Here is a 57,671-nt window from a genome sequence, read left to right on the forward strand (position 1 = left end):
GCCCAGAAAGGCGAAATCATGCCGAACATCCCACAGATGTCCGCATTCTGGTATGCCGTTCGTACCGCAGTGATCAACGCAGCCAGCGGCCGTCAGACCGTCGATGCCGCACTGAAAGACGCGCAGGGTCGTATCACCAAGTAATGCAGTTGTGAACGTGCCGGATGGCGGCATAAATGCCTTATCCGGCCTACATACCCTGTAGGCCTGATAAGCGCAGCGTCATCAGGCACGCTGACCAACAGGTTTTCATTGTTGTTGAGGATTGAACCCCATGGATGTCATTAAAAAGAAACACTGGTGGCAAAGCGACACGCTGAAATGGTCAGTGATGGGTCTGCTTGGGCTGCTGGTCGGTTACCTTGTTGTTTTGATGTACGCTCAGGGGGAGTACCTGTTTGCCATCATGACGCTGATTTTAAGCTCTGCTGGCCTGTATATTTTCGCTAACCGTAAAGCCTATGCCTGGCGCTATGTTTACCCGGGCGTTGCCGGTATGGGGCTGTTTGTCCTGTTTCCGCTGGTTTGTACAATCGCCATTGCTTTTACCAACTACAGCAGTACCAACCAGCTGACATTTGAGCGTGCTCAGGAAGTCCTGATGGATCGTTCGTACCAGGCTGGGAAAACCTACAACTTTGGCCTGTATCCGGCGGGTGATGAGTGGCAACTGGCCCTCACCGACGGTGAAACCGGCAAGAATTACCTTTCTGACGCCTTTAAATTTGGCGGCGAGCAGAAACTGCAACTGAAAGAAGCCGAGGCGCTGCCGGCAGGCGAACGTGCAACGCTGCGTATCATCACGCAGAATCGCCAGGCGCTTACCCAATTGACCGCCATCCTGCCGGATGAAAGCAAAGTTACCATGAGTTCGCTGCGCCAGTTTTCCGGCACGCAGCCACTCTATACGCTCGCTGAAGACGGTACGCTCACCAACAGCCAGAGCGGCGTAAAATACCGCGCCAACAACGATATTGGTTATTATCAGGCGATTAACGCTGACGGTAGCTGGGGTAGCGAAAAACTCAGCCCGGGCTACACCGTTGCCATCGGCTGGGATAACTTCACCCGCGTATTTACCGACGAGGGCATCCAGAAACCGTTCTTCGCCATCTTCGTCTGGACGGTGGTCTTCTCGGTACTGACCGTTATTTTGACCGTTGCCGTGGGCATGGTGCTGGCCTGTCTCGTACAGTGGGAGTCTCTCAAAGGCAAAGCGATTTACCGCGTCCTGCTGATTCTTCCGTATGCCGTACCGTCGTTTATCTCGATTCTGATTTTCAAGGGCTTATTCAACCAGAGCTTTGGTGAAATCAACATGATGCTGAGCGCGCTGTTTGGCATCAAACCGGCCTGGTTCAGCGACCCAACCACCGCGCGTTCGATGATTATTATCGTCAACACCTGGCTCGGTTATCCATACATGATGATCCTGTGCATGGGTCTGCTGAAAGCGATTCCTGACGACCTGTATGAAGCCTCGGCGATGGATGGCGCAGGTCCGTTCCAGAACTTCTTTAAGATAACGCTACCGCTGTTGATTAAGCCGCTGACGCCGCTGATGATCGCCAGCTTCGCCTTTAACTTTAACAACTTCGTGCTGATTCAGTTGTTGACCAACGGTGGTCCGGACCGTCTTGGTACCACCACACCAGCCGGTTATACCGACCTGCTCGTAAGCTACACCTACCGTATCGCCTTTGAAGGCGGCGGTGGTCAGGACTTCGGTCTGGCGGCGGCGATTGCCACGCTGATCTTCCTGCTGGTTGGTGCGCTGGCGATTGTGAACCTGAAAGCCACACGTATGAAGTTTGATTAAGGGAGATAACGACAATGGCTATGGTCCAACCGAAATCACAAAAGTTACGTTTATTCGCAACGCACTTAGGGCTGCTGGTTTTTATCGCGGCGATCATGTTCCCGCTGCTGATGGTTATCGCTATCTCGCTGCGCGAAGGTAACTTTGCCACCGGCAGCCTGATCCCGGAAAACATCTCCTGGGAACACTGGAAACTGGCGCTGGGCTTTAGCGTTGAACACGCGGATGGCCGTGTGACGCCACCGCCGTTCCCGGTACTGTTATGGCTGTGGAACTCGGTGAAAGTGGCCAGCATCACCGCGATCGGTATCGTGACGCTTTCCACCACCTGTGCTTACGCCTTTGCCCGTATGCGTTTCCCGGGCAAAGCAACCCTGCTGAAAGGGATGCTGATTTTCCAGATGTTCCCGGCGGTGCTGTCTCTGGTCGCGTTGTATGCTTTGTTTGATCGCCTGGGCCAGTACATTCCGTTTATCGGCCTGAACACGCACGGCGGCGTGATCTTCGCCTACCTCGGCGGTATTGCGCTGCATGTATGGACGATTAAGGGCTATTTCGAAACTATCGACGGCTCACTGGAAGAAGCGGCCGCGCTGGATGGCGCTACGCCGTGGCAGGCATTCCGCCTGGTGCTGTTGCCGCTTTCCGTTCCGATTCTGGCGGTCGTGTTTATTCTGTCTTTCATTGCCGCTATTACCGAAGTACCGGTCGCGTCACTGCTGCTGCGTGATGTGAACAGCTATACCCTTGCGGTAGGTATGCAGCAGTACCTCAACCCACAGAACTATTTGTGGGGCGACTTTGCCGCCGCGGCTGTACTTTCAGCCATTCCGATCACTCTGGTGTTCTTGCTGGCACAGCGCTGGCTAGTCAACGGTCTGACCGCGGGTGGTGTGAAAGGTTAAGTTTTACCGAAGTACCTGCCCGGCAACGGGCAATGCCACTGCAACCCTCAACTTATGTTATCCCAACCTGTGACTGTTATTCGGCGCTCTACGGAGCGCCCTTTTTTTATGTTATTTTGCATCACTGTTACGATTATTTCCTTTCGTGCTCTCCATCACTGCAATTCTATTTCCTGTCTGAATATAGATAAATCAAACAGAATTAAGATCACAGAAAAGACAAAACGTAATTGCAATGTAAAAAATGATAATTGTCTTCCCTGCCTGTTAAATTCACCATCACGACACTGATCAAAAGAGCTGTATCCTCTAAGGCAGGTCTGAATGAACTCTCAATATAATTCCAGTTATATTTTTTCGATTACATTAGTGGCAACGTTAGGAGGGCTATTATTCGGCTACGACACTGCGGTCATATCCGGTACGGTAGAATCCCTGAATACCGTGTTTGTCGCGCCACAACATTTAAGTGAATCCGCCGCCAACTCGCTGTTGGGCTTTTGCGTCGCCAGTGCGTTGATAGGCTGCATCATCGGCGGTGCACTGGGCGGCTATTGCAGTAACCGGTTTGGCCGCCGGGACTCGCTGAAAATCGCGGCTCTGCTGTTCTTTATTTCCGGTATTGGTTCCGCCTGGCCAGAATTAGGTTTTACAACTATTAATCCAGATAACGCCGTACCTGTTTATTTGGCCGGATACGTTCCCGAATTTGTTATTTATCGTATCATTGGTGGTATTGGCGTAGGTTTAGCCTCAATGCTCTCACCAATGTATATTGCTGAACTGGCACCCGCACATATTCGTGGAAAATTGGTGTCATTTAACCAATTCGCCATTATTTTTGGTCAACTGTTGGTGTATTGCGTTAACTATTTTATCGCCCGTTCTGGCGACGCTAACTGGTTGAATACCGATGGCTGGCGCTATATGTTTGCGTCCGAAAGTATTCCCGCCCTGCTGTTTTTACTGCTGCTGTACACCGTGCCAGAAAGCCCGCGCTGGCTAATGGCGCGTGGCAGACACGAGCAGGCGGAAGGTATTCTGCGCAAAATTATGGGCAGCACCCTCGCCACCCAGGCCATGCAGGAGATCAATCAGTCTCTGGACCATGGTCGTAAAACCGGTGGTCGCCTGCTGATGTTTGGCGCAGGCGTTATCGTCATCGGCGTAATGCTGTCTATCTTCCAGCAATTCGTCGGTATTAACGTCGTGCTCTACTACGCCCCAGAGGTGTTTAAAACGCTGGGAGCCAGCACCGATGTGGCGCTGTTACAGACCATCATTGTTGGCGTGATCAACCTGAGCTTTACCGTGCTGGCGATTATGACGGTGGATAAATTTGGTCGCAAACCGCTGCAGATTATTGGCGCTCTGGGCATGGCCATCGGTATGTTCAGCCTCGGTACCGCGTTTTATACCCAGGCTTCCGGGCTGGTTGCACTGCTGTCGATGCTGTTTTACGTCGCCGCATTCGCCATGTCCTGGGGACCGGTTTGCTGGGTGCTGCTGGCAGAAATCTTCCCCAATGCGATTCGCGGCAAAGCGCTCGCCATTGCGGTGGCCGCACAATGGCTGGCGAACTATTTCGTCTCCTGGACCTTCCCGATGATGGACAAAAATTCGTGGCTGGTTTCCCATTTTCACAACGGTTTCTCCTACTGGATTTACGGTTGTATGGGTATTCTGGCGGCGCTGTTTATGTGGAAGTTTGTACCGGAAACCAAAGGCAAAACGCTGGAAGAACTTGAAGAACTGTGGGAACCCGCCGCAGAGAAAACCCAGCCTGCCTCTGCGCAGTAATCCTGACCTGCAACACGCCGCAGCCCGATTGCGGCGTGTTGTCTTTTACTCTCGCTTCAGCCGTTTTGAATTACACAGCCACAAGGTGATCACCAGCAGCAGGATCGCCGCGGAATAGATCAGCACATCCATCGGTGCTTTATGATCGACAATGATCAACCGCACAATCGCGGTGATCCCGATATAGACAAAATAGCGCAACGGAAAGTGAAACCCCGACTGAAAGTACTTCACAATCAGCGCGATAAATTCAAAATAGAGGAAGTAAACCACCAGCCCTTCCACCAGCTCATACTTGCTGGTTTGTTCCGGCGCGAACAGCACATCCGCCAGATGCAGCGTTTCTTTCCCGAGGAATACAACCAGGATCAGGCCCAGACTCAGCAGTCCCAGATTCAACACGGTCTGTAAGATGGTGGAGATAAACTCCACGCGCGGACGAGATAGCGACGTCATAACAGCACCTCTTACTCAGTGGCGAGGTTCCTGTATAACGCAAAAATGTGACAGAGATCTACATTTTTTGTTTATGTTTTGTGCAAGAAAGGTCAGCGGGGAATGATGAATGTCACGACACATTTCACAGGATGAAGTATGCAGCTAAGACAATCCGCTGTCCGCAACGTTACCTGCGGTGAGAACGTGGTGATTTATGAACCCGCAAATCTCTACAACTGCACATTGGGTGACAACGTTTTTGTCGGGCCATTTGTTGAAATCCAGGGTAATACGCAAATTGGCGCAGACAGCAAAATTCAGTCGCACACCTTCATCTGCGAATATGTCACCCTGGGTGCCCGCTGTTTTATCGGTCATGGCGTGATGTTCGCCAACGATATGTTTCGCGAAGGAAAACCCAACGCCGACCGCAACAGTTGGGGAAGAATTTCGATTGGCAACGATGTCTCAATCGGCAGTGGAGCGACCATTCTGGCGGTCACCATCTGCGATGGCGCGGTCATCGGTGCGGGGAGCGTGGTGACCAAATCGATCACCGAGAAAGGCGTGTATGCAGGAAACCCGGCAAAATTATTGCGTCGCCTGTAACTTGCCTGCTGACGGCGTAAATGCCTTATCCGGCCTGCAGTACAGGCAGTTTGTAGGCCGGATAAGCGTAGCGCCATCCGGCTGGCAAACGGCTCGATTACCGGAAGTTCTCACTTCTGTCGCTGGTCATGTCGTACAGACCAAACTTACGTCCAAGCTGCTGGCCGCCATCACGCGTTAACGGCGTCCAGCCAATCGCCGCACGGCTGCGGGTCGGGCCTGACGAGAACAGATCCAGCGGCACGGATACGTACACCCCTTTGGTAAAATCACCCTCTCCGTACTCATCCGGCGAGGCGTCGGTGATGGTCGCATAGCCGCCTACCACAACGCCACTGTCAAAGCGCTTCGCCACTTCCAGCGTTCCGCCCTTATCTCCCGCCAGATACTGACCCACGCTGGCTTTCACCAGTACATCCTGAGCGAATGACGGATTCCAGTACGCCGTCAAATGCCCGGTCTTCACGCTGTAGTCGGTGAATTTCATCATGTCCTGCGCGCTACGCCAGTCACGCTGTTTCACGTAGTTGGCATCAACACCAAACGCCCAGTTGCTGTCCAGCGGACGATACAGCACTTCTGCCCCCGCTCCGCCGTACATGGTTTCCAGATAGCCACCGTAAACCTGTCCGTAGAACCCGTTTCCGAGTGACTGGAAGTAGTTGGCCTGTAGGTTATTCACGTAGACATCGTTTTGCACATACTCGCGCACATGGGTACGCACTCGTGGCAAATGCGAATCCTGCGGCGGGTTGGTGTAGTTAAATTTGTCATAGTTATTGGCGAGGTTGGCGAACAAACTCCCGGTGGTCAGCAGGTGATCGGTAACCCACCAATCCGCCGTTCCCATCACGCCCAACTGATACATATAGAAGTTTTCCGGGCCGCCCACCGACTGGTTAAGCACCGGATCGATGTGGAAATCGAAGCGTGACTTATCGATATACCAGCCCTGCTCGGTCGTTTTCGGCACCACGGGCTCAACGCGTTTTTGCGCCAGTTGGGTTTCATGGCCCAACGGTTCGCCTTCCAGATGACGCTTGAGGCTGGAAACCTCCGTTTCGGTCGTCACCTGCGGCAAGTTAAGACGATTTTCCGTAATACGGATCGTGCGGATCCCATCGGGAAGATCGTTCATCACGATCCGGTTGGCACGTTCGATCCCTTCGCGCGAATCACGGTATTTCACCTGTTCACCGGTCACATACAGCGTATCGCCCTGCACCTGAATTTTAGGATCGGCCAGTCCGGCGTTATATTTCAGCAGCGTTAGCTGATTCGCCACCACCGAGTGTTGCAGGATGGCATCCTGCGGCTGTGGCTGATATTTCGGGCGGGCGTTGTCGTTATAGTTTGGCCGCAGATCGTTGAAGTTAGTCCGCAGCGTGACCCCAAACATAAAGGTGTTCCCGCGCTCATAGCTGAGGTTAACGTCGGCCCAATCGGTGACGCGATAAATAGCGCCGACGTTAAACTTGCTCTTCTGATCCAGCTTGCCCGCAAAATCCTGCTTGTAATTGTTTCCCTCATACTCCAGTTTCAGACGCAACGGCTGCCAGGGCGTCTGATACTCGACGCCGCCAAACAGCGATGCCGGGCCGTGGAACATCTGGCTGCCGTCAATAGAACCGGCCTGCTTATAACTGTTATCGCGATAGCAGAATTTATCGCTGTATGAGCAAAACGGATTGCTGACGTTGCCACTGGTCCCGAGATAACCCCAACCCAGGCCAAGCGAAAAATCAAACGGCCCCCAGGCTTTATTCGCCACAATATACTCCGCATCGAACAGGCCAGTTCCGCCAATATCTCGCGCGCCAACCGCCACCTGCGGCATCCAGTAGCTCTCTTCCCACAGCCGTAGTTTGAGATCAAAAGCTTTATCCTTGTAAGTCTGATCGCCAGAAAACGACTCCACGCTACTGTATTTTTTGGTACGCACATCGGTGTAGCGCAGCGTGGTTTCCAGCCACGGGAAGAGCTGCACCGACGCAGAGTAGTAGCGGTACTGATCGTTATCACGGTAATTGAGGCTCATTTCGCCCTCGCGCGCCATGCGTGCAGTTGGGGTTTGCAGCAGCCCCACGCCGCCAAAATCGGACTGCGAAGGTCCAATGGGCGCGGGCCAGGTTTCACCGTGGCAGGCAACGCTTACGCCCAGCGCCAGTAAGCTGAGCAGGTAAGTTTTTCTCATTATTCGGGTATCCGCTGGGTCAGGGTGCGAAGAATGTCGGCATTAATTTCATCCGGGGTGCTGCTCCAGACAGCATCAGAGAGTCCGACATAAATGATGCTGCCGGGCATCGGCTCAACGTGACGTTTGTTCCAGTAAGCGACCGGTACTTTTTGCGTGCGCCCGTCAGGATAGATAACCCAGGCGAAGCTACGATCCGCGCCGCTGAGCCGACTTTGCCCATCGAGATAACTGGCAACATCACGCCCGGGCATAAACGGTTGTTTACCCGGATGGCTTAGCAAGCCAAACAGCGTGATATGCGTTGGCTGTGCTCCGACCCACAGCGTGTAATTGCCCTGCAACGGCGGGTTACCTCGCTCGCTGACGCGCACAACATCCGGGTCAAGATTAATCATCTGCCTGCCGGTCACCTTCAGCGCCTGAATCCGCTGGCGTAATGTGTTGATAGCGGCAGCATCGTCACCGCTTTCTTCAGCGCCCAGCGTCGCCAGGCGAGCCAGTAATGCCTGCTGCTGACGTTCCGCCTCCGTCGTTGCCCGCTCTTCGCTGATAACCGCGCCTGGCCACCAGCTATTGCTCAACCGCGGCTGTCCAACCAGGTCGAGCAGATGTTCGGCCCCGGTCAGCGTTTTTGGCTCTTCGCTGGCGGAGGTAAAGACCTTAACGCTGCCCGCAGCAAAAACAGACGCTGCGCTCAGGCCCATCAGCAGCGCCATAACGGTTCGTTTGATCATGATTTTGCCGCCTTAATCAGCGTGGTTTTCACCGGGAAGTAATGCGCGCCAAGATACTGTTCCGACTGGCGAATCTGCCCTTCACTGTCGATCCAGTAGCGGTTATGCCAGCGCGTTTGATCGGTAGTTATCTCTTCATCGAGGATCCGTACCGGGGTGTCATCGCTGCCGACCTTGATGGTGTCTGCGCCATCCCATTTGAAAACCGATCGCGCGGTGGCATAGCGTACCTGCTGATGTTCAGTCCAGCCCATTGTGCGGGTCCACGTTGCGCCATCGACTATCTGATTGGGTTTGATGAGTGGGTCTGCCGCCAGATTATTCACCTCAATTAGGTTGTCCCCGCCGAGATGCGTTTTCACAATGCGCCCATGCTGCGTGACGAGAATAGCCCGATCCTGAGTCACCCATTTCTGCTGTCCGTTTTCCGCAAACGCGAGTACCACAAACAGTTGGGGACCGCCGTTTAGCTGCATATACTGGCTGGCGTAGGGCATATTTTGGATTTCATCGTCCGTCATCTGTACGCCGGGAGTACCAAACACGCTATCCCACAGCGAATGCCCCAACCCTTCGGTGGTGGCTGAGCACGCCTGCAGTAACAGGCAAACCATTATGAGCGCTGGTCGCTTCACGACGTTTCTCCGCATTATTGCCGGGTGGCGCGACGCTTATCCGGCCTACAAATCCCACATACTTTTGGCAATTCAAAATAACCACACCGAAGTGTGGTTAGAATTAAACGTACCTTTATTACTGGGTACTGGTGGTTGTGGTGGTTGTGGTTCCGGTATTAGAACCATCGCCGCCACCGGTCGCCGCCAGGGCGACCCCCACTGCAGAACTTACGGTGCTCACGCTGGTTGCGGAGGAACTTCCTGCCGAAACCGACGCGGCAGCCGACCCTGCTGCCTCACCCACCTGAACGGGGGCGGCATAGACAGAAGTCGCCGCAAGCGCAGATATAGCCCACAGGCCATACAGAACTTTTTTCATCACAAATTCCCTTCATTGTATGAATGGAGATTTACCCAAAAGAATTTCGGGCGAGATCGAGTATACACAAGCCAAAGTGTGCAAATTACGCCACGCGGGAATTTAGGATAATTAGATAACGAAAGGAAAAATGATTAAAAAATACAACAAAAACAATTAAATCAATAAATTAAAATATAAAAATTAAAATGCAATATCCGGTAAATCCGAAAACATCAGAAATTGAATAACATTAATAAAATTATTTTAGGATTAAGCTCAATTAAGGTATGAAGTTAGAACGTAGATATCCTGGAGCATTCTTATAAAAAAGCCGATATTAATATCGGCTTTTTATTTCATTAATGCCGGATGCGGCTAAACGCCTTATCCGGCCTACAAGTGTGTGCTATCAGGCACGCCAGGACTTATAACGGTTAATCAAACCGTTGGTAGAACTGTCGTGGCTGCTCACTTCGGAACCATCTTTCAGCTCTGGCAGAATGCGGTTCGCCAGCTGTTTGCCCAGCTCAACGCCCCACTGGTCAAAGGTGAAGATGTTCAGGATAGCGCCCTGAGTGAAGATTTTGTGTTCGTACAGTGCAATCAGCGCACCCAGGCTGAACGGCGTGATTTCGCGCAGCAGGATGGAGTTCGTTGGGCGGTTACCTTCGAACACTTTGAACGGCACAACGTGGTCTAGCGTTGCCGGATCTTTACCCTGGTCGCGGTATTCCTGCTCAACCACTTCACGAGATTTACCGAATGCCAGCGCTTCGGTTTGCGCGAAGAAGTTAGACAGCAGTTTCGGATGGTGATCCGACAGCGGGTTGTGGGTGATGGCCGGCGCGATGAAATCGCATGGAACCATTTTGGTGCCCTGGTGGATCAGCTGGTAGAACGCATGCTGGCCGTTAGTACCCGGCTCACCCCAGATGATTGGGCCAGTCTGGTAATCCACCGCATTGCCGTTACGGTCAACGTATTTACCGTTGGATTCCATGTTGCCCTGCTGGAAGTAGGCCGCGAAACGGTGCATATACTGGTCATACGGCAGAATTGCTTCGGTTTCGGCACCGAAGAAGTTGTTGTACCAGATACCGATCAGCGCCAGCAGCACCGGCAGGTTTTTCTCAGCCGGAGTGGTGGAGAAGTGTTTGTCCATCGCATGCGCGCCGGAGAGCAGCTCAACAAAGTTGTCGAAGCCTACGGACAGGATGATGGACAGACCGATTGCAGACCACAGGGAGTAACGACCGCCAACCCAGTCCCAGAACTCGAACATATTGGCAGTATCAATACCAAACTCGCCAACCGCTTTACCGTTAGTGGAGAGCGCTGCGAAGTGTTTGGCAACGTGCTTGTTGTCGCCTGCGGTCGCCAGGAACCAGTCGCGCGCGCTGTGGGCGTTGGTCATGGTTTCCTGGGTGGTGAAGGTTTTGGAAGCGACCAGGAACAGCGTGGTTTCCGGGTTCACTTTCTTCAGCACTTCGGCAATGTGCGTACCATCGACGTTAGACACAAAGTGCATGTTCAGGTGATTTTTGTAAGGACGCAGCGCTTCAGTCACCATGAACGGGCCGAGGTCAGAACCGCCGATACCGATGTTTACTACATCAGTGATGGCTTTATCGGTATAGCCTTTCCAGCTTCCGGAGATGATCGCTTCAGAGAAGGATTTCATCTTCTCCAGCACAGCATTCACTTCCGGCATGACATCTTTGCCGTCAACGATGATAGGCGTATTGCTACGGTTGCGTAGCGCCACGTGGAGCACGGCACGGTCTTCAGTGCGGTTGATTTTCTCACCGGAGAACATGGACTTGATGGCACCCGCCAAATCGGTTTCTTTCGCCAGATCCTGCAGTTTAGCCAGCGTCTCTTCAGTGATGCGGTTTTTGGAGAAATCCACTAGCATCAAATCGTCAAACGTCGCGGAAAACTTAGTGAAACGATCGCTATCTTTCGCGAAAAGATCCGCGATAGTAACGTCTTTCATTTCTTCAAAGTGTTTTTGTAGTGCCTGCCAGGCTGAGGTCTGCGTTGGATTGATGTTTTTCATTAGCAATACTCTTCTGATTTTGAGAATTGTGACTGAGATCGATTGTAACGCCAGTCACAGAAAAGTGTGATTGTTTTAATGCCATTGCCAGGGCATCCGCCAAACGTGACTAAAAAGTATAGCGGTTATCAGCGTTGTTATTAGTACCGTTACTCAACGCAGTTGCAGCATGAAAAATCCGCATAATCCCAGCGTTGACAGTGCAAGCTACACATTTTATTTATAAATACGGTATTTGCATTTGCGCCTGCACCGGTTTCTGTTCTGCCTTATGTGCCATGGTCGCTCTATTCATTCCCTGACACGAGGTAGTTATGACTGATGTAGTTGTCTCCAAATTTGGCGGTACCAGCGTGGCGGATTTTGATGCCATGAATCGCAGCGCTGATGTAGTACTTTCTGATGCTAACGTCCGTGTAGTGGTACTTTCCGCTTCTGCGGGAATCACCAACCTGCTGGTTGCACTGGCTGAAGGGCTGGAGCCAACCGCGCGCTTCGAAAAACTCGATGCCATTCGTCAAATTCAGTTCAATATTCTGGAACGCCTGCGTTATCCAAACGTGATCCGTGAAGAGATCGACCGTCTGCTGGAAAACATCACCACGCTGGCTGAAGCGGCGTCACTGGCGACCTCAACTGCGCTGACCGACGAACTGGTCAGCCACGGCGAACTGATGTCTACCTTGCTGTTCGTCGAGATCCTGCGTGAGCGCAACGTGCAGGCGCAGTGGTTTGACGTACGTAAAGTGATGCGCACCAACGATCGTTTTGGCCGCGCAGAACCTGACGTCGCGGCGCTGGCCGAACTGGCAACGCTCCAGTTGGCCCCGCGTCTGAGCGAAGGTCTGGTGATTACTCAGGGCTTTATCGGCAGTGAAGGTAAAGGCCGCACCACCACGTTGGGGCGCGGCGGGAGCGATTATACGGCTGCCCTGCTGGCCGAAGCGCTGCACGCCACGCGCGTCGATATCTGGACCGATGTTCCTGGCATTTACACGACAGACCCGCGCGTTGTTCCGGCGGCGCAGCGTATTGATGAAATCGCCTTTGAAGAGGCCGCAGAAATGGCGACCTTTGGCGCGAAAGTGCTACACCCGGCAACGTTGTTACCTGCCGTACGTAGCGATATCCCGGTGTTTGTTGGCTCGAGTAAGGATCCAAAAGCAGGCGGTACGCTGGTATGCAATAAAACCGCGAATCCACCGCTGTTCCGGGCGCTGGCACTGCGCCGTAAGCAAACGCTGCTAACGCTGCATAGCCTGAATATGCTGCACTCTCGCGGCTTTTTGGCGGAAGTGTTCGGCATCCTCGCACGCCATAACATTTCGGTCGATTTAATTACCACATCCGAAGTCAGCGTGGCGCTGACGCTGGATACCACCGGTTCGACCTCCACCGGCGATACACTGTTAACACAGTCTCTGCTGATGGAACTGTCTGCCCTGTGTCGGGTTGAAGTGGAAGAAGGCCTGGCGCTGGTGGCACTGATTGGCAACGACCTGTCCAAAGCCTGTGGCGTGGGTAAAGAGGTGTTCGGCGTACTGGAGCCATTCAACATCCGCATGATTTGCTACGGCGCGTCCAGTCATAACCTGTGCTTCCTGGTGCCCGGTACTGAAGCCGAACAGGTGGTACAGAAGCTGCACCATAATTTGTTTGAATGAGTAGATGCCAACGCCCGATGGCTCTTGTCCCATCGGGCATTTTCACTGCATCACCGTTTCATATAACAATCTGTCCAACTCCCTGACATCGCCTTCCCAACTATCCGGTAACGTCGGCGGAATCTCTCCTCCTTCCAGCTCGGCGCGGATAAATGCATGCAACAGTGGACGGCGCGGGCCGTATTCCGCTTCACCCGCACACTGCTTGCGCTCCAGCAGCTCATCAATTTCCTGACGCAATGGCGCATCCAGTTCACTTCCCGCCAGCAGCTCGGCAAAACGCATCGGTGGCACGCCTTTCCCCGCCTCCACCCAACGCACCGCCAGCAGCGGGCGAATGACGTAAAAGTACTTTTTCAATCGCACGTCGTCACCTTGCAGATAGCCACGGAAGTTTTTCCGCGCCATCGAGTAGTAGTGCCAGCGGGCACGTAGCGGGGAAAACCATTTGGGCACCAACGCTTTCAGCGCCGACACGGTCACTTCATCCTGTTGATAGACCACTGGCGAATCCAGCCACTCAATAAGCGTAGGGTTTGCGCCTTTCAGTAATCCTAGCGCCTTGCGCCATTCCCAGCCGCAGACGTCCAGCTCATCATCTATCGGCAACTCGATAACATCTCGTGGCGCTTCGATCCGCAGATACCACTCGGGCGGATGAACATAGAGAAATCGCACGTCGTAGTCGCTGTCCGGCGAGGCAAATCCCCAGCCACGGCTGCCGGATTCACAGGCATACAGCACCCTGACGCCATAGCGCTGCTCTACCTCTTTTAGCTGGCGCAATACCCTTTCGCGCATCGCGCCGTCCACTGTGTTGTAGCTCATTATTCTTATCCTTTTATGTTCACAAGGCCGTGCAGCACCTGGTCCAGGCCTCCGAACACCGAGATTTTATCGATACGTTCAGCGACTCTTTCAAGGGTTTCCAGCTCTTTTAAGCGCAGCGCCACCGGGTTGTTTTCCATCACTTTCGCGGTATTCAACAGCGATCGCGTCGCGGCAGTCTCTTCACGACGGCGGATCACGTTGGCCTGGGCGGATTTCTCAGCTTCAACCAGTTGGGACAGGATGGCCTTCATATCCCCCGGCAGGACAATATCTTTCACGCCGAGCGAAGCGACCTCTATACCAAACGGCGTCATTCGGGCTTTCACCTGTGCGCTCACCACCTCATCGATCACCTGCTTATCTTCCAGCAGCTCGTCCAGCGTGCGCGTTCCCACCGCTTCCCGCAGGGCAAACTGCAATTCGCGGTAAAGGTGATCCAGCGGTTTGGTTAGTTGGCCAAAAGCCAGCAACACATCTCCATAACGCCAGTTTGCGGCCAGATTTAAACGCAGGTTGACCTTATCCTTGGTCAGGATCTCTTGTCCACCGACCTCCAGTACCTGTAAACGAGTATCAACAACTTCGGCTTCAATCAGATGGTTTACCTTCCAGTATGCGGTCAACCCCGGCGGCAACAGCGTCTGGGTTTCGCCATCAATTTTCAGCACACCAACATGCCACGCAGGAACCTGTACCGTTAAGATAGCTTCACGACCTTTCACCGTACCGTTACGTCGTGGCTGTAACACCGCATTCATCACCTCAACCGGTACCGAAACCTGACGCGTATCCATACGCACCAGCTTCAGTGCTTCCTCTGCGCGCCAATACAGACGGCGCGTTCCCGGTGGCAAAATTTCCTGCAAGACGCCGTTCACATACAGCGCACCCGCTTCGGTATCGCTTAAATCGGCCACCACACAGTACTGCTCCACCCATGCAGGCTGGAAGCGACGTAAATACTCCGCCAGAGCTTCCGGAATTTCGCTGCCATCGTTATTGATCACCAGAACATCCGGTGTGTTAAACCATGGCAAACGGTGTTCACCTGCATCCAGTACCTGATAGTAATCACCCTGTCGGGATAACAGGCCAAGCTGACCTTTACGAATAGTGATTTTTTTCTTCATTTTTTATTCCTTATTGTGAGTCAGGCGCGGGTGCAGGGGCGAAGCGGCAGGGGAATTCCCTTTTGCCTGTCGCACGGCATCTTTACCGGCAGCCTGTTCTGGAGCGTGCTAACTGCGCATCGCTCCGTTTTATTTCTATGATTAACAACCAGTTTTCATTCGGAGGATGAAATTGGGAATCGAACCCACTGTGTGTCAGCGGCTGACGGAACACTCCCGGAAAACAGCCTGTGCCGTTCCTGACGTGCCGGCGGGGTTTAACCCCCTGCGTTTTCAGCGTGATTGACGTAAGAGTTATTGCCAGAAGCGTGCCAGAAATGAAAATCGTCAGAATTTATTTTTAATTAGTTGATTTATATAAATTCAATTGTTGTCGCCAATATTAGCAGTTGTCTCACTCGGTTAATTTTTTTATCTTTTAATCTCTTAATTTATCTTCTTGGATAAACCATGAAAAAGCGGCGGGTTGTAATTGGCGTACTGGGTACGGTGCTGGACAAACGCGGTAAACGCGCCAATCGGTTTAAAAAGTGGCGCCCCACGGTTGGATTGTGCCAACAGCCTGATTTCCCTGTCGACAGACTGGAACTGCTCCACCAGCCACGCGATGAAGGCATGGCGCAAAGGTTGATTGAAGACGTCGCGCTGCTCTCACCTGACACCGAAGTACGCCCGCATGCCGTGACTATTAACGACCCCTGGGATTTTGAAGAGGTCTACGCCGCCTTTCTCGACTTCGCCACCCGCTACAGCTTTGATACGGAAAACGAAGAGTATCTGGTGCACATCACCACCGGGACGCACGTCGCGCAGATCTGCTGGTTTCTGCTAACGGAAGCCCGCTACCTGCCCGCCAGCCTGCTGCAAACCAGTCCGGCACCTGCCGGTTCATCGGATGAGGCCGTTTCCGCCGGCGTTTGCTCGGTAATCGATCTCGATTTAAGCCGCTACGCCACGCTCACCAGTCGTTTTCAGCGCGAACAGCAGCAGTCAGTCTCTTTTCTGAAGGCCGGGATTGATACGCGCAACGCCACCTTCAATAAACTGATCGATCGCATTGAGCGTGTGGCTCTACGTTCGACCGACCCGATCCTGCTCACCGGCCCCACCGGCGCGGGTAAATCCTTTCTGGCGAAACGTATTTTTCAGCTACGCCAGTCGCGGCATCTGGTGGCGGGAAAACTGGTCGCCGTCAACTGCGCAACCCTGCGTGGCGACAACGCGATGTCTACGTTGTTCGGTCACGTGAAAGGGGCGTTTACTGGCGCACTCACGGCGCGCAGCGGACTGCTGCGAGAAGCGGATGGCGGCGTGCTGTTTCTCGATGAGATAGCTGAACTGGGGTTAGACGAACAGGCCATGCTGCTAAAAGCGATTGAAGAAAAAACCTTTTTCCCGTTTGGCTCGGACAAAGAAGTACAGAGCGATTTTCAGCTGATTGCCGGAACCCATCGTGATATGCAGCAATGGGTCGCCGAGGGCCGTTTTCGCGAAGATCTCTATGCGCGAATCAATATGTGGAACTTCGCCCTGCCCGGTCTGGCGCAGCGGCGGGAAGATATCGCTCCGAACGTCGAGTATGAGCTACACCGTTTTTCCAGCAGTAAACAGATGCAGATCCGTTTCGACAAAGAGGCACGTGCTTGTTATCTGGCATTTGCCAGCTCCCCACAGGCGCAGTGGCGCGGCAATTTTCGCGAGCTAAGTTCATCCATCGCGCGAATGGCGACGCTTGCCGAACAGGGACGCATCACCTTATCCCTTGTCGAAGAAGAAATTGCGCTGTTAAAAGAGAGTTGGCAGATTACCGCTTCGCAACCGGAACTGAACATGGACATTGACCTTTTCGATCGCCGCCAGTTAGAAACGGTGCTGGAAGTGTGTCGCCGCAGCGCGTCGCTGTCGGAAGCCGGACGCGAACTGTTTGCCGTCTCACGGCAGAAAAAAGCCAATCCTAACGATGCAGACCGATTGCGAAAATATCTCGCCCGCTTCGGGCTGAGCTGGGAAAGCGTTCGCAGCGATCAGATACAATAAGCAATATCTAATATTACCCAATCTGAACTGTTACTGGTTTTCCTAACTTCACCAGCATCATGACCAGCGCATCAAGGGTAAATTTGTTGGTTTTCTGATTAACAACATCTGAAACACGGGGCCGGGAAATATTCAGTTTCACAGCAGCTTCCGCTTGTTTCAGATGGTTTTGATCAATCCATCCGGAAATTTCTTGCATCAACTGCTGCTTCAGGCGAATGAGTTGTTCGACCTCGCATTCAGCATCATGCTTTAAGCTCTTCGCTTCCGCTTCTGCAAACCCCAGTTCGGCAAAAATATTGACATCCGGAGAGGTTACATGGCGAACCTTATTATCAACGGTATTGTTCATTTCTGATTCCTGTCTTCTTGCAAAGCGGTTCGATATCTAACTTTAGCAATGTGTTTATCGTGCTCAGAAGTACGTTTCGTCTTTTTATTGAAGCAATGCAGTACATAGACCGCGTTAGCATAGCGAGCAATGTAGATGATTCGGTACGCGCCAGATTCATACCTGAGCCTTACCTCCTCAACACCTCGACCTATCTCTGGCATCGGCTTCCAGTCAGCAGCTTCTAATCCAGCCTGTAGACGATGTAGCTGAAAACCAGCGGTTTTACGTATATCTTCAGGAAAGCTTCGTAAATCATCAAATGAACTGCCAATCCAGACAATGGGCTTTAAGGCCCGCTTTATTGAAAGCATAACACATCCTTGTATAAAATTTTATACAAACAATAAAATGCGTAACCCACACGTTTTCCTGTCATTACGCTAAATCAGAATAGAAATTCCGTCACTTCAACAAGCTATATTTTGCGAGGCTCTTTCAGGATTAGTTTTATTCTGCACGAATTACCGTACACTGAGGATATCGGCTAACAGAGGGCACCCTTATGGCACTCCCCCGCATTACCCAAAAAGAGATGACCGAGCGCGAACAGCGTGAACTGAAAACGCTGCTCGACCGCGCGCGCATTGCACATGGTCGTCTGCTGACCAACGCAGAGACCAACAGCATCAAGAAAGAGTACATCGATAAACTGATGGCCTTGCGCGAAGCAGAAGCAAAAAAAGCCCGCCAGTTGAAGAAAAAGCAGGCCTATAAACCGGATGCGGAAGCATCGTTTTCCTGGTCAGCAAATACGCCGACGCGCGGCAGACGTTAACGTCCCTTCTTCTTACGTCCCGGCGAAGTAAAACGCTTACCGTTTGCCGCCGGGCGCGATTTCTCTTTCTCCGCTGATTTTTCGATTTTCACCACCGGACGCTTAATGCCTGCGGTTTTTGGCTTCGCTTTCGCCTTCGGTTTGGCTTCTGAGGACGAGTTCTCAATCAGCTTGAACAGATCGATCAGTTCGTCATCTGTCAGGTCGCGCCATTCACCAAGCGGCAGACCAGACAAACCAACGTTCATGATACGCGTACGCTCAAGCTTGGTAACTTCATAGCCAAAGTGTTCGCACATACGACGGATCTGACGGTTAAGCCCCTGAATCAGCGTAATACGAAACACAAACGGCGCTTCTTTCTTCACCTTACATTTTTTGGTGACGGTACCGAGAATGGGCACACCGGCCCCCATCCCACGGATAAAGTCATCAGTGACCGGCTTATCGACCGTCACCAGATACTCTTTTTCGTGATCGTTACCGGCACGCAGGATTTTATTCACCAGGTCGCCGTGGTTGGTCAGAAAGATAAGTCCCTGAGAATCTTTGTCCAGACGACCAATTGGAAACACGCGCTTGCTGTGATTCACGAAATCAACAATGTTGTCGCGTTCGCTGTCTTCGGTGGTGCTGACAATCCCTACCGGCTTATTCAGCGCGATAAAAACCAGATCTTCCGCTTCACGCGGCTCAATCAACCGACCATTTACTTTTACGACGTCGCCAGGCATCACCTGATCGCCGATGGTGGCGCGTTTACCATTCAGGAAGACATTCCCTTGTTCGATAAAGCGATCCGCCTCGCGGCGCGAGCAGATTCCGCTTTCACTGATGTATTTATTTAATCGGATAGATGAGTCGGGCAGCATAGTTTCTCCTGTATACACTTCATCCTTCAAGCTGTCTCTGCGTTGGCTGCCCTCACTCACCCAGGTCACATAGCAATCTATGCTCCCGGGGATTCGCTCCCTTGCCGCCTTGATACAACTTGAATGACTTTGTGTATTAAAAGCGAAATATACCCTACCTTGCGGACGATAAAAAATAATCGTGTTCGACTGTCCACGCGCTATTTGTGATCCGTCACACCTTTTGACACAAAAGTGTCAGCGATCCATCCCTGCAATTTTGTTGAGTGAAAACAAGCAGAATCAATACATTAGAGCAGTATGCACATCTGTGCCGACAACGCGCCATCACCACATCAAATGTGCAACACAATCGGTTATTTCAGGGCGCTGAAATAAGTGAAAATAGCTTTGAGATGGAGAACAGATGGGGTTATATCAGATCAAGAAGGCAATTTCGTGATTTGCACAAATGTGCAGGAGTCCAAAAATGGCGACGGAAAACAGCGATGATATCCGCCTGATCGTAAAAATAGCGCAGCTGTATTACGAACAGGATATGACACAAGCGCAAATCGCCCGCGAGCTGGGTATTTATCGCACCACGATCAGCCGGTTACTAAAACGTGGACGCGAGCAGGGTATCGTCACCATCGCCATTAATTACGACTACAACGAAAATCTGTGGCTGGAACAGCAGCTAAAACAGAAATTTGGCCTGAAAGAGGCGGTCGTAGTCTCCTGCGATAGCGAGCAGGAAGATGAACAACTTAATATGATGGGCGTACATGGCGCACAGTTGCTGGAACGCTTACTGGAACCTGGGGACATTATCGGGTTCTCATGGGGCCGCGCGGTACGGGGACTGGTGGAAGGATTATCTCCTGCCAGCCAGTCGCGCCAGCTGATCTGTGTGCCGATTATCGGCGGACCATCCGGCAAGCTTGAAAGCCGCTACCACGTCAATACGCTGACCTACGGCGCTGCGGCAAAGCTCAAAGGGGAATCACACCTGGCAGATTTCCCGGCACTGCTGGAAAACCCGCTGATCCGTAACGGGATCATGCAGTCACGACATTTTAAATCGATTTCCGCGTACTGGGATAATCTGGACATCGCGCTGGTCGGGATTGGATCTCCGGCGATACGTGATGGCGCCAACTGGCACGCTTTTTACGGCAGTGAAGAGAGTGATGACCTGCATGCTCGCCAGGTTGCCGGAGACATTTGCTCGCGCTTTTACGATATCAACGGTGTAACCGTAGAGACCAATATGAGTGAAAAGACGCTCTCCATCGAAACCAATAAATTAAAACAGGCGCGTTACTCCATTGGCATTGCAATGGGTGAAGAAAAATACAGTGGGATATTAGGCGCATTACGTGGGAATTATATTAACTGTTTAGTTACCAACAGCTATACCGCTGAATTATTGTTGAAGTAAATAAATTCTAATTGGTCCTGCCATAATTAATTTTATGTGGGATCCCCTTATCTGAATCGGGAGTTTATTATGCAAACGTGGTTAAACTTGCAGGGCAAAGTCATTATTGTTACCGGTGGTGCATCCGGAATTGGTCTGGCGATTGTCGAAGAGTTATTAGCGCAAGGCGCTAATGTACAAATGGCAGATATTCATGGTGGAGAAGGTAAATACGATAGCCATGACGGGTATCATTTCTGGCCAACGGATATTTCCAGTGCCAAAGAGGTTAATCATACTGTCGCTGAAATTATCCAACGCTACGGACGTATTGATGGGCTGGTAAATAATGCTGGCGTTAATTTTCCGCGTCTGCTGGTCGATGAAAAAGCACCCGCCGGGCAATACGAACTCAACGAAGCTGCTTTCGAAAAAATGGTTAATATCAACCAGAAAGGTGTGTTCTTGATGTCGCAGGCAGCGGCACGCCAAATGGTAAAACAGCGTAACGGCGTGATTGTGAATGTCTCTTCCGAAAGCGGACTGGAAGGTTCTGAAGGTCAAAGCTGTTACGCCGCGACCAAAGCCGCATTGAATAGCTTTACCCGCTCCTGGTCGAAAGAGTTGGGCAAACACGGCATCCGCGTGGTTGGTATTGCACCTGGCATTCTGGAAAAAACCGGACTGCGGACCCCCGAGTATGAAGAAGCGCTGGCCTGGACCCGCAACATCACCGTCGAACAGCTGCGCGAGGGCTACACCAAGAACGCGATCCCGATTGGTCGATCAGGGCGCTTAAGCGAAGTCGCTGATTTTGTTTGTTATCTTTTATCTGAGCGCGCCAGTTATATTACCGGAGTAACCACTAACATTGCGGGCGGAAAAACGCGCGGCTAAGGAGGTTTTATGGTCAATGCAATCTTCTGTGCTCACGGCAAACTGGCCTGCGCCATGCTGGAATCGGTACAGATGGTCTACGGTGATGCCAACGTTGAAGCCGTGGCATTTGTCCCCGGAGAGAACGCCAGCGACATTGTGGAAAAGCTAAAAAAGTTAGTAAGTATTCACACTGGCGATGAATGGCTGATTGCCGTCGATTTGCAATGTGGCAGTCCCTGGAATGCCGCTGCGACGCTGGCGATGCACAATCCGGCGATACGGGTCATTAGCGGGTTATCACTGCCGTTGGCGCTGGAACTGGTAGACAACCAAAGCAGTATGAATGTGGATGAACTGTGCGAACACCTGACGACCATTGCTCAACAAACCTGTGTCGTCTGGAAGCATCTGGAAACGGCCGAAGAGGATTTCTGATGAACATTACCCTTGCTCGTATTGATGACCGCCTGATCCACGGTCAGGTCACCACCGTCTGGTCGAAGGTGGCGAATGCCCAACGGATTATTATCTGTAATGACGACGTTTATAACGATGAAGTACGTCGCACATTATTACGTCAGGCTGCCCCACCGGGAATGAAAGTGAACGTCGTTAATATCGAAAAGGCGGTCGCTGTTTACCATAATCCGCAATACCAGAACGAAACCGTTTTTTATCTATTTACCCGCCCACAGGATGCCTTAGCAATGGTCAAGCAAGGCGTGAAAATCGCTACGTTAAATATTGGTGGCATGGCCTGGCGGCCTGGTAAAAAACAATTAACCAAAGCCGTTTCTTTAGGGAAGGTGCGAATAAGCAGGTCATTTCTTCCCAAGCTGACTCGCTGATTAAAATTTCGCGGATCTGGGCCGATTTTTTTCCCGCAAACACATCGAATCAGCCTATTTAGGCTATTTTTTCCACCATTTCTGGCGTTATTTCCGGTTTTTACTGAGATCTCTCCCACTGACGTATCATTTGGTCCACCCGAAACAGGTTGGCCAGGGTGAATAACATCGCCAGTTGGTTATCGTTTTTCAGCAGCCCTTTGTATCTGGCTTTCACGAAGCCGAACTGCCGCTTGATGATGCGAAACGGGTGCTCCACCCTGGCACGGATGCTGGCTTTCATGTATTCGATGTTGATGGCCGTTTTGTTCTTGCGCGGATGCTGCTTCAAGGTTTTTACCCTGCCGGGACGCTCGGCGATCAGCCAGTCCACATCCACCTCGGCCAGCTCCTCGCGCTGTGGCGCTCCTTGGTAGCCGGCATCGGCTGAGACAAATTGCTCCTCTCCATGAAGCAGATTACCCAGCTGATTGAGGTCATGCTCGTTGGCCGCGGTGGTGACTAGGCTGTGGGTCAGGCCACTCTTGGCATCGACACCAATGTGGGCCTTCATGCCAAAGTGCCACTGATTGCCTTTCTTGGTCTGATGCATCTCCGGATCGCGTTGCTGCTCTTTGTTCTTGGTAGAGCTGGGTGCCTCAATGATGGTGGCATCCACCAAAGTGCCTTGGGTCATCATGACGCCTGCTTCGGCCAGCCAGCGATTGATGGTCTTGAACAATTGACGGGCCAGTTGATGCTGCTCGAGCAGGTGGCGGAAATTCATGATGGTGGTGCGATCCGGCAGGGCGCTATCCAGGGATAATCGGGCAAACAGGCGCATGGAGGCGATTTCGTACAGGGCATCTTCCATGGCACCGTCGCTCAGGTTGTACCAATGCTGCATGCAGTGAATACGCAGCATGGTCTCCAGCGGATAGGGCCGTCGGCCATTGCCCGCCTTGGGATAAAACGGCTCGATGACAGCGGTCATATTCTGCCATGGCAGAATCTGCTCCATGCGGGAGAGGAAAATCTCTTTTCGGGTCTGACGGCGCTTAGTGCTGAATTCACTATCGGCGAAGGTGAGTTGATGGCTCATGATGTCCCTCTGGGATGCGCTCCGGATGAATATGATGATCTCATATCAGGAACTTGTTCGCACCTTCCTTAGACAACGACGATATTCATGCGTTTCGTAAGTTAGATAAACTGGGTGTTACGCTGGATTTACGCGTTGTCGCATCCGATCCATCTATTAATATTCTCGAAAAAATAGAAGAACAATCGTTCGCTGAATAAATAAAAATGCCTGTGTACTTATGCTTTAACAGGCAGGGATGATCACATTCACAAGGTGACATATTATGGAAATAAGTACCCTACAAATTATCGCCATATTCCTATTTTCCTGTATTGCCGGAATAGGCAGCGTGCTGGATGAGTTCCAGACCCACCGTCCGCTAATTGCTTGTACCGTTATCGGCCTGATCCTCGGTGATTTAAAAACCGGGATTATGCTCGGCGGCACGCTGGAGTTAATCGCTCTTGGCTGGATGAACGTCGGCGCAGCGCAGTCTCCCGATTCGGCGCTCGCCAGTATTATCTCCGCCATTCTGGTTATCGTCGGTCAGCAAAGCATTGCTACCGGTATCGCCATCGCCCTGCCGGTGGCGGCGGCAGGTCAGGTGCTGACGGTATTCGCCCGTACCATCACCGTGGTGTTCCAGCACGCGGCGGATAAAGCAGCCGAAGACGCCCGCTTTCGCACCATCGACATGCTGCACGTTTCCGCTCTCGGCGTACAGGCGCTGCGCGTTGCCATCCCTGCATTAATCGTCTCGCTGTTTGTCAGCGCCGATATGGTCAGCAATATGCTCAACGCCATTCCGGAATTCGTCACCCGCGGATTGCAGATTGCCGGTGGCTTTATCGTGGTGGTCGGCTACGCCATGGTGCTGCGCATGATGGGCGTGAAGTACCTGATGCCCTTCTTCTTCCTCGGGTTTATCGCTGGGGGTTATCTCGATTTGAGCCTGCTGGCTTTCGGTGGGGTTGGTGTGATTATCGCGCTGGTCTACATCCAGTTGAACCCACAGTGGCGTAAAGCCGAACCGCAGGCGCAACCCGCCTCTTCTCAAGCTCTCGATCAGCTTGATGACTAATGGAGCCAGCCATGGAACAGAAAAAACTGACCAAATCCGACCTGTTTAGCATGTTTGTTCGCTCCAACCTGCAACAGGCGTCATTCAACTTTGAACGCATTCATGGACTGGGCTTTTGCTACGACATGATCCCTGCCATCAAGCGCCTGTATCCGCTGAAAGAGGACCAGGTTGCAGCACTCAAACGCCACCTGGTGTTTTTCAACACCACGCCTGCCGTGTGCGGCCCGGTGATTGGCGTGACCGCCGCGATGGAAGAAGCTCGCGCCAATGGTGCGGAAATTGACGACGGCGCCATCAACGGCATCAAAGTTGGGCTGATGGGCCCGCTGGCCGGTGTTGGCGACCCGTTGGTCTGGGGAACATTGCGCCCGATTACCGCCGCGCTCGGCGCATCGCTGGCGCTGTCCGGAAACATTCTCGGCCCACTATTGTTCTTCTTTATTTTCAATGCAGTACGTCTTGCCATGAAGTGGTACGGCTTACAGCTTGGCTTTCGTAAAGGGGTCAATATCGTCAGCGACATGGGCGGCAACCTGCTGCAGAAACTGACCGAAGGCGCATCGATTCTCGGCCTGTTTGTCATGGGGGTACTAGTCACCAAATGGACCAGCATCAACGTGCCGCTGGTGGTATCGCAAACGCCTGGCGCAGACGGCACCACCGTCACCATGACCGTGCAGAACATTCTCGACCAACTCTGCCCCGGCCTGCTGGCGCTGGGTCTGACGCTGCTGATGGTGCGTCTGCTCAACAAGAAAATTAACCCGGTATGGCTGATCTTCGCCCTGTTTGCGCTGGGAATTATCGGTAACGCGCTGGGCTTCCTGTCCTGATTTTTTCGCCCCGGCGATGCCGGGGCAACTTCAACAAATAGTCCTCGAAAGAGGAAGAGGTGGTAACAATGCAAACAACAACAGCTTTACGCCTTTATGGTAAACGCGATCTGCGCCTGGAAACCTTCGATCTTCCTGAAATGCAGGACGATGAAATTCTGGCCTCAGTCGTAACCGACAGCCTGTGCCTTTCTTCCTGGAAAGAGGCTAACCAGGGCGAGAACCACAAAAAGGTGCCGGACGATGTGGCTACAAACCCGATCATCATCGGCCACGAGTTTTGCGGCGATATCATTGCCGTAGGCAAAAAATGGCAGCATAAGTTTCAGCCCGGCCAGCGCTATGTCATTCAGGCTAACCTGCAACTGCCGGATCGCCCGGACTGCCCCGGCTACTCCTTCCCGTGGGTAGGTGGTGAAGCCACGCACGTCATCATTCCAGATGAAGTCATGGAGCAGGACTGCCTGTTAGCCTACGAAGGTGAAACCTATTTTGAAGGCTCGTTGGTTGAGCCGCTGTCCTGCGTGATTGGCGCATTCAACGCCAACTATCACCTACAGGAAGGCACGTATAACCACAAGATGGGCATTCGTCCGCAGGGGCGTACACTGATACTCGGCGGCACCGGGCCAATGGGACTGCTGGCAATCGACTACGCGCTGCATGGTCCGGTTAACCCGGCGCTGCTGGTGGTAACCGACACCAATCACGACAAGTTGAACTACGCCCGCAAGCACTATCCATCAGAACCACAAACGTTGATCCATTATCTCCACGCCCAGGATGCAGGTTATGACACCTTGATGGCGCTGAGCGGCGGGCACGGGTTTGATGACATCTTTGTGTTTGTGCCCAACGAACAGTTGGTTACGCTGGCCTCTTCTTTGCTGGCTGCCGACGGTTGCATGAACTTCTTTGCCGGTCCGCAGGATAAGCAGTTTAGCGCGCCGATTAACTTCTACGACGTGCACTATGCCTTCACCCATTATGTTGGGACATCTGGCGGCAATACCGACGACATGCGCACGGCGGTAAAACTGATCGAAGAGAAGAAAGTTCAGGCGGCAAAAGTGGTGACGCACATTCTGGGATTGAATGCGGCAGGTGAAACAACGCTGGAACTGCCGCAGGTCGGTGGAGGTAAAAAACTGGTTTACACCGGAAAATCATTGCCGTTAACTGCGCTCACCCAGATTGACGATCCGGCCTTGCGCGCTATCCTGGAGCGTCATCAGGGGATCTGGTCGCAGGAAGCCGAACAGTACATATTGTCTCACGCCGAGGAAATTTAACATGATTAACCGCGACACCCAGTTGTGCATGTCGCTTGCCGGTCGTCCCGGCAACTTTGGCACACGCTTTCATAACTATCTGTATGAAAAATTAGGGTTAAATTTTATCTACAAAGCCTTTACTACGCAGGATATTGAGGCCGCAGTCAAAGGCGTTCGCGCACTCGGGATTCGCGGCTGTGCGGTCTCTATGCCGTTTAAAGAGAGCTGCATGCCGTTTCTGGATGCCATCGATCCTTCCGCAAAAGTCATTGACTCCGTTAACACCATCGTCAATGACAACGGTACGCTGACAGGATTTAACACCGACTACATTGCGGTAAAAAGCCTGATTACCAGCCACCAGCTTGATAACCACGCACGCGTCATGATCCGCGGCAGCGGTGGAATGGGTAAAGCGGTCATTGCTGCATTTCGCGATGCCGGTTTTCGCGATGTGATCGTCGCCGCCCGTAACCGGGAGAGCGGCCCGACGCTGGCAAAACAGTACGGTTTCCAGTGGCAACCGCAGCCGGAAGGGATTACCTGCGATATTCTGGTCAACGTGACGCCCGTCGGCATGGCTGGCGGTAAAGAGAGCGATGAACTGGCCTACAGCGAAGCGATGGTCGCTGCCGCCAGCGTGGTGTTTGACGTCGTCGCCCTGCCGCCGGAAACACCGGTAATCAAACTGGCACAGCAATTAGGTAAAAAGACCATCAGCGGTGCAGAGGTGATTGCCTTACAGGCCGTAGAGCAGTTCGCCATGTACACCGGCGTACGCCCGGATGACGAGCTAATCGCCGAAGCGGCAGAATTTGCGCGGGCGGGGTAAAGAAGCAGGAACAGAGCGCCAGGGATGGGCGCTCTGTCTATTTTAGGTACTATACAACAGCGAACAGTTGCTGGTCAGCTTTCGCTTCCAACTGCGCCAGCGCGGGAATCAATTGGCTGATGTTGACCAGACTGTGTCCTAACTGGCATATGCTCTCATACGCAAAATGTTCCTGACCTTCCCCCCCATGGTCAGCAGGCTTTCGCCCATAAAATTCAGCGTCTGGTACAACCCTGCCAGCGCCTCTTCACAGCCAAACGATAGCGCCAGATTTTCTTCAGTAGTGAGATGGCTACAATCAAGATGGCGGAACGCCTCGGCGAGTGAGAAATAAAGTAGATCGGCCTGTGAAATGAGAGAATAGCGGACATTAAAATGGGGATAAAACGTAGTTAGTCATGCCATCAGCAGGTAATATGACGATACGCAAAAAGTACGCCATCAATTGCTAAATCATCGCGTCTAAGAAGGTTTGGGAGAGTTCAATGTCTTCAGCGTTTCAGCATCGATTCATTCTGACTGGTGGCCCAGGGTCAGGCAAAAGCACGATAATTGATACGATTATAAAACGAGGGTTTTGGTGTTCTAAAGAAGCTGGAAGAGGTGTGATCCAAGACCAGGTTAACATCGGCGGCGATGCATTACCGTGGGCCAACCAGACTGCATTTGCAGATCTGATGCTATCCTGGGAAATGCGTTCGTGGCATGAAGCGGAAGGGCATACACAACCCTGCTTCTTTGATCGTGGTGTTCCTGATGTTGTAGGTTATTTACGTCTTTCTGAACTTACCATACCGAGGCATCTGGAAAACGCCATCGAGAAATTTCGCTATAACCGAATCGTATTTATTGCACCACCCTGGCGTGAAATATATGTACAGGACTCAGAGCGCAAACAATCTTTCGATGTTGCCATCGCGACATATCACGCAATGGTAAAAACATACCGTATGTATGACTATCAGTTGATTGAATTACCATGTGTTTCTGTAGAAGAGCGAGTGGATTTTATTCTTTCCAGGATAAAACCCTGCTAAGACGGCAACTACGTGTAGTGGTGAATCACCATGCATGAATCTGTCATATTCTAGTGGACATATAGCTTCCGCCCCTGGCACAAAGCCCTCCCAATCCCCTATCATCGATTCTCGTATCAACCGCAGCATCCTGAAAAACTACGTATTATTGCGAGACACTTTCCTGTTTCCTCCAGCAAGCATTTCCCCTTACTCCCCATTTTTTTACTCTCTAGTCTCAACTTGTCAATTCATAATGTAGTTTATAAAATACATGGAACGTCATCATGGAAATTCTTCAGACAATGGTTTTCCGGCGTTGGGAGCAAAACCTACGGGACAGGAGAGCTAAAACGCTCATTGCCACACGCCTTTTTCGTCTGGCTAATGGTTTAGCTGGTGATGTTAAACCTGTTGGGGAATGCTCGCCCGTTCACTGGATTATCAGGAGGTCTTCCGCCATGAATAAACTTGCTCACTACGATCCCGCGACTGCGCTGGTTGATGATGAAGAAATTGCCGTGTTTATGGCCGATGCCCTCGAAACAGGCGATGCAGCATACATTGCAAAAGCACTGGGCGTGGTAGCTCGCGCTAAGGGAATGGCGAACATTGCGGCAGAAACGGGATTATCCCGCGAGCAGCTTTATCGCTCTTTTAGTGAGAAAGGTAACCCGACGCTGAAAACCACCCTTGCAGTGATGAAGGTACTCGGCATTGAATTGACACTTAAAAAATAGCCTCAGCTTCTATCTCCCCCTTCCAACATCGTGAGCCATATCAGTAAGGCGTTAGCCTGATAGTGGTAGCATTAGCGCGGTTTGTAATTTTCTGATTACATGGAGAAATGATGGAACTGCTTTTATTGAGTAACTCGACGCTGCCGGGCAAAGGCTGGATGGAACATGCGCTGCCGCTGATTGCTGAACAACTGAATGGTCGCCGTACGGCGGTGTTTATTCCGTTCGCTGGCGTGACGCAAACCTGGGATGAGTACACGGCGAAAACGGCAGCCATCTTTGCGCCAATGGGCGTCAACGTTACGGGTATTCATACCGTTGCCGATCCGATTGCCGCTATTGAAAACGCAGAGCTGGTGATTGTCGGCGGGGGTAATACCTTCCAGTTACTGAAAGAAAGCCGCGAGCGCGGTCTGTTGGCCCCGATTGTGGATGTCGTCAAACGCGGTGCGCTGTACATCGGCTGGAGCGCAGGTTCCAACCTTGCCTGCCAGACCATCCGCACTACCAACGACATGCCGATTGTCGATCCAAAAGGTTTTGATGCGCTGGGTCTGTTCCCGCTGCAGATTAACCCACACTTCACCAACGCGCTGCCGGAAGGCCATAAAGGCGAAACGCGTGAACAGCGTATCCGCGAGCTGCTGGTTGTGGCACCGGAGCTGACGGTGATTGGCCTGCCGGAAGGGAACTGGATTAAGGTAAGTAACGGTCAATCCGTGCTCGGCGGCCCGAACACCACGTATATCTTTAAAGCGGGTGAAGAAGCGGTTGCCGTTGAAGCAGGCCACTGCTTTTAGTTGATTTGTTGTCTGATGCCGGATGGCGGCTTCGCTTTATCCGGGCTACAACTGTAGGCCTGATAAGCGCAGCGCCATCAGGCAGTTCAGCGCACATTGCCGGATGCGGCTTCGGGCAATATTTCACCTGTCCTCATTAGTAATCATCCCGCTCATCGTCTTCATCTGGCTGTTCCAGCACGCTGTAAGCCACGGAACAAAACAGCGAGTTCAGACGCTGCATATCGCCCAACAGCGCCAGGTGCAAGGAGCTGGTCTCGATGCTCTGCACGTTCTGCTGATGCAGACGGTCAACGTGCGCATGCGAATAACGACGATTGAGAATACGGAAGCGGTGCTTGCTGCGACGCAGACGACGGGCACTGGTCACATCTCCTGAGAAGAACACTGACATCGCCAGCTGCAGATTGCTGAGCAACTGATCGTAGAGCGCATCCAGTTCTTTCAGCCCTTCGACAGAGAATGCCCGGCGGGCGGCCAGCGACTTATCGGCTATCTCGCTGCCCATACGTTCGACAATATCGGAAGCCTGCTCAAGGTTGAGCGACATTTCGATAATCTCCGCCCAACGGCGCGATTCCTCTTCCGCCAGCTCATCCTTTGGCATCCGCGCCAGATAGAGCTTAATTGCCGTGTACAGCACGTTAATGTCGTCCGCCATCCTGCGCAGCTCTTTCTCTTCACGCGGTTCGCCGTGCATTACTTTCTTCAGCCCGTCCATCATCTGCTCCATCGCGTCGCCGATACGCAGGGCTTCACGGGCGGCATTGGCCAGCGCGAGCGTCGGCGTATCCAGCGCGCTGACGTCCAGATGCTTGGGCTTCAGATGTGCATCCAACTCCGGCTCATCGCGGATGATGCGCTTACAAAAACGCGCCATCGGTTCGGCGAACGGCACCATCGCCACACAGCGCACCAGGTTGTAGAAGACGTGGAAGTAGATAACCAGTTCAGATTTCGGCAGCGGCAGTTCATCCATCAGATTGGCCAGCGGATGAACAAACGGCAGGATAATCAGACTGCCCACCAGCTTAAACAGCAGGCTGCCGAGCGCCACGCGACGGGCAGCAGCATTCGCAGCACTGTTGTTGAGCATCGCCAACAGGCCGGAGCCGAGGTTGGCACCAATCACCAGACACAACGCCACCGGGAACGAGATAATGCCTGCCGCGGTCAGAGTGGCCGTCAGCAGCACCGCCGCCAGACTGGAGTAACTGATAATCGCAAACATAGCGCCAATCAGCGCATCCAGCATAATATCGCCGGTCAGCGAGGCGAAAATAACCTGTACGCCGTTAGCCTGAGTTATCGGCGTGACCGCCTGCACAATCAGCTCCAGCGCAAGTAAAATCAACCCCAGCCCGATGCCAACCCGCCCCAGTTGCCCCACGCGGGACTGCTTACGCCCGAGAAAGAAGATCACGCCGATGAAAATCAGCAGTGGGGATAGCCATGAGAGATCGAAGGTCAGGATACGCGCCATCAGCGCGGTCCCCACGTCGGCACCCAGCACAATGACCAGCGCCGGGGTAAGCGCCACGAGATCTTGGGCGACAAACGAGGTCACCAGCATGGTGGTGGCGTTGCTGCTTTGCACCAGCGCCGTCACGCCGATACCCGCACAAAAGGCGAGCGGCTTCTTTTCAACACTACGGCTGAGGACGGTACGCAAGCGGGCGCCAAAGACACGCATCACGCCGGTACGCACAATATGCGTACCCCAAACCAGCATAGATACAGCAGAAAGCAGGTGTAACAGAGTTAACACGGAATCAGGTTCTCCTTATTTTTATGGTTTTTTGAGGCTCATTTGCCTGATGGCGCTGCGCTTATCAGGCCTACAAATCATCCCTATGTAGGCCGGATAAGGCGTTTACGCCGCCATCCGGCAACGGCCCCCTTTCAGTATAAGGGTTTAAACGTAATAAAGAGACAGGGCACTCATTGAGCGCCCTGTTTGTTGTAAAGAAAGATGACAGTTTTGTGAATCAGTCGGCGTCGTAGCCGAGGTTCGGCGCTAACCAGCGCTCCACTTCCGCCACGCTCATGCCTTTACGGAAGGCATAATCTTCAACCTGATCGCGCTGGATTTGCGCCACGGCGTAGTACTTGCTGTCCGGATGACTGAAATACCAGCCGGAAACCGACGCGCCTGGCCACATGGCGAAGGATTCGGTGAGTTTCATTCCGGTGTGTGCTTCCACATCCAGCAGTTCCCAGATGGTGGCTTTTTCGGTGTGTTCCGGGCACGCCGGATAGCCTGGTGCCGGGCGAATCCCCTGGTAGTTTTCGCGGATCAGCTCCTCGTTACTGAGGTTCTCATTCGCCGCATAGCCCCAGTAGACTTTACGCACACGCTCATGCAGATATTCTGCGAATGCTTCCGCCAGACGGTCAGCAATCGCTTTCACCATGATCTTGTTGTAGTCGTCATGCTGGGCTTCGAAGGCGTCCGCCAGCGCATCTTCCTCCAGCCCCCCGGTCACCGCGAAAGCACCGATATAATCCGCTTTGCCACTCAGTTTCGGCGCAACAAAGTCAGACAGGCAGTAGTTGGCGAAACCGACTTTTTCCGTCTGCTGGCGCAGATGATGGCTCACGTTGATGACGTGCGTACGCGTCTCGTCACGGTAAATCTCGATGTCGTCACCCACGCGGTTGGCCGGGAATAACCCCACCACGCCGCGCGGATTCAGGGTCTTCTCGGTGCTGAGTTTATCCAGCATGTCGTTAGCGTCTTTGAACAGGCGCTTCGCCTCTTCTCCTACTACCTCATCTTCGAGAATGCGCGGGTATTTCCCGGCCAGCGACCAGGTCATAAAGAACGGCGTCCAGTCGATGTAATTGCGCAGAGTTTCGATGCTGGCTTCCACTTCCTGCACGCCCAGACGGTGCGCCACCGGCGGGGTGTAGTTTTCCCAGTCGAAGGCCAGATCGTTGTCGCGGGCAGCCTGTAACGTTACTGGCGGGGTACGCGGTTTCTTACGCGCATGCTGGATACGCACGGTTTCGTACTCTTTACGCGTACGGGCGACAAAGTCATCACGCTGGGTGTCAGAGAGCAGCGCAGCCACCACGCCAACGGTACGCGAGGCGTTCTGCACGTACACCGTCGGGCCGCTGTAGTTCTGCTCGATTTTCACCGCCGTGTGCGCTTTTGAGGTGGTCGCGCCGCCAATCAGCAGCGGAATAGTGAATCCCTGACGCTCCATCTCTTTCGCCACGTTGACCATTTCGTCCAGCGATGGGGTAATCAGCCCGGAAAGGCCAATCAGATCGGCATTCACTTCACGCGCCGTTCTGAGGATTTTCTCCGCGGGCACCATCACGCCAAGATCGACGATTTCGTAGTTGTTACATTGCAGCACCACGCCGACAATGTTTTTGCCGATATCGTGCACATCGCCCTTCACGGTCGCGATGACCATTTTGCCGTTGCTGGAGCCTTTCTCTTTGCTGGCCTCAATGTACGGTTCGAGGTACGCCACCGCCTGCTTCATCACGCGGGCGGATTTCACCACCTGCGGCAGGAACATTTTGCCCTCGCCGAACAGATCGCCAACGACGTTCATGCCGTCCATCAGCGGTCCTTCAATAACTTCGATCGGACGCGCAGCCTGCTGGCGCGCTTCCTCGGTATCCAGCTCAATAAACTCGGTAATGCCTTTCACCAGCGAGTATTCGAGGCGCTTTTTCACGTCCCAGGTGCGCCACTCCGCCATCTGGGCATTCGCCGTGTCGTCGGTTTTACTGCCGCGATATTTCTCTGCCAGCTCCAGCAGTCGTTCGGTGCCATCGTCACGACGGTTGAGGATCACATCTTCAACAGCATCGCGCAGCTCGGCGGGCAAGTCGTCGTAAATAGCCAGCTGTCCGGCGTTGACGATCCCCATGTCCATGCCGTTGCGAATGGCGTAGTAGAGGAATACCGCGTGAATGGCTTCACGTACCGGGTCGTTGCCACGGAACGAGAATGAAACGTTAGAAACGCCGCCGGAGATCAGCGCGTGCGGCAGTTCGCGTTTGATGTCTTCACACGCGCCGATAAAGTCCTGCGCGTAGTTGTTGTGCTCATCAATACCGGTCGCGACAGCAAAGATGTTCGGGTCGAAGATGATATCTTCCGGCGGGAAGCCCACCTCTTCGGTAAGAATTTTGTACGCCCGACGGCAGATTTCGATTTTACGTGCGCGGGTGTCGGCCTGCCCTTGCTCGTCAAAGGCCATCACCACCACCGCGGCACCGTAGCGACGCAGCAGCTTCGCGTGATGGATAAAGGTCTCAACCCCCTCTTTCATCGAGATGGAGTTAACGATGCCTTTACCCTGAATGCACTTCAGCCCTTTCTCGATAACGTCCCATTTCGAGGAGTCGATCATAATCGGTACGCGGGCGATATCCGGCTCACCGGCGATCAGGTTGAGGAAACGCACCATTGCCGCTTCGGCGTCAAGCATCCCCTCATCCATGTTGATATCGATGATCTGCGCGCCGCTTTCCACCTGCTGACGGGCGACGTCCAGCGCTTCGCTGTATTTCTCTTCTTTGATCAGGCGTTTAAACTTGGCCGAACCGGTGACGTTGGTACGCTCGCCAACGTTCACAAACAGGCTGTCGTCGCCGATGTTCAGCGGCTCAAGGCCGGAAAGGCGGCAGGCAACCGGGATTTCCGGCAAGCGGCGCGGCGGTAAGCCATCCACCGCGCGGCTCATGGCGGCGATATGTTCCGGCGTGGTGCCGCAGCAGCCGCCGACGATATTCAGGAAACCGGCCTCAGCCCACTCGCGAATCTGCGCCGCCATGGTGTCGGCGTCGAGATCGTATTCACCAAAGGCGTTCGGCAGACCGGCGTTCGGGTGCGCGGTGACGTAGCATTCAGCAATGCGCGACAGTTCCTGCACGTACTGGCGCAGCTCGTCCGGGCCTAACGCGCAGTTCAGACCGAAGGTCAGCGCATCGGCGTGGCGCAGGGAGTTGTAGAATGCTTCGGTAGTCTGGCCGGAGAGCGTACGCCCGGAAGCATCGGTGATAGTGCCGGAGAGCATAATCGGCAGCTCAACGCCCAGCGCTTCGAATTCGGTTTTAACCGCGAAAATAGCGGCTTTGGCGTTCAGAGTATCGAAGACGGTTTCAATCAGGATCAGGTCACTGCCGCCTTCCACCAGCGCTTTGGTGGATTCACGGTAGGCGGCCACCAGCTGATCAAAGGTAATGTTGCGGTAAGCCGGGTCGTTAACATCAGGCGAGATAGACGCCGTACGGTTCGTTGGGCCGAGCACGCCCGCGACGTAGCGCGGTTTTTCCGGCGTGCGCGCCGTCCATTCGTCAGCCGCCGCACGCGCCAGTTTGGCTGCCGCAAAGTTGATTTCCGCCGACAGGGATTCCATCTGGTAATCCGCCATGGCGATAGTCGTCGAGTTAAAGGTGTTGGTTTCGATGATATCCGCGCCCGCCTCAAAGTAGGCGTTATGGATGGCGGCGATGACCTCCGGTTTGCTGAGCACCAACAGGTCGTTGTTGCCTTTCAGATCGCACGGCCAGTCGGCAAAGCGTTCGCCGCGGAAATCCTCTTCGCTCAGACGATATCCCTGGATCATGGTGCCCATACCGCCGTCCAGCACCAGAATACGTTCATTTAACTGCTGACGTAATTGTTCTACTTTGCTGCTCACACTCGCTCCCGACAACGCTCAACCAGACCGAAAAAAACTCAACAGGTCATACTGGCACAAACCTGAGAGGCGGAAAAGAGAACAACGGCCAACATGAGACATGTTCAGCTTCACTCATCCGATCAGTACAGGAATTCTTGCATTATAATTGAATAAAACGAAAATAATTTCCACGATACAGAAAAGGAGTCTGCCATGGTAGCCACTGTCCCCGCGAAACGCGGTAGAAAACCCGCCGCTGCTACTGCGCCTGCAACCGGGCAGGTTCAGTCTCTGACCCGCGGTCTGAAGCTGCTGGAGTGGATTGCGGAATCCAACGGCAGCGTGGCGCTGACCGAGCTGGCGCAGCAGGCTGGCCTGCCAAACTCCACGACTCACCGTTTGCTGACCACCATGCAGCAGCAGGGTTTTGTCCGTCAGGTGGGTGAATTAGGCCACTGGGCCGTAGGTGCGCATGCGTTCATCGTCGGCAGCAGCTTTTTGCAAAGCCGTAATCTGCTGGCGATTGTCCATCCGATCCTGCGCAAGCTGATGGAAGATTCCGGTGAGACGGTAAACCTGGCCGTGCTGGATCAAAGCGATCATCAGGCCATTATTATCGACCAGGTGCAGTGCACCCAACTGATGCGCATGTCCGCGCCTATCGGCGGCAAGCTGCCGATGCACGCCTCCGGTGCGGGTAAAGCGTTTTTATCCCAACTGAGCGAAGAACAAGTGACTGGCCTGCTGCACCGCAAAGGCCTGCATGCTTATACACACGCCACGCTGGTGTCGCCAGTGCATCTGAAAGAGGATTTGGCCCAGACGCGCAAGCGCGGCTATTCCTTTGATGATGAGGAACATGCGCTGGGTCTGCGCTGCGTGGCGTCGTGCATTTATGACGAGCACCGCGAGCCGTTCGCTGCGATTTCCATTTCCGGACCCATTTCGCGTATTACCGACGATCGCGTGACCGAGTTTGGCGCCATGGCGATCAAAGCGGCGAAAGAAGTAACGCTGGCGTACGGCGGATTTCGCTAAGATGGGGTTGCCGGGTGGCGGCTACGCCTTACCCGGCCTGCTATCCAGGGTTAGGGCAGATTTGTAGGCCTGATAAGCGTAGCGCATCAGGCACGGCGCACATTGCCGGATGGCGGCGCAAGTGCCTTATCCGGCCTACGGTCGGTTTCATAACGCACGCTGAACCGCTGCCGACGTCGGTAGGCGTAAACATCTTCCACGTGACCGTTTTTGATGCGCGTCTGTAGGCCGCGCCAGTAGTCAGCGCTGAACAGGTCAGCGTGCATCTCTTCAAATAGCGGCCCTATACGCGGGTCGGCACATAGCCAGTGACGAAATTCTTCCGGGAAGACATCTCCCGGCGATACGCTGTACCACGGCTCAGCGCTCATCTCATCTTCCGGGTAGCGTGGCGGCGGGATATGGCGGAAATTCACCTCCGTCATGTAGCAGATTTCATCGTAATCGTAGAACACCACACGCCCGTGACGGGTCACGCCGAAGTTCTTAAATAGCATATCACCGGGGAAAATATTGGCGGCGGCCAGCTGACGAATGGCGTTGCCGTACTCTTCAATGGCATCGCGCAGTTGCTGACCTTCGACCTGCTCCAGCCAGATATTCAGCGGCACCATCCGTCGTTCGATATACAGATGGCGAATGACAATCTGATCGCCGAGATCGGTAATTTTTTCCGGGGCTTCCTGCAATAACAGCGCCATCAGCGCCGGATCGATTTGCCGTTTCTCCAGCACAAAATTCTCGAATTCCTGGGTGTCAGCCATCCGCCCAACACGATCGTGTTCTTTGACCAGTTGATAGCAGGCGCGGACGTGGGCGGCAGACATCTCTTTTTGCGGGGCAAATTTGTCTTTGATGATTTTAAACACCCGGTCAAAACCCGGCAACGTAAACACCAACATCACCATGCCGCGGATCCCCGGCGCTTCAATAAACTGCTCATCGCAATGGGCAAGATAGAGCAGATATTCGCGGTAACTTTCGGTCTTCGCGTGTTTCTGACAGCCAATCGCCATGTACAGTTCGGCGGTGGTTTTACCGGGCAGGATCTCGCGCAGCCACTCCACCAGCGCCGCGGGCAAAGGGGCGTAAACCATAAAATAGGAGCGGGCGAAGCCAAACACAATGCTCGCCTCCGCCGTCGTGGTCAGACAGGTATCGACAAACAATTCGCCTTCATCAGTCCGGTGGATTGGCAGTAAAAACGGTAGCGTCCCCGAAGGAGTAATCAGCTTACCGACCAGCCAGGCGGCCTTGTTGCGATAAAACAGTTCGTTCGCCACCTGTAAATGGCAGCCCGACAACACATCCGCTCCCAGGGTTTCGGTCAGGTGTTCGATGATGTAGTGGATATCACGATGTTTGTTCTGCCACGGCAGACGCAGGGGCAGATCGCTAAGGACGCGCGTCAGCAGCCACTCCCAGCCGGTATCCGGAAAAAAGTCTTTCGCCAGCGGGCGGGGGATCGTGCGAAAACGGCGCTCTGGCTGAGAACTGAAAATAAACAGCCGCTCGGGAGTCAGCGAGCGGTGGTCAAATAACCGACAGTAAACGGAGTTAAAGAAACTCTCCGCAATCTCGAAGCGCGGGTAATCCGGCAGTAGCCGGGTGTAATGCTCTTTCACGCGAAGTAAAAAATCCGCGTCGGTACTTTTGCCGTCAGTAATGCAGCGCAACTGCTCCACCACCAGACCCACGTGATGATCGTAAAGGTGAATACGGCTTTTCATCGCCTGCTGAACCGCATGCCAGTCGGCATGTTCAAAACGCTGCTGCGCGCCGGAGGTGACTTCCAGAAAACGCCCGTACTGGGCGTCGAAACCTTGCAAGATAGTCTGAGCAATCAGTAATTCCAGGCCACGCGTCATCAATGTCTCCCATCCGGCACAACGTCATGCCGGATGGCGCGTTCGCTTATCCGGCCTACATCCCTTCGTAGGCCCGGTAAGCGCAGCGCCACCGGGCATTAATCAAAACTGCGATTCTTCGGTCGAGCCGGTCAGCGCGGTCACCGAGGAAGCTCCGCCCTGAATGATGGTGGTGACTTTGTCGAAGTAACCTGTGCCCACTTCCTGCTGATGGGAGACGAAGGTGTAACCGTCTTTAGCTGCCGCAAATTCTGGCTGCTGAACCTTCTCAACATAATGGCGCATGCCTTCACCCTGCGCATAGGAGTGCGCGAGGTCGAACATGTTGAACCACATGCTGTGGATACCCGCCAGGGTAATGAACTGGTATTTGTAACCCATATCCGACAGCTGCTGCTGGAAGCTGGCGATAGTTTTGTCATCCAGGTTTTTCTGCCAGTTAAACGACGGCGAACAGTTGTAAGCCAGCAGTTTGCCAGGGTATTTCGCGTGGATCGCATCGGCAAAGCGCTTCGCCAGCTCAAGGTCCGGCGTGGAGGTTTCACACCACACCAGATCCGCATACGGTGCGTAGGCCAGACCACGGCTGATCGCCTGCTCAATACCCGCATGCGTACGGTAGAACCCTTCGCTGGTACGTTCGCCAGTGATGAACTCGCTGTCGTATGGGTCGCAATCAGACGTAATCAGATCGGCTGCGTCAGCATCGGTACGTGCAATCACCAGCGTCGGCACACCCATGACGTCGGCTGCCAGACGGGCGGCCACCAGTTTCTGGATAGCTTCCTGCGTCGGAACCAGCACTTTGCCGCCCATGTGACCACATTTTTTCACTGATGCGAGCTGATCTTCGAAGTGAACGGCCGCTGCACCAGCCTCAATCATCGATTTCATCAGTTCAAACGCGTTCAGTACGCCGCCAAACCCTGCTTCCGCATCGGCAACGATCGGCAGGAAGTAATCGACATAGCGAGGATCGTTCGGCTCAATACCGGTTGACCATTGGATCTGATCGGCACGACGGAATGTGTTGTTGATCCGATCCACCACCGCCGGGACGGAGTTCGCCGGATACAGCGATTGGTCCGGGTACATGCTGGATGCCAGGTTGGCATCTGCCGCCACCTGCCAGCCTGAAAGGTAGACCGCTTCAATACCGGCTTTCGCCTGCTGCAGCGCCTGACCGCCGGTCAGCGCGCCGAGGCTGTTGATATAACCTTTCTTCGATTCGCCGTGCAGCAGACGCCACATTTTCGCCGCGCCAAGCTGCGCCAACGTGCATTCCGGGTTGACCGAGCCACGTAATTTCACCACTTCCTCCGCGCTATATGGACGGGTGATGCCTTCCCAGCGCGGTTGAGTCCATTCTTTCTGTAATTCTTCGATTTGTTGAGTACGGGTTTTCATGTGCAGATGCTCCATATTGTTATGTGGTGGATTACGCCAGCAGGCGGTAGCCTGGCAGGGTCAAGAAATCGATCAGTTCATCAGAGGTAGTGATTTGCTCCATCAGGCGCGCGGCATCGTCAAAACGCCCGCTGCTGTAGCGGTGTTCGCCCAGCTCGTCCTGAATCACCAGCATCTCTTCGGCCAGCATCTGACGGAACAGCGGTTTGGTAACCGGCTTGCCGTTGCTGAGCGTCTTCTCGTGGTGGATCCACTGCCAGATGGAGGTACGGGAGATTTCGGCGGTGGCCGCGTCTTCCATCAGACCGTAAATCGGTACGCAGCCGTTACCGGAGATCCACGCTTCGATGTACTGCACCGCGACACGGATATTGGCGCGCATGCCTTCTTCGGTACGCTCACCTTCACAAGGTGCCAGCAGTTGCTCTGCGGTAATCGGGGCATCTTCTTCACGGGTCACGAACAGCTGATTTTTGTTTTCACCGAGTACGTCGTTGAACACCGCCATGGCGGTATCTGCCAGTCCCGGATGGGCAATCCATGTGCCGTCATGACCGTTATTTGCTTCCAGTGCTTTGTCCGCTTTTACCTTGGTCAGAACCTGGTTGTTACGTTCCGCATCTTTGCTGGGAATGAACGCTGCCATGCCGCCCATCGCGAATGCGCCACGTTTATGACAGGTTTTAATCAGCAGACGCGAATAGGCGCTGAGGAATGGTTTATCCATCGTCACCACCTGGCGGTCCGGCAGCACGCGATCCGGGTGGTTCTTCAGTGTTTTGATATAGCTAAAAATGTAGTCCCAGCGACCGCAGTTCAGGCCCACAATGTGGTCACGCAGGGCGTGCAGAATTTCGTCCATCTGGAAGACGGCAGGCAGCGTTTCAATCAGCAGGGTCGCTTTAATGGTGCCGCGCGGCAGGTTAAAGCGGTCTTCTGCATAGCTGAACACTTCGCTCCACCATGCCGCTTCTTGCCAGGCCTGCGTTTTTGGCAGATAGAAATAAGGGCCGCTGCCTTTCGCCAGCAACGTTTTGTAGTTGTGGAAGAAATAGAGGGCAAAGTCGAACAGGCTGCCCGGGATAGATTCGCCACGCCAGGTGACGTGTTTTTCCGGCAGATGCAGACCACGAACGCGACATACCAACAGAGCCGGATTAGGCTTGAGCTGATAAATTTTACCCGTTTCGTTGGTGTAGCTAATGGTGCCATTGACCGCATCGCGCAGGTTGATCTGCCCGTCGATAACTTTGCTCCACTCAGGAGCCAGTGAATCTTCGAAGTCAGCCATAAAGACTTTGACGTTCGCGTTCAGCGCGTTGATGACCATCTTGCGCTCAACGGGTCCGGTGATCTCTACGCGGCGATCCAGTAAATCATCAGGAATTCCGCGAATTTTCCAGCCACCTTCACGAATGGAAGCTGTTTCCGAAATAAAATCAGGCAACTTACCGTCATCAATATCCTGCTGCTGCTGGATACGTGCAGCCAGAAGTTTATTCCGCTTTGGCGTAAATCTTGTCACCAGTTCAGTCAGAAACTCCACTGCTTCAGCGGTCAGAATTTGCTGTTCCTGTTCGCCACGCGGCCTGGTGAAGACCAGTTCATCGGTTGTCGTTGCCTGTTGATTCATTGCGTAGTTCCTCGTCATTGATCCAAACACATCCCCAATGCGAACGAAGGATCGTTGTGCGCTTTTCGTTCAGCACAACTAAGACTACTCATTTAAATCTCAAAATCAAAAACAATTTCCATTTTTAATTTAATTATCAATTAACCTATTGATAACAATATAAATAAAATTTAATTACACGATGAGGTGCGTTTCGGAAATAAAAAAGGCACCCGAAGGTGCCTGATTCAATATGCTGAAACGCTTAAGGATCGTCTGCTACAGAAGATTAATCCAGCGTTGGATTCATGTGACGCAGATCATATGGCGTGATCTGGTAGACGTAATAGTTGAGCCAGTTGGTAAACAACAGATTACCGTGGCTACGCCAGGTTGCCCGCGGTTTGTTTTGCGGGTCATCTTTCGGGAAATAGTTATAGGGTACTTCCGGCGATAAGCCCGCTTCGACATCACGAAAATATTCGCTGCCGAGTGTATGGTCGTCGTACTCAGGATGACCCGTCACGAAGGCGATACGTTTGTCTTTGCTGGCAAACAGGTAGGCATCTCCCTCTTCGGTTTCAGCAAAGATCTCGAGATCGGTGTAGTCGCGGATAAGCGCTGCAGGGAAATCAGCATAGCGCGAATGCGGGGCCAGGAACGCATCATCGAATCCACGCGTCAGTAGCGCATGAGGGTGCAGAATATGGTGCTCATAGACGCCTGAGAGTTTGTCCGTGCGGGTTTGCTTGGGAATTCCGTACAGGATATTCAACGCGGCCTGCACCGCCCAACAGACAAATAACGTCGAGGTAACGTGATCTTTGGCCCATTCAAGCACTTGCTTAATCTGCGGCCAGTAAGCCACATCATTAAATTCAACCAGGCCCAACGGTGCGCCGGTCACGATCAATCCGTCAAAGTTCTGATCGCAGATATCCTCGAAATTACAGTAGAAGTTATTCAGATGCTCCGTTGGGGTGTTGCGTGACTCGCGGGCATCGATGCGCAATAGCTGAACATCTACCTGCAGCGGTGAGTTAGACAGTAAGCGCAGGAACTGGTTTTCCGTTTCAATCTTCTTGGGCATCAGGTTAAGGATGAGCACCTTCAGTGGACGAATTTCCTGACCGGAAGCGCGGGATGTCGTCATCACGAAGACGTTTTCCTCACGCAAAAAATTGACGGCGGGTAGCTCGTCCTGCACGCGAATTGGCATAACCTGATAACCTCACAACATACGTTTAAACGTTTAGACATCCAGATAGCTGAAGATACCCAGGAATCATGCGAATGTCGAGCCTGCATCCTCAAGTTGAGAAAGTTTCACGGCTCCTTGCTGTAGAATAGTGCAGTAAAGAAAAAAAGGAGAATGCTATGAACCTTACCATTCGTCGTTCGCGTCAGGACGAAGGAGATAAGTTAGTTTCTATTTGGTGTCGCTCAGTAGATGCCACGCACCATTTCCTCTCTGCGGATTATCGGATTGAGCTGGAGGAGCTGGTACGTTCATTTTTACCAGAAGCCCCTCTGTGGGTTGCAGTGACAGAACAAGATGAGCCCGTCGCCTTTATGCTCCTGACCGACCAGCATATAGATGCTTTGTTTGTCGATCCGGATGTGCGTGGTAGTGGCGTTGGTAAACTGCTGATTGAACATGCTTTATCAATGAGTTCAACGCTAACAACCAACGTTAACGAGCAGAATGAGCAGGCGGTTGGATTCTATAAGAAGATGGGATTTAGCGTGACGGGACGTACAGAGGTGGACGATCTCGGACGACCGTACCCGTTACTCAACCTCGTACGCGGGTAGCAGGACTAGCTTTTGTAGGCCGGATAAGGCGACACGCCGCATCCGGCAATGTACCGCCGCGTTGCCTGATGCGCTGCGCTTATCAGGCCTACAAAATACGTTCAGCCCGGCCTCTGTAGGCCGGATAAGGCGGCACGCCGCATCCGGCAGTATGCAGACGTGTTGCCTGATGCGCTGCGCTTATCAGGCCTACAAAATACGTTCAGCCCGGCCCCTGTAGGCCGGATAAGGCGGCACGCCGCATCCGGCGGTTTTCATTCCGCACAGACGCAAAAAAGCCCATCCGGCAGGATGGGCTTCTTCACTAAATTAATGCCTGGCAGTTCCCTACTCTCGCATGGGGAGACCCCACACTACCATCGGCGCTACGGCGTTTCACTTCTGAGTTCGGCATGGGGTCAGGTGGGACCACCGCGCTACAGCCGCCAGGCAAATTCTGTTTATCAACACGCTTTTGCATGTCGATGTTATCTGTATCAGGCTGAAAATCTGTCTCTTCGCCAAAACATCTTCGGCGTTGTAAGGTTAAGCCTCACGGTTCATTAGTATCGGTTAGCTCAATGTATCGCTACACTTACACACCCGACCTATCAACGTCATCGTCTTTAACGTTCCTTCAGGACCCTTAAAGGGTCAGGGAGAACTCATCTCGGGGCAAGTTTCGTGCTTAGATGCTTTCAGCACTTATCTCTTCCGCATTTAGCTACCGGGCAATGCCATTGGCATGACAACCCGAACACCAGTGATGCGTCCACTCCGGTCCTCTCGTACTAGGAGCAGCCCCCCTCAATTCTCCAGCGCCCACGGCAGATAGGGACCGAACTGTCTCACGACGTTCTAAACCCAGCTCGCGTACCACTTTAAATGGCGAACAGCCATACCCTTGGGACCTACTTCAGCCCCAGGATGTGATGAGCCGACATCGAGGTGCCAAACACCGCCGTCGATATGAACTCTTGGGCGGTATCAGCCTGTTATCCCCGGAGTACCTTTTATCCGTTGAGCGATGGCCCTTCCATTCAGAACCACCGGATCACTAAGACCTGCTTTCGCACCTGCTCGAGCCGTCACTCTCGCAGTCAAGCTAGCTTATGCCTTTGCACTAACCTCCTGATGTCCGACCAGGATTAGCTAACCTTCGTGCTCCTCCGTTACTCTTTAGGAGGAGACCGCCCCAGTCAAACTACCCACCAGACACTGTCCGCAACCCGGATTACGGGTCTACGTTAGAACACCAGCCATTAAAGGGTGGTATTTCAAGGATGGCTCCATGCAGACTGGCGTCCACACTTCAAAGCCTCCCACCTATCCTACACATCAAGGACCAGTGTTCAGTGTCAAGCTATAGTAAAGGTTCACGGGGTCTTTCCGTCTTGCCGCGGGTACACTGCATCTTCACAGCGAGTTCAATTTCACTGAGTCTCGGGTGGAGACAGCCTGGCCATCATTACGCCATTCGTGCAGGTCGGAACTTACCCGACAAGGAATTTCGCTACCTTAGGACCGTTATAGTTACGGCCGCCGTTTACCGGGGCTTCGATCAAGAGCTTCTCCTTACGGATAACCCCATCAATTAACCTTCCGGCACCGGGCAGGCGTCACACCGTATACGTCCACTTTCGTGTTTGCACAGTGCTGTGTTTTTAATAAACAGTTGCAGCCAGCTGGTATCTTCGACTGATTTCAGCTCCATGGGTAAACCACTTCACCTACATATCAGCGTGCCTTCTCCCGAAGTTACGGCACCATTTTGCCTAGTTCCTTCACCCGAGTTCTCTCAAGCGCCTTGGTATTCTCTACCTGACCACCTGTGTCGGTTTGGGGTACGATTTCGTGTTACCTGATGCTTAGAGGCTTTTCCTGGAAGCAGGGCATTTGTTACTTCAGCACCGTAGTGCCTCGTCATCACACCTCAGCGTTAAAAGGTACCGGATTTACCTGGAACCTCCGCCTACATGCTTAAACCGGGACAACCGTCGCCCGGCTAACATAGCCTTCTCCGTCCCCCCTTCGCAGTAACACCAAGTACAGGAATATTAACCTGTTTCCCATCGACTACGCCTTTCGGCCTCGCCTTAGGGGTCGACTCACCCTGCCCCGATTAACGTTGGACAGGAACCCTTGGTCTTCCGGCGTGCGGGTTTTTCACCCGCATTATCGTTACTTATGTCAGCATTCGCACTTCTGATACCTCCAGCATGCCTCACGACACACCTTCAACGGCTTACAGAACGCTCCCCTACCCAACAACACATAGTGTCGCTGCCGCAGCTTCGGTGCATGGTTTAGCCCCGTTACATCTTCCGCGCAGGCCGACTCGACCAGTGAGCTATTACGCTTTCTTTAAATGATGGCTGCTTCTAAGCCAACATCCTGGCTGTCTGTGCCTTCCCACATCGTTTCCCACTTAACCATGACTTTGGGACCTTAGCTGGCGGTCTGGGTTGTTTCCCTCTTCACGACGGACGTTAGCACCCGCCGTGTGTCTCCCGTGATAACATTCTTCGGTATTCGCAGTTTGCATCGGGTTGGTAAGTCGGGATGACCCCCTAGCCGAAACAGTGCTCTACCCCCGAAGATGAATTCACGAGGCGCTACCTAAATAGCTTTCGGGGAGAACCAGCTATCTCCCGGTTTGATTGGCCTTTCACCCCCAGCCACAAGTCATCCGCTAATTTTTCAACATTAGTCGGTTCGGTCCTCCAGTTAGTGTTACCCAACCTTCAACCTGCCCATGGCTAGATCACCGGGTTTCGGGTCTATACCCTGCAACTTAACGCCCAGTTAAGACTCGGTTTCCCTTCGGCTCCCCTATTCGGTTAACCTTGCTACAGAATATAAGTCGCTGACCCATTATACAAAAGGTACGCAGTCACACCCCAAAGGGTGCTCCCACTGCTTGTACGTACACGGTTTCAGGTTCTTTTTCACTCCCCTCGCCGGGGTTCTTTTCGCCTTTCCCTCACGGTACTGGTTCACTATCGGTCAGTCAGGAGTATTTAGCCTTGGAGGATGGTCCCCCCATATTCAGACAGGATACCACGTGTCCCGCCCTACTCTTCGAGTTCACAACACATGCACTTTTGTGTACGGGACTTTCACCCTGTATCGTGCGACTTTCCAGACGCTTCCACTAACACACATGCTGATTCAGACTCTGGGCTGCTCCCCGTTCGCTCGCCGCTACTGGGGGAATCTCGGTTGATTTCTTTTCCTCGGGGTACTTAGATGTTTCAGTTCCCCCGGTTCGCTTCATTACGCTATGTATTCACGTAATGATAGTGTGTCGAAACACACTGGGTTTCCCCATTCGGAAATCGCCGGTTATAACGGTTCATATCACCTTACCGACGCTTATCGCAGATTAGCACGTCCTTCATCGCCTCTGACTGCCAGGGCATCCACCGTGTACGCTTAGTCGCTTAACCTCACAACCCGAAGATGTTTCTTTCGATTCATCATCGACTTGCAAAAATTTGAGAGACTCGAACACACCGCTTTTCATTTCTTATTACGGAGAAATGAAACAGTGTGTCGTTTCAATTTTCAGCTTGATCCAGATTTTTAAAGAGCAAAACTTCTTAATGCACTCGAAAGTACATTCAGAAGTTCATCATTCATCAGACAATCTGTGTGAGCACTGCAAAGGTCGGTTCTTTAAGGTAAGGAGGTGATCCAACCGCAGGTTCCCCTACGGTTACCTTGTTACGACTTCACCCCAGTCATGAATCACAAAGTGGTAAGCGCCCTCCCGAAGGTTAAGCTACCTACTTCTTTTGCAACCCACTCCCATGGTGTGACGGGCGGTGTGTACAAGGCCCGGGAACGTATTCACCGTGGCATTCTGATCCACGATTACTAGCGATTCCGACTTCATGGAGTCGAGTTGCAGACTCCAATCCGGACTACGACATACTTTATGAGGTCCGCTTGCTCTCGCGAGGTCGCTTCTCTTTGTATATGCCATTGTAGCACGTGTGTAGCCCTACTCGTAAGGGCCATGATGACTTGACGTCATCCCCACCTTCCTCCAGTTTATCACTGGCAGTCTCCTTTGAGTTCCCGGCCTAACCGCTGGCAACAAAGGATAAGGGTTGCGCTCGTTGCGGGACTTAACCCAACATTTCACAACACGAGCTGACGACAGCCATGCAGCACCTGTCTCAGAGTTCCCGAAGGCACCAAAGCATCTCTGCTAAGTTCTCTGGATGTCAAGAGTAGGTAAGGTTCTTCGCGTTGCATCGAATTAAACCACATGCTCCACCGCTTGTGCGGGCCCCCGTCAATTCATTTGAGTTTTAACCTTGCGGCCGTACTCCCCAGGCGGTCGACTTAACGCGTTAGCTCCGGAAGCCACGCCTCAAGGGCACAACCTCCAAGTCGACATCGTTTACGGCGTGGACTACCAGGGTATCTAATCCTGTTTGCTCCCCACGCTTTCGCACCTGAGCGTCAGTCTTTGTCCAGGGGGCCGCCTTCGCCACCGGTATTCCTCCAGATCTCTACGCATTTCACCGCTACACCTGGAATTCTACCCCCCTCTACAAGACTCTAGCCTGCCAGTTTCGGATGCAGTTCCCAGGTTGAGCCCGGGGATTTCACATCCGACTTGACAGACCGCCTGCGTGCGCTTTACGCCCAGTAATTCCGATTAACGCTTGCACCCTCCGTATTACCGCGGCTGCTGGCACGGAGTTAGCCGGTGCTTCTTCTGCGAGTAACGTCAATCGCTGCGGTTATTAACCACAACGCCTTCCTCCTCGCTGAAAGTACTTTACAACCCGAAGGCCTTCTTCATACACGCGGCATGGCTGCATCAGGCTTGCGCCCATTGTGCAATATTCCCCACTGCTGCCTCCCGTAGGAGTCTGGACCGTGTCTCAGTTCCAGTGTGGCTGGTCATCCTCTCAGACCAGCTAGGGATCGTCGCCTAGGTGAGCCGTTACCCCACCTACTAGCTAATCCCATCTGGGCACATCCGATGGCAAGAGGCCCGAAGGTCCCCCTCTTTGGTCTTGCGACGTTATGCGGTATTAGCTACCGTTTCCAGTAGTTATCCCCCTCCATCGGGCAGTTTCCCAGACATTACTCACCCGTCCGCCACTCGTCACCCAAGGAGCAAGCTCCTCTGTGCTACCGTTCGACTTGCATGTGTTAGGCCTGCCGCCAGCGTTCAATCTGAGCCATGATCAAACTCTTCAATTTAAAAGTTTGATGCTCAATGAATTAAACTTCGTAATGAATTACGTGTTCACTCGTTGAGACTTGGTATTCATTTTTCGTCTTGCGACGTTAAGAATCCGTATCTTCGAGTGCCCACACAGATTGTCTGATAAATTGTTAAAGAGCAGTTGCGACGCGCTTTAGCGCTCTGTCGCGAGGTGGCGTATATTACGCTTTCCTCTTTCAGAGTCAACCCTCATTTTCAGGTTTTTCTCTTCAACCGAACCGGCTGTTTGTGTGAAGTGATTCACATCCGCCGTGTCGATGGAGGCGCATTATAGGGAGTTTCCTGCGGCCCGCAACCCTTAAATGACAGAAAAATGACTGACTGCTGCATTCCACAGCGAAACCCCGCTTTATACCCATTTACACACAGAGTTATCCACAAACCACACGATCGTTTCTACGATCCTCTCGTCATATCAGCCTCCTTCAACAGAAAAAGAAGAGGTCAAAATCGAAAATTAAAAATTCGCGAGCGTTGCGCAAACGTTTTCGTTACAATGCCCCCGCAAAACAAGGATGCCCCGTAAGGGGCGTTAGCTGAGTTTTTAGCCAAGAATTCACCTAACGCTCTCTGTAATAGTCAAATCCAGGGGATTTACCATGCAACAACGTCGTCCAGTCCACCGCGCTCTGCTCAGTGTTTCTGACAAGGCCGGTATCATCGAATTCGCTCAGGCACTTTCCGCACGTGGTGTGGAGTTGCTGTCTACAGGTGGCACTGCGCGCCTGTTAGCGGAGAAAGGTCTGCCAGTGACCGAAGTTTCCGATTACACCGGCTTCCCGGAAATGATGGATGGACGCGTGAAGACCCTGCATCCGAAAGTCCACGGCGGCATTCTTGGTCGTCGCGGTCAGGATGACGGAATTATGGAACAGCACGGTATCGCCCCTATCGATATGGTGGTTGTAAACCTGTATCCGTTCGCCGAGACAGTGGCACGCGAAGGCTGCTCGCTGGAAGATGCGGTAGAGAACATTGATATCGGCGGCCCGACCATGGTGCGTTCCGCTGCCAAGAACCATAAAGACGTAGCGATCGTTGTGAAGAGCAGCGACTACGACGCCATTATTAAAGAGATGGATGCCAACGAAGGCTCCCTGACTCTGGAAACCCGCTTTGACCTCGCGATTAAAGCCTTCGAACACACCGCCGCCTACGACAGCATGATTGCCAACTACTTTGGCAGCATGGTTCCGGCTTACCACGGTGAGAGCAAAGAGGCCGCCGGTCGTTTCCCACGTACGCTGAACCTGAACTTCATTAAGAAGCAGGATATGCGCTACGGCGAGAACAGCCACCAGCAGGCTGCCTTCTATATAGAAGAGAATGTTAAAGAAGCATCCGTTGCCACCGCGCAGCAGGTACAGGGCAAAGCGCTTTCCTACAACAACATCGCCGATACCGACGCGGCGCTGGAGTGCGTGAAAGAGTTCAGCGAGCCAGCCTGTGTGATCGTTAAGCACGCTAACCCGTGCGGCGTGGCGGTAAGTACCTCTATTCTCGACGCTTACGACCGCGCCTATAAAACCGACCCGACCTCCGCGTTCGGCGGCATCATCGCTTTCAACCGCGAACTGGATGCCGAAACCGCGCAGGCAATTATCTCCCGTCAGTTCGTGGAAGTGATCATCGCTCCGTCCGCAACCGAAGACGCACTGAAAATCACCGCCGCCAAACAGAACGTTCGCGTTCTGACCTGCGGTCAGTGGGCACAACGTGTACCGGGCCTGGACTTCAAACGCGTTAACGGCGGTTTGCTGGTTCAGGACAGGGATCTGGGGATGGTGAGCGAAGGCGAACTGCGCGTGGTGTCCAAACGTCAGCCGACCGAGCAAGAGCTGCGCGATGCACTGTTCTGCTGGAAAGTCGCCAAGTTCGTGAAATCCAACGCCATTGTTTATGCCAAAGAGAACATGACTATCGGCATAGGCGCAGGCCAGATGAGCCGCGTGTACTCCGCAAAAATCGCCGGGATTAAAGCGGCTGACGAAGGTCTGGAAGTGAAAGGCTCTGCAATGGCCTCTGACGCCTTCTTCCCGTTCCGCGATGGTATTGATGCTGCCGCCGCCGTTGGCGTGAGCTGCGTTATCCAGCCCGGTGGTTCTATCCGTGATGACGAAGTCATTGCCGCTGCCGATGAACACGGTATCGCGATGATCTTTACCGACATGCGCCACTTCCGCCATTAATCCACGGAGCAGACGATGAAAGTATTAGTGATTGGCAACGGCGGGCGCGAGCACGCCCTGGCCTGGAAAGCCGCACAGTCCCCGCTGGTTGATACCGTTTTTGTCGCACCGGGTAACGCCGGTACCGCACTGGAGCCCGCGTTGCAGAACGTGGCTATCGGCGTCACCGATATTCCAGCTCTACTGAGCTTTGCCCAGAACGAGAAAATTGACCTGACCATCGTCGGCCCGGAAGCGCCGCTGGTGATTGGCGTGGTCGATGCGTTCCGCGCCGCTGGCCTGAAGATCTTCGGGCCAACCGAAGGCGCTGCACAGCTGGAAGGCTCCAAAGCCTTCACCAAAGATTTCCTCGCCCGTCACCAGATCCCGACGGCGGAATATCAGAACTTCACTGAGATTGAGCCAGCGTTGGCCTATCTGCGTGAGAAAGGCGCGCCGATCGTCATCAAAGCTGACGGCCTGGCCGCCGGTAAAGGCGTTATCGTGGCGATGACGCTGGAGGAAGCAGAAGCCGCCGTTCATGACATGCTGGCAGGTAACGCTTTTGGCGATGCGGGCCACCGTATCGTTATCGAAGAGTTCCTCGACGGCGAAGAAGCGAGCTTTATCGTAATGGTCGACGGCGAGCACGTGCTGCCGATGGCCACCAGCCAGGACCACAAACGCGTAGGCAACGGCGACACTGGCCCGAACACCGGCGGTATGGGTGCTTACTCACCAGCGCCGGTGGTAACTGATGAAGTGCATCAGCGCACCATGGAACGCATTATTTGGCCAACCGTAAAAGGTATGGCGGCGGAAGGGAATACCTACACCGGTTTCCTGTACGCGGGTCTGATGATCGACAAACAGGGCAATCCGAAGGTTATCGAGTTCAACTGCCGCTTCGGCGACCCGGAAACCCAGCCGATCATGCTACGCATGAAATCGGACCTGGTGGAGCTTTGCCTGGCCGCTTGCGACGGCAAGCTGGATGAGAAAACCTCCGAGTGGGACGAACGCGCCTCGCTGGGTGTCGTCATTGCTGCCGGAGGTTATCCAGGTAACTACAACACCGGAGATGAAATCCACGGTCTGCCGCTGGAAGAAGTAGAAGACGGAAAAGTGTTCCATGCAGGCACTAAACTCGCCGAAGACGATCGTGTGTTGACCAGCGGTGGTCGCGTGCTGTGCGCCACCGCCCTGGGTCATACCGTGGCTGAAGCGCAGAAACGCGCTTACGCCCTGATGACCGACATCCGCTGGGATGGCAGCTTCAGCCGTAACGACATCGGCTGGCGCGCCATTGAACGCGAGCAACGCTAACGCGAAATTTTCGCCAGCAGCGTTTTACGCGTAATGCCTAACTGACGGGCGGCTTCCGTTTTATTGCCGCCCGTTTTTTCCAGCGCCGCCAGAATCACCTCTTTTTCGACATCCACCAGCGGTTGGATCACGCCACTGAATTCCGTTTTTATCGGCGTCGCGGCAATCGCCATCGGCAGCTCGCGTTCGGAAATATATTCCCCCGTCAGCAGCACCACCGAGCGCTCAATCGCATTTTCCAGCTCACGAATATTGCCCGGCCAGTCGTAGTGGATCAGCAGATCCATCGCCTGCGGAGTAAAGCCTTTCACCGCTTTGCGGTTGCGCGCGGCAAAACGCTGGAGAAAATGTTCGGCTAACAGCGGAATATCTTCCCGGCGCTGGCACAGCGCTGGCATTTCAATGGTGACGACGTTCAGGCGATAGTAGAGATCCTGACGAAAGCGCCCGGCACTGACTTCCTCTGCTAGATCGCGATGCGTAGCGGCGATCAGCCGGACATCAACCGCAATAGTCTGATTGCTACCAACGCGCTGCACCTCTCGCTCCTGGATAGCCCGCAGCAGACGCACCTGCATCAGCGGTGAAATATCACCGATTTCATCAAGAAATAACGTGCCGCCATCGGCTTCCACAAAGCGACCTTCCCGCCGTTTATCCGCCCCGGTAAACGCCCCTTTCTCGTGACCAAAAAGTTCGGACTCCAGCAGCGATTCATTAAGCGCCGCGCAGTTGAGCGTCACCAGCGGTTTATCGCGACGGGCGCTGCTGGCATGTAGCGCCCGGGCCACCAGCTCTTTCCCCGTGCCGGAGTCTCCGTGAATAAGCACCGTCGCATCCGAAGGAGCAACCATCGCAATTTCGTTGAGCAACTGCTGCATCGCCGGACTGCTGCCAATCATGCCAAACTGCGCAGCCGACGCCGATGGCAGTTCAGCGCCCGTTTCCCGCGTATGCGCCAGCGCCTTTTCCAGCGTCTCCTGCAGACGGTCAAAATCCAGCGGCTTGATTAAGTAGTCCAGCGCCCCGGTTTTAAGCGCTTCAACGGCAGTCTCCACGCTGGAGAACGCCGTCATGATCAAGACTGGAATCGCCGGATTCAGCGCTTTAATCTCTTTCAGCGTTGCGATGCCGTCCATCTCCGCCATGCGTACATCACACAGCACTAAATCAAATACGCGTTCGCGCACCTGTTCCAGCGCCGCTCGCCCGCTATAGGCCAGCGCGACCTCATAACCCCAGCCGCGCAGCAGCGCCTGTAAAATGGTGCAGTGGCTGATATCGTCATCTACCACCAGAATATTGATTTTTCCGCGCGTCATCCTTGTTAATCCTGTTGTTTCGCTTTGGTCGGCAGCCAAAGGGTAAAGGTCGCGCCTTTGCCCTCAACGCTTGCCACCTGAATGGTGCCACCGTGCTGTTCGATAATGTTCTGCACTACCGCCAGCCCGAGGCCTGTTCCGTCAGCTTTGGTCGTAAAGTAAGGCGTAAAAATGGCCTCCAGCTGTTCCGCCGCAATCCCCTTCCCAGAATCGGTAACCACAATTTTAACGCGTTCACCGCTGCTTTCATTCGCTTCAACCGTAATCGTGCCCTGACGACCAATCGCATGAATGGCGTTCAGATACAGATTCAACAAAACCTGAGTCAGTCGGTCAGGATCGGCCTGGATAGCGGGCAGCGTAGAATTGGCCGAAAAGCGGAGCTGGATTTCCCGGCTTGCCGCATCCTGACTCACCAGGTGTAATGAGTGGGTGATAACCTCATTGAGATCCACCTTTTGCAGCGTCAGATGTGCAGGTTTCACCAGCTCCAGCAACTCGCTCACCACCCGATTTAAACGATCCGCCTCTTTCGCCATCACCTGTGCCAGCTCATGCGACTCGCCTCCTGCCGGGGTTCGCTCGGCAAAATACTTCGCTAACCCTTTGATCGATGAAAGCGGGTTACGAATTTCATGTGCCACCCCAGCTGCAAGATGACCGAGTGCTAACAGTTTTTCTTTACGCTTCATCGCATCCTGGAGTTCTTTGTACGAGCGCTGATAGCGCTGATACCAGAAGAACGTCAGCACGGTGGCCAGCAACACAGCCGCCAGCGCAGAGAGGACTATCAGTGTATTACGCCACTCCCTTGCCTGAGTCGCTGTCAAATCGCTGGCATCAAAGGCGATAAATATGGTTTGTGCTGGGGAGATAAGCTGCCCGTCATTGCTGGCACAGCGCGCCATGCCGTGGCGTCCTGGACCATACATCGGCTGAAACTGGCGATAAATTTCCAGTGCTGGCGTTTTTTCACCATCCCTCGCTGGAATTTCAATATTCCGCCAGCTTTCTTGCTCCCCAGGACTAAGCTGTCGCAGGACATCCGATGAATAGAGCGTTTTGCCGACCATCGCGGAATTGCTGTGGGTAATAATGACACCATGCTCATCGACGACAGCAAACCATAGCACGCCAGGCTGTACAGCCATTTCCTCCAGTAGCGTCTGCTGCTGGGCATGATGCATGCGCATCCCCATGCCTACGCGCGTACCAGACTCCAGAGCGCGAATGAGCACGCTGCCTTTTTCCAGTAGCGTTTGCCGCGCGGCACCACTTTCCCGCCCATAGTCCCGAATGGTCATAATCGAAAACCAGCCGACCAAAACCAGGATTGCCGCCAGCAAGAGTCGGCTCAACCACTTTGCCACCGTATCCTTATAAAGACGCATACGCTCTCCCTTCACCCCGCTTGTTCCTTTCATCGTTGCAGGTATACAGCAGAAATCATGCCATTTTTTCCCCCTGATAACCCTGCCCTCAGACACAAACAGCTGAAAGTAACGGGTAAAAATGACTCGCTGACGCGTTCTGGCGAGTCATTTTTACTCGTTTCCCTGCAAAGACGGCGGGTACAACGCCCGCAGGACTGGGATTGCCGCTTTGGCACGGAAGATGCAAAAGGGAATGTAAGTAACCAACAGGAGAACGAACGATGAAACGGAACAACAAACTGGCACTGATTGCACTTTCTCTTATCGCACTTGGCTCCACCCCGGTACTGGCACAGAATCACTGGGGATATGGCGACGGAATGCAGCAACGGGGCGGTACGCCAATGACCGCTGAGCAGCAGGCTGCCGCACAGAAAATCTATGATGATTATTATTCCCAGACCAGCGCGTTGCGCCAACAGCTGACATCCAAACGTTATGAGTACAATGCACTATTAACGGCCAGCTCGCCGGACACGGCAAAAATTAACGCCGTTGCAAAAGAGATGGAAGCGTTGAATCAGTCTCTGGACGAGCAGCGCGTTAAACGTGATGTCGCAATGGCGCAGGCTGGCGTGCCACGTGGCGCGGGAATGGGCTACGGCGGATGCGGCGGTGGCGGTAACCATCGCGGCGGCGGCCATATGGGAATGGGCCACTGGTAAAAGACTTAATGCCTGATGACGCTATACGGATCAGGCCTGCTGATTTCCTGTATTCAGGTTTTCAGAAAGTTTTGGCTGTAGGCTGCCAGTGACAAAAATCTTCATTGGCGACCAGCAGTAGCTGCGACCCTTCGGGCGCTTCCAGCCATGCCACACTCACCTCTACGGATGAATGTCTCTGGCGGCGCTCGATATGGTTTATCGCCCACGACTCCAGGTCTGGCTTCAGCGTTTCACCTTCACAGGTTGTGACCGTGTTATCCGCATGCCAACGTCCCTGACGCAATATCACCCGCCCCTGACGCAGCGCATCGCTGGTCTGGCGAATTTGATCGGCTCGATAGCGGTAAAGCGCGATTTGATCGCTGGAAAGCTGCTGCTTTTGCCCGTCGACTTCACGCTGCATGAAGCTCAGTTCGCCCCGGTCATCGAAGCGTATACGGACATGTTCAGCCGGTTTACTGTAAACGTTGAGTTCTATCAGAGAGAGCGAATCACCCTGCCAGCGGTATTCACTGGTAGTGGTTTCGCCTTTACGCCACGGACTAAATACCGAGAGCAAGTGAACATCGTCACCGGAGTCTTTACGCCAAATGCGTACCGCCCCCTGATCGCCAACATAGCCGCTGGCCGTGAAAGGAGGAAGCTCAGAATGGCTACCGCAGGCAGACAGTAACAGAACACCTGAAAGCCAAAGCGTATGACGCCAGATGGACAAAAGGGGCGAAACCGCCCCTTCGTTAAAACTGTTCACTGCCACGCGAATTACTTAACCGCGTCTTTCAGTGCTTTACCAGAAACAAATGCCGGTACGTTAGCTGCGGCGATTTTGATTTCTTTACCGGTCTGCGGGTTGCGGCCAGTGCGCTCAGCACGGTGGTTCACTTTGAAGGTACCGAAACCAACCAGTTGTACAGCATCGCCTTCTTTCAGAGACTCAGTAATAGCAGCCAGAGTGGATTCCAGAGCAGCTTTAGCCTGTGTTTTAGACAGTTCTGCTTTGTCTGCAATTACATCAATCAGTTGAGTCTTGTTCATAAGTTATCCTTACAATGTGTTTATCGCTTGCTAAGCATCGAGTGCGACGGAAATGCCAGAAAAGCACTCTCCTGCATACACGCACCGATAGCCACTTTTTTTCGCCCCCCAAATGTAGACCAGACCGGGGGCGGATGGGAAGCCTTCAGGCACGACAAATCAGGCGTTAAATCACGTTTTGTGGTGTCATTGCTGAAAATTTATACCAATATTGCTCTCGCCAGCCTCGCGCAGGTCTGCACGCAGCCCTTTTATCAGCTCAATATCGCGTTCTTCACAGTCGGCTAAAAGTCGGAAAATTTCCCACTGAATATCCCATTCTTGCTCAACGGCAGGGTTTTCTTTGAGCTCTTCATCGGTCATTTCACGACCAGCCTGAGTCATTTCCAGCATCGCAACCGTCGTAATCGAAGCCTTACTAACTTCGATTGCATGCTCCAGCGTTTCACCGCTAAGACGCGAATGCATCAGTTCGCTTAATGCCACACAAGCATCAATCGCCGGATAAACACCGTACAGATCGTAATCGTCTGCAGAAGGAATGGCCTCTTCAAATTTTTCCAGCTGGCTGTCGAAATTGATTTTCGCGTCTTTAACCGTCAGCGCTTCCCAAATCAGATCCAGAATTCGGCGGTAAATCTGTCCATCGCCAAATTCAGTTTGCTTGCAGAACATGGCGTAGTTTGGGTACATGCGTTCGCACAGACAAGCCATAAACGTGACGTGCTGCCAGCTTTCCAGCTTCTCCAGACGCAGGTGAATCGGATTTTGTAACATGATAAGTTCTCAAATACGGAAATTAGCCGCAGTTTACCCGATATGGGGCGTTTTTGCTGCAAGCCGAGTAAAAGCCGGGCGTTCGGATGCCACTGCATCTGCCCAGCGTGTGGGTTCCGGCAAACGATAGCCGTTCATACAGCGTTGAACCCACGCCAGTGCGCTGTCCATATTCACGCGGTGGCCCGTGGAAATAAACAACGGGTTACAGCGCGCTTTGCTGCGCCAGACCCATGCCAGTTGTTCGCCTTTATCCAGCAACGGCGCTAGCGCACCAGGTTCAGCAGCGAGCGATTCAAACTTGC

The 57,671-nt window shown here is 53.3% G+C and carries 48 protein-coding genes, 3 rRNA genes and 2 pseudogenes (2 of these 53 cut by a window edge); 26 read left to right on the forward strand and 27 right to left on the reverse strand.

Annotated elements, in window-relative coordinates; genetic code table 11:
• From malE to xylE, 4 genes are all read left to right on the forward strand, one after another.
• On the forward strand, positions 1-144 hold the 3' portion of the coding sequence (gene malE / locus C2U43_RS24040) for a maltose/maltodextrin ABC transporter substrate-binding protein MalE (protein WP_003031680.1). The gene continues 1,047 nt to the left of window position 1, outside the view; 144 of the gene's 1,191 nt are visible here — the last part of the coding sequence; its start codon lies beyond the left edge, outside the window; it ends in the stop codon at positions 142-144.
• 130 nt (positions 145-274) lie between these two features.
• On the forward strand, positions 275-1,819 hold the full coding sequence (gene malF, locus C2U43_RS24045; RefSeq protein ID WP_100271648.1) for a maltose ABC transporter permease MalF: 1,545 nt from the start codon (positions 275-277) through the stop codon (positions 1,817-1,819).
• Between the two features lie 14 nt (positions 1,820-1,833).
• Positions 1,834-2,724, forward strand: a complete 891-nt coding sequence (gene malG / locus C2U43_RS24050) for a maltose ABC transporter permease MalG (protein WP_103285894.1) — start codon at positions 1,834-1,836, stop codon at positions 2,722-2,724.
• 324 nt (positions 2,725-3,048) lie between these two features.
• Positions 3,049-4,524 (forward strand): D-xylose transporter XylE, encoded by a 1,476-nt coding sequence (gene xylE / locus C2U43_RS24055; RefSeq protein WP_008786913.1) that lies wholly within the window; start codon positions 3,049-3,051, stop codon positions 4,522-4,524.
• 45 nt (positions 4,525-4,569) lie between these two features.
• Here xylE and psiE read toward each other — a convergent pair whose 3' ends face one another.
• Positions 4,570-4,980: a phosphate-starvation-inducible protein PsiE gene (gene psiE / locus C2U43_RS24060; protein ID WP_003031674.1), complete on the reverse strand. Its 411-nt coding sequence runs from the start codon at positions 4,978-4,980 to the stop codon at positions 4,570-4,572.
• A 138-nt stretch (positions 4,981-5,118) separates the two neighbouring features.
• Between psiE and C2U43_RS24065 the strand changes: the two genes are divergently transcribed.
• The gene (locus C2U43_RS24065) at positions 5,119-5,571 is read left to right on the forward strand and encodes an acyltransferase (protein ID WP_008786912.1); all 453 of its coding nucleotides are present in this window, start codon (positions 5,119-5,121) and stop codon (positions 5,569-5,571) included.
• A 97-nt stretch (positions 5,572-5,668) separates the two neighbouring features.
• Here the strand turns inward: C2U43_RS24065 and C2U43_RS24070 are convergent, their stop codons facing one another.
• The 5 genes from C2U43_RS24070 to pgi form a co-directional block, all read right to left on the reverse strand.
• On the reverse strand, positions 5,669-7,765 hold the full coding sequence (locus tag C2U43_RS24070; protein ID WP_103285895.1) for a YjbH domain-containing protein: 2,097 nt from the start codon (positions 7,763-7,765) through the stop codon (positions 5,669-5,671).
• Positions 7,765-8,502, reverse strand: a complete 738-nt coding sequence (locus C2U43_RS24075; RefSeq protein WP_103285896.1) for a capsule biosynthesis GfcC family protein — start codon at positions 8,500-8,502, stop codon at positions 7,765-7,767. The genes C2U43_RS24070 and C2U43_RS24075 overlap by 1 nt, the downstream gene beginning before the upstream one ends.
• Positions 8,499-9,137: a YjbF family lipoprotein gene (locus C2U43_RS24080; RefSeq protein WP_057068678.1), complete on the reverse strand. Its 639-nt coding sequence runs from the start codon at positions 9,135-9,137 to the stop codon at positions 8,499-8,501. The genes C2U43_RS24075 and C2U43_RS24080 overlap by 4 nt, the downstream gene beginning before the upstream one ends.
• A 118-nt stretch (positions 9,138-9,255) precedes the next feature.
• Entirely contained in the window at positions 9,256-9,498 is a 243-nt protein-coding gene (gene yjbE / locus C2U43_RS24085) for an exopolysaccharide production protein YjbE (RefSeq protein WP_003826562.1), read from the reverse strand.
• A 391-nt stretch (positions 9,499-9,889) separates the two neighbouring features.
• On the reverse strand, positions 9,890-11,539 hold the full coding sequence (pgi, locus tag C2U43_RS24090; RefSeq protein ID WP_103285897.1) for a glucose-6-phosphate isomerase: 1,650 nt from the start codon (positions 11,537-11,539) through the stop codon (positions 9,890-9,892).
• Between the two features lie 314 nt (positions 11,540-11,853).
• Here pgi and lysC point away from each other — a divergent pair, with 314 nt between their 5' ends.
• Positions 11,854-13,203: a lysine-sensitive aspartokinase 3 gene (gene lysC / locus C2U43_RS24100; protein WP_032942084.1), complete on the forward strand. Its 1,350-nt coding sequence runs from the start codon at positions 11,854-11,856 to the stop codon at positions 13,201-13,203.
• A gap of 42 nt (positions 13,204-13,245) precedes the next feature.
• Here lysC and C2U43_RS24105 read toward each other — a convergent pair whose 3' ends face one another.
• Both C2U43_RS24105 and C2U43_RS24110 read right to left on the reverse strand, forming a co-directional pair.
• Entirely contained in the window at positions 13,246-14,031 is a 786-nt protein-coding gene (locus tag C2U43_RS24105; protein ID WP_008786906.1) for a nucleotidyltransferase domain-containing protein, read from the reverse strand.
• Between the two features lie 5 nt (positions 14,032-14,036).
• Positions 14,037-15,164 carry a slipin family protein gene (locus C2U43_RS24110; RefSeq protein WP_103285898.1) on the reverse strand — a complete coding sequence of 376 codons (1,128 nt, stop codon included), beginning with the start codon at positions 15,162-15,164 and terminating at the stop codon, positions 14,037-14,039.
• Positions 15,165-15,614: 450 nt separating this feature from the next.
• On the opposite strand from C2U43_RS24110, the gene rtcR reads away from it, so the two are divergent.
• The gene (gene rtcR / locus C2U43_RS24115; RefSeq protein ID WP_103285899.1) at positions 15,615-17,201 is read left to right on the forward strand and encodes an RNA repair transcriptional activator RtcR; all 1,587 of its coding nucleotides are present in this window, start codon (positions 15,615-15,617) and stop codon (positions 17,199-17,201) included.
• A 13-nt stretch (positions 17,202-17,214) separates the two neighbouring features.
• Here the strand turns inward: rtcR and C2U43_RS24120 are convergent, their stop codons facing one another.
• Positions 17,215-17,553, reverse strand: coding sequence for a helix-turn-helix domain-containing protein (locus tag C2U43_RS24120; protein WP_103285900.1), 339 nt, complete (start codon positions 17,551-17,553; stop codon positions 17,215-17,217).
• A complete protein-coding gene (locus C2U43_RS24125; protein WP_008786902.1) occupies positions 17,550-17,906 on the reverse strand; it encodes a type II toxin-antitoxin system RelE/ParE family toxin in 357 nt (118 codons plus the stop codon). Before C2U43_RS24125 ends, C2U43_RS24120 begins: the two co-directional genes overlap by 4 nt.
• 191 nt (positions 17,907-18,097) lie before the next feature.
• On the opposite strand from C2U43_RS24125, the gene C2U43_RS24130 reads away from it, so the two are divergent.
• Positions 18,098-18,370, forward strand: coding sequence for a DUF3811 domain-containing protein (locus C2U43_RS24130; RefSeq protein ID WP_003826541.1), 273 nt, complete (start codon positions 18,098-18,100; stop codon positions 18,368-18,370).
• Here the strand turns inward: C2U43_RS24130 and rluF are convergent.
• Entirely contained in the window at positions 18,367-19,242 is an 876-nt protein-coding gene (gene rluF / locus C2U43_RS24135) for a 23S rRNA pseudouridine(2604) synthase RluF (protein WP_008786901.1), read from the reverse strand. The two genes, C2U43_RS24130 and rluF, sit on opposite strands and share 4 nt — an antisense overlap.
• 469 nt (positions 19,243-19,711) lie before the next feature.
• On the opposite strand from rluF, the gene C2U43_RS24140 reads away from it, so the two are divergent.
• From C2U43_RS24140 to C2U43_RS24155, 4 genes and pseudogenes are all read left to right on the forward strand, one after another.
• The gene (locus tag C2U43_RS24140) at positions 19,712-20,665 is read left to right on the forward strand and encodes a sugar-binding transcriptional regulator (RefSeq protein WP_103285901.1); all 954 of its coding nucleotides are present in this window, start codon (positions 19,712-19,714) and stop codon (positions 20,663-20,665) included.
• Positions 20,666-20,734: 69 nt separating this feature from the next.
• Complete coding sequence (locus tag C2U43_RS24145) at positions 20,735-21,541, forward strand: SDR family oxidoreductase (RefSeq protein ID WP_008786899.1); 807 nt, start codon at positions 20,735-20,737, stop codon at positions 21,539-21,541.
• A gap of 9 nt (positions 21,542-21,550) precedes the next feature.
• On the forward strand, positions 21,551-21,958 hold the full coding sequence (locus tag C2U43_RS24150; protein ID WP_003031647.1) for a mannose/fructose/sorbose PTS transporter subunit IIA: 408 nt from the start codon (positions 21,551-21,553) through the stop codon (positions 21,956-21,958).
• Positions 21,958-22,323: pseudogene (locus C2U43_RS24155) on the forward strand (PTS system mannose/fructose/N-acetylgalactosamine-transporter subunit IIB); the annotation flags it as partial. The gene C2U43_RS24150 and the pseudogene C2U43_RS24155, both read left to right, overlap by 1 nt.
• 148 nt (positions 22,324-22,471) lie before the next feature.
• Here the strand turns inward: C2U43_RS24155 and C2U43_RS24165 are convergent.
• Positions 22,472-23,452, reverse strand: coding sequence for an IS5-like element ISKpn26 family transposase (locus C2U43_RS24165; protein ID WP_000019450.1), 981 nt, complete (start codon positions 23,450-23,452; stop codon positions 22,472-22,474).
• A 59-nt stretch (positions 23,453-23,511) separates the two neighbouring features.
• On the opposite strand from C2U43_RS24165, the pseudogene C2U43_RS24170 reads away from it, so the two are divergent.
• From C2U43_RS24170 to pepE, 8 genes and pseudogenes are all read left to right on the forward strand, one after another.
• A pseudogene (locus C2U43_RS24170) lies at positions 23,512-23,652 on the forward strand (PTS fructose transporter subunit IIB); the annotation flags it as partial.
• Between the two features lie 65 nt (positions 23,653-23,717).
• Positions 23,718-24,515, forward strand: a complete 798-nt coding sequence (locus C2U43_RS24175) for a PTS mannose/fructose/sorbose transporter subunit IIC (RefSeq protein ID WP_008786896.1) — start codon at positions 23,718-23,720, stop codon at positions 24,513-24,515.
• 11 nt (positions 24,516-24,526) lie between these two features.
• On the forward strand, positions 24,527-25,351 hold the full coding sequence (locus tag C2U43_RS24180) for a PTS system mannose/fructose/sorbose family transporter subunit IID (protein ID WP_003031641.1): 825 nt from the start codon (positions 24,527-24,529) through the stop codon (positions 25,349-25,351).
• Between the two features lie 68 nt (positions 25,352-25,419).
• Positions 25,420-26,643 (forward strand): L-sorbose 1-phosphate reductase, encoded by a 1,224-nt coding sequence (gene sorE / locus C2U43_RS24185; RefSeq protein WP_103285902.1) that lies wholly within the window; start codon positions 25,420-25,422, stop codon positions 26,641-26,643.
• Position 26,644: 1 nt separating this feature from the next.
• A complete protein-coding gene (locus C2U43_RS24190; RefSeq protein WP_103285903.1) occupies positions 26,645-27,457 on the forward strand; it encodes a shikimate 5-dehydrogenase in 813 nt (270 codons plus the stop codon).
• Positions 27,458-27,942: 485 nt separating this feature from the next.
• Positions 27,943-28,494 (forward strand): AAA family ATPase, encoded by a 552-nt coding sequence (locus C2U43_RS24200; protein WP_103285904.1) that lies wholly within the window; start codon positions 27,943-27,945, stop codon positions 28,492-28,494.
• Positions 28,495-28,934: 440 nt separating this feature from the next.
• Entirely contained in the window at positions 28,935-29,213 is a 279-nt protein-coding gene (locus tag C2U43_RS24205; RefSeq protein ID WP_008786890.1) for an addiction module antidote protein, read from the forward strand.
• Between the two features lie 110 nt (positions 29,214-29,323).
• Entirely contained in the window at positions 29,324-30,013 is a 690-nt protein-coding gene (pepE, locus tag C2U43_RS24210) for a dipeptidase PepE (protein ID WP_032942056.1), read from the forward strand.
• Positions 30,014-30,149: 136 nt separating this feature from the next.
• On the opposite strand, the gene C2U43_RS24215 is transcribed toward pepE, so the two are convergent.
• Both C2U43_RS24215 and metH read right to left on the reverse strand, forming a co-directional pair.
• Positions 30,150-31,781, reverse strand: coding sequence for a Na/Pi cotransporter family protein (locus C2U43_RS24215; RefSeq protein WP_048213962.1), 1,632 nt, complete (start codon positions 31,779-31,781; stop codon positions 30,150-30,152).
• A 220-nt stretch (positions 31,782-32,001) separates the two neighbouring features.
• Positions 32,002-35,685 (reverse strand): methionine synthase, encoded by a 3,684-nt coding sequence (gene metH / locus C2U43_RS24220; protein ID WP_057068603.1) that lies wholly within the window; start codon positions 35,683-35,685, stop codon positions 32,002-32,004.
• Positions 35,686-35,880: 195 nt separating this feature from the next.
• Between metH and iclR the strand changes: the two genes are divergently transcribed.
• The gene (gene iclR / locus C2U43_RS24225) at positions 35,881-36,705 is read left to right on the forward strand and encodes a glyoxylate bypass operon transcriptional repressor IclR (protein WP_003826510.1); all 825 of its coding nucleotides are present in this window, start codon (positions 35,881-35,883) and stop codon (positions 36,703-36,705) included.
• Positions 36,706-36,791: 86 nt separating this feature from the next.
• Here iclR and aceK read toward each other — a convergent pair whose 3' ends face one another.
• The 4 genes from aceK to metA form a co-directional block, all read right to left on the reverse strand.
• Entirely contained in the window at positions 36,792-38,573 is a 1,782-nt protein-coding gene (aceK, locus tag C2U43_RS24230; protein WP_003826508.1) for a bifunctional isocitrate dehydrogenase kinase/phosphatase, read from the reverse strand.
• Between the two features lie 102 nt (positions 38,574-38,675).
• Entirely contained in the window at positions 38,676-39,980 is a 1,305-nt protein-coding gene (gene aceA, locus C2U43_RS24235; protein WP_003826506.1) for an isocitrate lyase, read from the reverse strand.
• Positions 39,981-40,011: 31 nt separating this feature from the next.
• A complete protein-coding gene (gene aceB, locus C2U43_RS24240) occupies positions 40,012-41,613 on the reverse strand; it encodes a malate synthase A (RefSeq protein ID WP_103285905.1) in 1,602 nt (533 codons plus the stop codon).
• A 268-nt stretch (positions 41,614-41,881) separates the two neighbouring features.
• Entirely contained in the window at positions 41,882-42,811 is a 930-nt protein-coding gene (gene metA, locus C2U43_RS24245; protein WP_003826503.1) for a homoserine O-acetyltransferase MetA, read from the reverse strand.
• Positions 42,812-42,969: 158 nt separating this feature from the next.
• Between metA and C2U43_RS24250 the strand changes: the two genes are divergently transcribed.
• Entirely contained in the window at positions 42,970-43,407 is a 438-nt protein-coding gene (locus C2U43_RS24250; RefSeq protein ID WP_003826501.1) for an acetyltransferase, read from the forward strand.
• A gap of 314 nt (positions 43,408-43,721) precedes the next feature.
• On the opposite strand, the gene rrf is transcribed toward C2U43_RS24250, so the two are convergent.
• From rrf to C2U43_RS24265, 3 genes are all read right to left on the reverse strand, one after another.
• Positions 43,722-43,837, reverse strand: a 5S ribosomal RNA gene (gene rrf, locus C2U43_RS24255).
• Between the two features lie 91 nt (positions 43,838-43,928).
• Positions 43,929-46,835, reverse strand: a 23S ribosomal RNA gene (locus tag C2U43_RS24260).
• Between the two features lie 235 nt (positions 46,836-47,070).
• Positions 47,071-48,612, reverse strand: a 16S ribosomal RNA gene (locus C2U43_RS24265).
• Together the 16S, 23S and 5S rRNA genes form the textbook arrangement of a ribosomal RNA operon.
• A gap of 624 nt (positions 48,613-49,236) precedes the next feature.
• On the opposite strand from C2U43_RS24265, the gene purH reads away from it, so the two are divergent.
• On the forward strand, positions 49,237-50,826 hold the full coding sequence (gene purH, locus C2U43_RS24280) for a bifunctional phosphoribosylaminoimidazolecarboxamide formyltransferase/IMP cyclohydrolase (protein WP_103015398.1): 1,590 nt from the start codon (positions 49,237-49,239) through the stop codon (positions 50,824-50,826).
• A gap of 15 nt (positions 50,827-50,841) precedes the next feature.
• Complete coding sequence (gene purD / locus C2U43_RS24285; RefSeq protein ID WP_048227505.1) at positions 50,842-52,131, forward strand: phosphoribosylamine--glycine ligase; 1,290 nt, start codon at positions 50,842-50,844, stop codon at positions 52,129-52,131.
• On the opposite strand, the gene zraR is transcribed toward purD, so the two are convergent.
• Together zraR and zraS are read right to left on the reverse strand one after the other, a co-directional pair.
• Positions 52,128-53,453, reverse strand: a complete 1,326-nt coding sequence (gene zraR / locus C2U43_RS24290) for a sigma-54-dependent response regulator transcription factor ZraR (RefSeq protein WP_103285906.1) — start codon at positions 53,451-53,453, stop codon at positions 52,128-52,130. The genes purD and zraR overlap by 4 nt on opposite strands.
• A gap of 5 nt (positions 53,454-53,458) precedes the next feature.
• Positions 53,459-54,844 (reverse strand): two-component system sensor histidine kinase ZraS, encoded by a 1,386-nt coding sequence (zraS, locus tag C2U43_RS24295; protein WP_071446126.1) that lies wholly within the window; start codon positions 54,842-54,844, stop codon positions 53,459-53,461.
• A gap of 57 nt (positions 54,845-54,901) precedes the next feature.
• Here zraS and C2U43_RS24300 point away from each other — a divergent pair, with 57 nt between their 5' ends.
• Together C2U43_RS24300 and zraP are read left to right on the forward strand one after the other, a co-directional pair.
• Complete coding sequence (locus C2U43_RS24300) at positions 54,902-55,111, forward strand: hypothetical protein (protein ID WP_008787108.1); 210 nt, start codon at positions 54,902-54,904, stop codon at positions 55,109-55,111.
• A complete protein-coding gene (gene zraP, locus C2U43_RS24305; protein ID WP_032945657.1) occupies positions 55,108-55,551 on the forward strand; it encodes a zinc resistance sensor/chaperone ZraP in 444 nt (147 codons plus the stop codon). Before C2U43_RS24300 ends, zraP begins: the two co-directional genes overlap by 4 nt.
• Positions 55,552-55,612: 61 nt before the next feature.
• Here zraP and C2U43_RS24310 read toward each other — a convergent pair whose 3' ends face one another.
• The 4 genes from C2U43_RS24310 to nfi form a co-directional block, all read right to left on the reverse strand.
• Positions 55,613-56,305 (reverse strand): DUF1481 domain-containing protein, encoded by a 693-nt coding sequence (locus C2U43_RS24310; protein WP_032945667.1) that lies wholly within the window; start codon positions 56,303-56,305, stop codon positions 55,613-55,615.
• An 11-nt stretch (positions 56,306-56,316) separates the two neighbouring features.
• Positions 56,317-56,589: a nucleoid-associated protein HU-alpha gene (hupA, locus tag C2U43_RS24315; protein WP_001044509.1), complete on the reverse strand. Its 273-nt coding sequence runs from the start codon at positions 56,587-56,589 to the stop codon at positions 56,317-56,319.
• 186 nt (positions 56,590-56,775) lie between these two features.
• Positions 56,776-57,366, reverse strand: coding sequence for a YjaG family protein (locus tag C2U43_RS24320; protein WP_003842015.1), 591 nt, complete (start codon positions 57,364-57,366; stop codon positions 56,776-56,778).
• 33 nt (positions 57,367-57,399) lie between these two features.
• Positions 57,400-57,671, reverse strand: the end of a protein-coding gene (gene nfi, locus C2U43_RS24325; protein WP_103285907.1) for a deoxyribonuclease V. The gene runs 409 nt beyond the window's last position; only the last 272 of its 681 coding nucleotides appear in the window; its start codon lies off the right edge, out of view; its stop codon occupies positions 57,400-57,402.

Origin of the sequence: Citrobacter freundii complex sp. CFNIH9, assembly GCF_002903305.1 — a bacterium.
GTDB lineage: Bacteria > Pseudomonadota > Gammaproteobacteria > Enterobacterales > Enterobacteriaceae > Citrobacter > Citrobacter portucalensis.

Bases quoted from the DNA above. Each gene is read 5' to 3' on its own strand.
- zraP (WP_032945657.1), top strand. From the start codon at position 55,108: ATGAAACGGAACAACAAACTGGCACTGATTGCACTTTCTCTTATCGCA.
- C2U43_RS24200 (WP_103285904.1), top strand. From the start codon at position 27,943: ATGTCTTCAGCGTTTCAGCATCGATTCATTCTGACTGGTGGCCCAGGG.
- C2U43_RS24165 (WP_000019450.1), bottom strand. From the start codon at position 23,452: ATGAGCCATCAACTCACCTTCGCCGATAGTGAATTCAGCACTAAGCGC.
- lysC (WP_032942084.1), top strand. From the start codon at position 11,854: ATGACTGATGTAGTTGTCTCCAAATTTGGCGGTACCAGCGTGGCGGAT.
- C2U43_RS24150 (WP_003031647.1), top strand. From the start codon at position 21,551: ATGGTCAATGCAATCTTCTGTGCTCACGGCAAACTGGCCTGCGCCATG.
- malG (WP_103285894.1), top strand. From the start codon at position 1,834: ATGGCTATGGTCCAACCGAAATCACAAAAGTTACGTTTATTCGCAACG.
- rtcR (WP_103285899.1), top strand. From the start codon at position 15,615: ATGAAAAAGCGGCGGGTTGTAATTGGCGTACTGGGTACGGTGCTGGAC.
- aceK (WP_003826508.1), bottom strand. From the start codon at position 38,573: ATGACGCGTGGCCTGGAATTACTGATTGCTCAGACTATCTTGCAAGGT.
- iclR (WP_003826510.1), top strand. From the start codon at position 35,881: ATGGTAGCCACTGTCCCCGCGAAACGCGGTAGAAAACCCGCCGCTGCT.
- zraR (WP_103285906.1), bottom strand. From the start codon at position 53,453: ATGACGCGCGGAAAAATCAATATTCTGGTGGTAGATGACGATATCAGC.
- C2U43_RS24175 (WP_008786896.1), top strand. From the start codon at position 23,718: ATGGAAATAAGTACCCTACAAATTATCGCCATATTCCTATTTTCCTGT.
- C2U43_RS24065 (WP_008786912.1), top strand. From the start codon at position 5,119: ATGCAGCTAAGACAATCCGCTGTCCGCAACGTTACCTGCGGTGAGAAC.
- aceB (WP_103285905.1), bottom strand. From the start codon at position 41,613: ATGAATCAACAGGCAACGACAACCGATGAACTGGTCTTCACCAGGCCG.
- pepE (WP_032942056.1), top strand. From the start codon at position 29,324: ATGGAACTGCTTTTATTGAGTAACTCGACGCTGCCGGGCAAAGGCTGG.
- xylE (WP_008786913.1), top strand. From the start codon at position 3,049: ATGAACTCTCAATATAATTCCAGTTATATTTTTTCGATTACATTAGTG.
- C2U43_RS24130 (WP_003826541.1), top strand. From the start codon at position 18,098: ATGGCACTCCCCCGCATTACCCAAAAAGAGATGACCGAGCGCGAACAG.
- sorE (WP_103285902.1), top strand. From the start codon at position 25,420: ATGCAAACAACAACAGCTTTACGCCTTTATGGTAAACGCGATCTGCGC.
- hupA (WP_001044509.1), bottom strand. From the start codon at position 56,589: ATGAACAAGACTCAACTGATTGATGTAATTGCAGACAAAGCAGAACTG.
- C2U43_RS24320 (WP_003842015.1), bottom strand. From the start codon at position 57,366: ATGTTACAAAATCCGATTCACCTGCGTCTGGAGAAGCTGGAAAGCTGG.
- aceA (WP_003826506.1), bottom strand. From the start codon at position 39,980: ATGAAAACCCGTACTCAACAAATCGAAGAATTACAGAAAGAATGGACT.
- C2U43_RS24075 (WP_103285896.1), bottom strand. From the start codon at position 8,502: ATGATCAAACGAACCGTTATGGCGCTGCTGATGGGCCTGAGCGCAGCG.
- C2U43_RS24250 (WP_003826501.1), top strand. From the start codon at position 42,970: ATGAACCTTACCATTCGTCGTTCGCGTCAGGACGAAGGAGATAAGTTA.
- psiE (WP_003031674.1), bottom strand. From the start codon at position 4,980: ATGACGTCGCTATCTCGTCCGCGCGTGGAGTTTATCTCCACCATCTTA.
- C2U43_RS24180 (WP_003031641.1), top strand. From the start codon at position 24,527: ATGGAACAGAAAAAACTGACCAAATCCGACCTGTTTAGCATGTTTGTT.
- C2U43_RS24190 (WP_103285903.1), top strand. From the start codon at position 26,645: ATGATTAACCGCGACACCCAGTTGTGCATGTCGCTTGCCGGTCGTCCC.
- C2U43_RS24110 (WP_103285898.1), bottom strand. From the start codon at position 15,164: ATGAAGAAAAAAATCACTATTCGTAAAGGTCAGCTTGGCCTGTTATCC.
- yjbE (WP_003826562.1), bottom strand. From the start codon at position 9,498: ATGAAAAAAGTTCTGTATGGCCTGTGGGCTATATCTGCGCTTGCGGCG.
- zraS (WP_071446126.1), bottom strand. From the start codon at position 54,844: ATGCGTCTTTATAAGGATACGGTGGCAAAGTGGTTGAGCCGACTCTTG.
- malF (WP_100271648.1), top strand. From the start codon at position 275: ATGGATGTCATTAAAAAGAAACACTGGTGGCAAAGCGACACGCTGAAA.
- C2U43_RS24145 (WP_008786899.1), top strand. From the start codon at position 20,735: ATGCAAACGTGGTTAAACTTGCAGGGCAAAGTCATTATTGTTACCGGT.
- purD (WP_048227505.1), top strand. From the start codon at position 50,842: ATGAAAGTATTAGTGATTGGCAACGGCGGGCGCGAGCACGCCCTGGCC.
- C2U43_RS24140 (WP_103285901.1), top strand. From the start codon at position 19,712: ATGGCGACGGAAAACAGCGATGATATCCGCCTGATCGTAAAAATAGCG.
- C2U43_RS24300 (WP_008787108.1), top strand. From the start codon at position 54,902: ATGCCATTTTTTCCCCCTGATAACCCTGCCCTCAGACACAAACAGCTG.
- purH (WP_103015398.1), top strand. From the start codon at position 49,237: ATGCAACAACGTCGTCCAGTCCACCGCGCTCTGCTCAGTGTTTCTGAC.
- metA (WP_003826503.1), bottom strand. From the start codon at position 42,811: ATGCCAATTCGCGTGCAGGACGAGCTACCCGCCGTCAATTTTTTGCGT.
- rluF (WP_008786901.1), bottom strand. From the start codon at position 19,242: ATGCTGCCCGACTCATCTATCCGATTAAATAAATACATCAGTGAAAGC.
- C2U43_RS24120 (WP_103285900.1), bottom strand. From the start codon at position 17,553: ATGAACAATACCGTTGATAATAAGGTTCGCCATGTAACCTCTCCGGAT.
- C2U43_RS24070 (WP_103285895.1), bottom strand. From the start codon at position 7,765: ATGAGAAAAACTTACCTGCTCAGCTTACTGGCGCTGGGCGTAAGCGTT.
- C2U43_RS24125 (WP_008786902.1), bottom strand. From the start codon at position 17,906: ATGCTTTCAATAAAGCGGGCCTTAAAGCCCATTGTCTGGATTGGCAGT.
- pgi (WP_103285897.1), bottom strand. From the start codon at position 11,539: ATGAAAAACATCAATCCAACGCAGACCTCAGCCTGGCAGGCACTACAA.
- C2U43_RS24205 (WP_008786890.1), top strand. From the start codon at position 28,935: ATGAATAAACTTGCTCACTACGATCCCGCGACTGCGCTGGTTGATGAT.
- C2U43_RS24105 (WP_008786906.1), bottom strand. From the start codon at position 14,031: ATGAGCTACAACACAGTGGACGGCGCGATGCGCGAAAGGGTATTGCGC.